Below are 57,671 nucleotides of genomic sequence, written 5' to 3' on the forward strand. Positions count from 1 at the left end.
GAATCAAACCAGTGTGGCACAAATGACAGTTTACCATGCTTTCCCAACAGGAGAGTGGACGACTAGTGCACATAATGTACTGCTTGATTTAATTATCTGGAATGGTATTCCCTTGGGTACTGTAATCATTACCTACTTTGCTTGCTGGTTTATTTGGTTAAATCAACAGGCTAAAAATACCATCTCGATTATAGCGATTATGATGGTCTGTACAGTGCTTATTCATGCCATGTTAGAGTTTCCACAGCGCTATGCTTATTTCTTACTTACTTGTGGATTCCTACTGGGTATTGTGCAAGCACAAACTACTGTACTTAAGGGAATTATCCTCAACAAACATCTTTTTCGCTTATCATGGGTTGTAAGTTTATTGCTTATTATTGCAATTCTACGTGATTACAATGTCTATGTTCTGAATAGTAATTTGCTTTTTAATAATAAGCGTCCAAACGCTGAATTTATGGGAAGTGGTAAAATTTTTGTTTTAACACAGTTTGAGCAGCGTTTAAGTTGGATAGAACTTAATCCCCAAAATATTTTATCTGAAGGTGATTTGGTTGAATGGGAAAATTTTATAAAGAATAAGCCTACTCCATATAACTTACGTAAATACGCAAAATTGCTCGCTTACAACGGGAAAGTAGAACAGGCACAGCAGCAAATATTTATTTTGCAACATCTTTATAAGCAAAAAATAACGCTATCAGAATTACTAAAAGAGAAGTAATAAAAAATCCCCTTAAGTATAAGGGGATTTTTTTATGAGAAATTACATTTGGCTCTGGATATAATTTTCAATACCAACATTGCCAATAAGATCAATTTGAGTATCTAGCCAGTCCCAGTATTCTTCTTCTTTTTCTAGAATTTCTTGAACAAGGTCACGAGTGACATAATCTTGCTCTGTTTCAGCTAAAGCAACCGCTTTTTGAATTGCTTCTATATTTTCTTTTACTTTACGAATGTCACAGTGCAGAACTTCTTCTGTGTGTTGACCAATATAAAGCTTACCTAAATGTTGAAGGTTAGGTAGTCCTTCTAAAAATAAAATACGTTCAATGATTTTATCTGCATGCTTCATTTGACGAATTGATTCTTTATATTCAGCAGAGCCAAGCTGCTCAATTCCCCAGTCATTAAACATGCGTGAATGTAAAAAGTATTGATTAATTGCAGTTAAATGATGATACAGCACTTGGTTAAGCTGATTAATGACATCACGATTGCCTTTCATTGTAGCTACTCCAAAACAATTTCTGCCTCAAACTTAATTAAGGCAATCTATAAATCCATTTTAGTGAACAATCATGGAGATGGCGAGTAATTTATGGAACAGCAAATGAAAATCGCAATCAAAAACAACACAATATTAAAAAGGAGGTTTTTATGTCAAAAAAAACCGCTTGAATGAGGAACTATAAAGGTTCCGCAAAAAGCGGTGGAGGAGTCAATAAATTTTGTTAAATATTAATTTTTATTATGCAGCTACAGAAATGCGAGCAGCGATTTCTGCTAATTCTTCACTAATAATAGCGCGAGCTTCTGGTGCACAGCGTCCACAGCATGTACCAAGATCAAGCAAATCGCGAATTTCACGATAGCTTTCAGCGCCATTTTCAATAGCGTCTTTAATATCCTGATCGGTAATGCCACGACACAAGCAAACGTACATGGGAGTGATCCCCAAATATAAATGCGATAATTGATATTATTGATAATTATTATCGTTTGTCAATGAAATTCATTTAAAATCTCATTTATCATTATTGGGATTTTGGATAAAAAAATACCACCTAAGCGGAAATCTAAAAAGAATTTAGATTTTTATGCCAAGGTGGTTCGTTTTTTAAAAACTAAATATTTAAAATTGGATAGTTTGAAAATTTATATCTTATTGATTAATAATTACAATTCCGTCCATTTCCACTAGTGCGCCTTTTGGCAAGCTTGCTACACCAAGAGCTGCACGTGCAGGGTAGGGCTGAGCAAAATATTCACCCATAATTTGGTTTACGAGTTGGAAATTTGATAGATCAGTTAAAAAAATATTGAGCTTAGCAATATCTGCAAGTGAACCACCAGCAGCTTCACAAACTGCTTTTAAATTATCAAATACACGGCGAATTTGAGCTTCGATACCTTCTACAAGTTCCATACTGTATGGGTCTAAACCAATTTGCCCTGAAAGATATAGCGTATTGTCTACTAAAATAGCTTGAGAGTATGTGCCGATAGCAGCAGGGGCATTTTCAGTATGAATGACTTGGCGGGACATTTGGTTCTCCTTGATTAAATCTATTTCCATCATAATCGATGATAGCTTTGGACAAAAGTATCATCGATTTAATTGATTAAGTGAATTTGGAAAGTTTGATTTTGTTAAGGAAACAAAAATTTATAACCAATAGTCTCTATAAAGATTTAACTTACTTTTGAAATTTCCATTTGTGGAGCAGGAGCGTCTAAACGTTCAATCCGTGGGAAACCATAGTGCATGCGTAAATCACGAATGACTTTTGCAATATGTTTACGGTTATTCACTACAATATTCACAAAAGTTCTTTGCTCATTTGAGTGAACCATCTCTACCCCAGCGTTATTTTTACGACATTGATAGATTAGGTCTGATACCTGTTCGTCACTCATTGCCATATAAATAGCAAGATATGCTGTAAAACGGACATCATCTACATCATCTGCTTTCCATTGAAGCGGCATGATATTTTCAGGGTGTAAATGTTGTTCATGTAGCAAGTTATGACATCGAATTCGATGCACAATTAACCCGCGACGTGTTAAATGTCCTTGAATTGGATCGCCTAGAATAGGATTGCAGCAGTGTGCATATTTAACGTCGACTCCTTCCGTACTTTGAATAAGTCGATCTGAGTTTTCTACTTGCGGATGTTTGTCATGAGCAAATAAGTGATTTGCTACAAGTTGAGGTAGTAAATCGCCAACCGCAATTTGTTCAAACAATGTATTTTTATTATCGATGTGGCGCCATTGCAATAGATCTAACCAGTCCGCTTCAGAAAGATCATTGATTGAACGATTAAAAAGTTTTAATGCACGAGAAAGTGCTTGTGCACCAACAAGACGTTGTTCTTCGATATCTTGATCTTTAAGCACATGCTGTAATGCACGACGCGCTTTTTGCGTATTAATAAAGCTTAGCCAGTCTGGGTTTGGTGTTGCCAAAACATCCGTAATAATCTCGATAACCTGACCGCTAACTAATGGGGTAGAGAGTGGTTTAATCTCTCCATCGACTTTTGCACCAACCGCATGGTTACCTAAAAATAAGCTTGCTGAATAAGCAAAATCAACTACAGTAGCGCCTTGCGGTAGCTCATGCAGTTGACCGTGTGGTGTATATACCCAGATTTTTTCTTGATGTAGATAATCAAGTAAATCATTAAAAGTTGTTTTAGCACATTCACCGTCAATCAATGTATTTAAGTTCTGCATTGAAGCCTGAATGGCAGAGCGGCAAGTTTGCGGCGCATTTTCACCTAAAACTACCCCAAAACGGGCAGCTTTACGCATGAGCTCAGTTTGAATGGTAAGAGATAGTGTTGTTTTTTCGCCTTTAAGTTTAATCAATAAAGACTGATTACCGCCGGGTAATGGTCGACGAATGTGGTCTTGGTACTGGATAACCTGAAAGTTTTCTCTTAATGCTTCTTCTAGGCGGTCACAGTCGGCAATGCTTTGTAGAACAATTTCGAAAGCATGACTATGGGTAAGCTCTTGGAGATCCATCTCGTTTTTAACGAAATGGCGTAATAATTCGATATTGTTATTTTTCTTTTTAATACGGCCTTGGATATGATAATTATGCAGAAGTTCAGCGAGGTTTTGTTCCCAGATACTTTGATATTTACAACGTTCTGGCTTTGTCTGTAGCAGAGCATTCTGAACGTTATCAAACATATCAAGGTCAAGGTTTTGATAGCAGAGATTCTCTAGATTATCGCCCATTTCATTCATGCCGACTAATCTTGCCATCGGTACAAATATATCAAAAGTTTCTTGAGCGATGCGGGCACGTTTATCTGGACGTAAAGCACCTAGAGTTGTCATATTATGATAGCGATCTGCTAATTTAATAATGATGACACGCGGATCTTGTAAGGTCGCTTGCAGAATTTTTCGGAATGAAGCTGCCTTATTATATTCTTTATCGCTTGATTGGCTAAGTTTGGTTACACCATCGACTAGCTCTGCAACGGTTAGGCCAAACTTCTCAATAATATCTTCTTTTGTATATTGAGTATCTTCAATAACATCATGCAAAAGTGCTGCCATTAAAGTTTCAGCATCTAAACGCATGTTTGCAAGAATACAGCTTACAGCAATCGGATGCAGAATATAGGGTTCGCCACTTTTACGCGTAATGCCAGTGTGCGCTAGATCGGCAAAATCGCAGGCAGCAAGCACTTTTTCGACTTCGCTTACCGATAAGTAAGGGTCGATAATTAATTTGAGCTGTTGCTTGGCTTGGCTGACCTCTTCGCCTGGCATAAATCACCCTTTTTCCTATTGCTGAAAAACTAAATCTATCTGCTTCTTAATGAAAAGCATATTGCGGAACTTGTCAATTTTTTCATTTGAAAAAGTGTATTTTTTTTTCAATGAAAATAATTGCTTTTCTCAATATGTTTAAATATGGGACAAAGCCAAATAAAAAACCATCGCAGAAAAACGATGGTTTTTTTATGAAACAGGTTGAATTAGAAAGAAAAACCTTCTAAATTCAAGCTGTTTGTAGAAAGGGCAAGATCAAGACTAGAAGTTTGGTAATCTTGCTCACGTTGTTTAAGAATTTCTTTCGTAACGTGCCCTGCCGCGATTTCGCGCAAAGAAACTACAGTCGGTTTGTCGTTATCCCATTCTACAGTTGGCTCCATGCCTTGACGTGCCAATTGACGAGCACGTTTACTTGCAACGAGCACAAGCTCAAAACGGTTGTCTACATGATCTAAACAATCTTCAACGGTGACGCGTGCCATAAAAGTTCTCGTTCTGGAATGGTAAATTTGAACAGACTAAATAGTATAAAAGGCTTTCGATCTAGACTCAAGTTATTCCTGTTTTGGTTGAGGAGTAATCAAGTCCTGAATTAAAGCTTGATGACGTTTTGCTTGCTGAGATAGCACCAAACGGTTCGCTGTAATTACAGCTTCAAGCTCATGTAAGGCTTTATTAAAATCATCATTGATAATGATGTAATCAAAGTTCGTGTAGTGCTGCATATCTTCTACTGCACAGCTTAAACGATGCTCAATGACTTCAACTGAGTCAGTGCCACGATTAGATAAACGCTGACGTAAATCAAATTGAGTTGGGGGTAAAATGAATATTTGCTTGGATTCAGGAAAAAGTTTGCGTACTTGTTCTGCACCTTGCCAATCAATTTCAAGTAAGACATCGTGTCCTTGAGCTAGCTGTTGTTTTACCGTAGCTTGAGAAGTGCCATAGTAGTTACCAAATACTTCAGCGTATTCGATAAATCCATCATGGTTGACTTGGTCTAGAAATTCATCTTTTGTAGTGAAGTGATAGTGAACACCATCTAACTCACCGGGACGCTGACCTCGGGTTGTATGCGAGACTGAAACATGTAAATTGCTCACACGGTCAAGCAGGGCTTTTACCAAAGATGTTTTGCCCGTTCCTGATGCAGCAGAAACGACAAACAATAGACCCGACATGATATTTTTCCTGATATGATAAAATATCTTCGCTATTGTAGTGTACCGTGCGTTTAAACTGAATAGTTTTAATTGCAAATATTCAAGAGAAATTCCCCTGTTTTATTAATTTTGAGGCTGTTATGGAAATTGTGTTAGCTAATCCGCGTGGTTTTTGTGCCGGTGTTGATCGAGCCATAGCAATCGTCAATCGGGCTTTAGAATGTTTCAATCCTCCTATTTATGTACGTCATGAAGTTGTACACAATAAATTTGTGGTAGATGACTTGCGTCAAAGAGGGGCCGTTTTTGTTGATGAACTAGATCAGGTTCCGGATGACTCAATTGTAATTTTTAGTGCGCATGGTGTTTCAAAAGCAGTTCAACAAGAAGCTGAACGCCGAGGTTTAAAAGTTTTCGATGCGACTTGTCCTTTAGTGACCAAAGTTCATATTGAAGTGACTAAATATGCGCGTGAAGGTACTGAAGCTATTTTAATTGGTCATGAGGGGCACCCGGAAGTCGAAGGTACAATGGGGCAATATGACAAATTAAAAGGCGGTGATATTTATCTGGTTGAAGATGAAGAAGATGTTGCTGCACTTACCGTACGACATCCTGAGAAACTTGCATTTGTAACTCAAACAACGCTTTCTATTGATGATACAGCTAAGGTTATTGATGCTTTGCGTGCAAAATTTCCGCATATTCAGGGCCCACGTAAAGATGACATTTGCTACGCAACTCAAAACAGACAAGATGCTGTGCGTGATTTAGCTGAAAAGTGTGATGTGGTTTTAGTTGTAGGTTCACCTAACTCATCAAACTCAAATCGATTACGTGAGCTTGCAGAGCGTATGGGTAAAGCCGCTTACCTTGTAGATAATGCTGATCAGTTAGAGCAATCATGGTTCAATGAAACTTGCAAAATTGGTGTTACCGCTGGTGCTTCTGCGCCAGAAATTTTGATTAAACAAGTGATTCAACGTTTACAAGATTGGGGTGCTCAAGCACCGAAAGAATTAGATGGGCGTGAAGAGAACATAACCTTTAGTCTTCCTAAGGAATTACGTATTCATGTGACTCAAGCGTAAAGTGTGATGTATTTAATATACTGATTTTAAAAAGTTAAACAGGTAATTGTTGATATGACAGTTATCTGTTTTTTTATACCCTTTATCTGCTTTGTATTTGTTTTGTAAACATAAGACGTAAAATTTAATTAATAAATAAAAAATTTTAAAGTTTATTTGGGGTGTGGGGATGAGGGGAATTATTCCACAAGACGGGTTCACCTTGGTTGAGCTTATGGTGACGATTGCGGTCATGGCTATTATCGCGATGATGGCCGCGCCATCTATGTCGAATTTATTAGAAAGCAAACGACTAGATGGAAACCAACGAGATCTAATCAATACTTTATCGGAAGCAAAGAGCCAAGCCATACTTGGTCGACAAGACGTTTCTATTAATCTGAATTCAACAGCTTTAAATACTCCCACTTCCTTGAATTGGAAAGCTGATTCCAATAACAGTCTTGAGCTTAAAAATATCGCTGCTGATGGTACGCAGAGTTCGTTAACAGCGACGACTTTAACTTTTAATGCGAATGGGGTGATAACCAATATCGCCCAAGACACACTTTTATCTATCTGTAATTCAAAAATAAATAAAAAGAAAATTCTTATTCTAACAAAGCTTGGCACATTAATTTTTAAAGCTGAGGAGACATGTTAATGCAGGGCTCTAAACAAAAAGCTCAAGTTGGGGTGGGTTTATTAGAAGTGTTGGTTGCCCTAATTTTAATTGCGATAGGGGTTTTAGGATATATTGCCTTGCAAGTCCGGGCTATGGATGCTTCTTCAGAGGCATTAAGTAAATCTCAAGCGATTATGATCATGAGAGGATTAGCAGAAAACATTCGCGTAAATAGTTCTCAAGCTAGTCAGTATCCTGCATTTGTCCGTAGTTATAGCAACTATTCATCTGCCACCACTGCTCCTACTTTGTGTTTCAATGCAGCTTGTACACCTTCTCAGCTTGCCCAATTTGATGCATATCAAGCAGCAAGAAATGCTGATCAACTTGGCATGAAAATCACAATGACGAATTGCCCAGGGGTTACAAGCACAATGGCCCAGCAGAGGCAATGTTTGTTTGTTTTTTGGGGAAAAACCGCTCCAGTAATTACAACAAATGAGGGAGTCACTAGCGCGGATGTGTCGAGTTGTATGAGTACAAATGGCGTTTATGTCAATAATTCGAACTGTTTAATGATGGAGGCATATTAATGGCTCACTCATTTGTATCGTGGAAACAACGAGGCTTTACATTAATTGAGCTGATGGTGGCATTGGCTTTAGGTCTAATTTTGGTGGCCGCGGCGACTCAATTATTTATTGGTGGACTTCTATCAAGTCGTCTACAAAAAGCAAATGCTGAAATACAAGATAGCGGTATTTTTGGATTGGAATATATTGCCCGAGATATACGCCTTCTAAATTATGGGAATGTAACCAATCCAATATTAACTGATACAACCCCTTGGGGTGGTGTTGTATTAACTGGCTCAACTGCAACCAATAATAACAATGTTAATTTTGTCCCTAACGTTGGAACAAATACCTATATTGCTGACACATTACTCAGTCGTGGTGCCGGCGATACGGTGAGTACCGTGAGTAATCATTGGAAAGGTCTTTCAAATATACAGAACAGTTCAAATGCAGTTGTGCAAAGTGATCAATTGACTATCCAATTTATTGCGCCTACGAATATGACCAATTGTGAAGGTGTGAATGTACTTGCAGGTGATTTAATTGTAGAGCGTTATTTTTTACGTCTGGATAGTAATGGTAGTTCCCAGCAAGATTATGCTCTTGCATGTGATGCAAATACTCCCTCAGCTGTAGCCACAGCTCAACCGACTACTATTGCTGGGTTGGGCGACGCTGGTCAAATTGTATTGCCGCGTATTGATCATTTCCATGTGCTGTTTGGTGCAAAAAATGCGGCTGGCAATTTTGCTTATTATACCATTCCCCAATATCGCGCTGCTGCACAGGCTGCTCGAGATGCTACACCATCTGTGATGCCGCCACGAATTCTTTCAATACAAATATCTGTATTAGCGCGCTCTACTAATAATGCCCAAAGCAAAGCAATAGATCCTGAGCAATCTTTTTTTATGTTAGATCAAACCGTGCATGCTTCTGATAATACAACTCGATTCTTACGCCGCACTTATAACTTAACAATTGCTCTACGCAACGCGATGGGGGAAAGTCTATGACCCATTTAATTCATAAAAGTCGATCTAAAGAAAAAGGGGCAACCCTTATTGTTGTACTTATTATTTTATTAATTGTTATTTCTGTAGGTGTTTTAGCAATAAGAGTGGCTATTGTTTCTTTAAAAGTTGCTACCAATAGCCAAGTGAGCCAATTAAATTTTCAGTCATCTGACACACCTTTAGAACTCATTGTGCAGATGAATCCTACCACCCTAACTAATATTACCAATGTGATTGGCGCCGCGCTCAAAGAGCATGAAAGTAACCCAGGCGCAGAATACAACTTTTGTTATAAGCCTGTTTCTACAGCAACAAATTTTGCTCAAACCAGAGGTGCAAGTTTACTTCGAGCAGGAAGTGCCAATAATGCGGTTGTCGAAGATGGCGGAGTGGCGGGTTTCTGCAATTTAACAACTGACTATGGAAGTAATCGTCAAGCAGTGGTTACCCAAGTTGCTGTAAGTGTTCCAACAGATGCTGCTAGCGATATCCCAGGTTCAAATTTACCACGAGGAACAAACACCTCGGAAGGTACGCAACTTCCTAAAAGCATGTTGTCTACGCAACGTATTCGAGTGATCACAACTGCGTTTTTGCCAGCCTATGCTTCTACCTCTATTGAAACTTTACAAAGAGATTGCTTAAGCACGAGTTCGGCAAAAATTAGCGACAATTTTGATACCGCATTAACGGCTAAACAAACATTGGCGGAATGTTTGGCAAATCATAACGTGCCTTTTAGTACTCAAGTTCAAGAATTTAACTATACCAATAAACTCACTCAAATTACGGCACCAGGTTCATAATGGGGAATATCGTGAAACTAAAATTGAAGAATTTTAAGCCAAATAATTTATGGTATGCCATCTGTTCGAGTTCGGTTGCTTTTACATGGCTAATGACAAGCTCCGTTGTGCAGGCGAGTGATTTACAAATTTATGCTTCACCTACAGCGGGTAAAAAAACCATTGTGATGATGTTGGATACATCAGGAAGTATGACCAACAATAGTTATGGCGAAAACCGTCTGGCTATGCTTAAAAATGGTATGAATGCTTTTTTAGCAAGTAATAATCCTGTTTTAAATGACACTCGTGTGGGGTTGGGAAATTTCTCTGCAAATGGTGATAGCCGAAGTGGGCAGGTTCTAGTGGCTGCCGCTCCTTTAGGTGATGCGAGTACTTTAAATACAGTGGGTTCTCAACGTTATAAATTAAAACAGGCTGTTGCAAATTTAACTGCTGGCGGGTCAACGCCTTCAGCACATGCTTATGCGGAAGCTGCTGCTTATTTGATGGGTACAACGACCTATTCAGAGGCAAATTATGCTATTCGAAAAGATAGCTATATAAAGCGTGTGCGAAAATCTGATAATAGAACGGAATACTCATATTGTACGAATTATCGCGATTCACAAATCGATACTACAAATCTATGGCAACCTTGTCGTTCTAATAACTATTGGAGTAACTGGTCAACTTCTAATCCGGGTGTGGATACGGCAACTGCTTATGATACTTCGTCGGATTGGACCTATTCTTATACTTATTACTACACCACCTTTAATTATGCTGTAGCAAATGCAGATAGTGGTATCCCAAAATCAAAATCAAACGATACAACCAGCAATCCCAATATTGTTGTAGATAGAAATGCCTCTAATTTAAATGCTATTTACCAATCTCCTTTACCTGCGGTGACCAATCGCCAGAGTTGTGATGGGCAAGGAATCTACTTTTTATCAGATGGGGAGCCGAACAATACAACAAATACGCGTTCTGCAACTGTCATGTCGACAGCCCTAGGCAGCACTTTGGGAGCAAATTTTACTTGTTCTGGAGGTTTGTCTAACACTACAGCAGACTCTGGTTGGGCCTGTATGGGGGAATTTGCAAAAAGATTATTTGATAAAACAAAAAACCCAGCTGGGGTTTCTATTCAAACAGCATTTGTCGGTTTTGGTAGTGACTTTTCTAGTTTAAGTTCTTCTGATGTAAAAAATGCCTGTCGTTTAAGTTCGAGAACCCAATCTGACCGAAAAGGAGATGATGCGTGTTCACCGAATCAGACCACAAATGCGGTCGCTGCACCTGGTTATGGGAATGGAGGTTTTTTCCCTACCCAAAGTGCGCAAGGTGTAACAGACAGTGTTATCGCATTTATTAATAACTTAGAAAAAGTTCCGTTACAACCCTTAACCACTGGCGCTATCTCAGTTCCTTATGATGCACTAAACCCTAAAAATTTACAGGAATATGGTTACTTACGGGCTTTAGAGCCAAACCCAGCTAACACCTACTTAACATGGCGTGGAAATTTAAAGAAATATCATGTTGTTTTATCAGGGGGCAATGCAGGTGCTTTTGAAGCTAACACTGGTGGGTTGGTTTACAATGCAAGTGGGGCTTTTAGAACGGGTACGAAAGATTATTGGAATAGCTCTAATTATAATGATGGAGGTAACGTCTTTTTAGGTGGTTCATATGCAAAAGTTCCTTTACCAATTGCTGGACAAAATGAAACACGTGATGAAGATGGAAATATCATAAAATATTATTACGCAGTACAAACTAAAATCCGCAACTTATTTACTGATGTTTCCGCTGTTGCGGCAGATGGTAGCTTAACGAAAATATCGACTTCTGGAACTAATTTGCTAAAAATCCCAGCTGCTCCCCCAGAAGGAACTAATCCTTTTGATAGTGTGGCTAATACAGCAAGTTATGTTTTAGGAAAATTTAATGCATCAACTGGACAAGATATTTTAAAAGCTTTCCCGATTGGCTTGAAATTAAAAATATTAAATTATCTAGGTTACTCAACTGATATTAGCGCTACGACTTTACCTTCGTCATTAGTTACATCGAATGAACCCTATTTATCGATGGGCGGTAGTATTCATTCTTTACCGGTGCAGCTTACCTATAATGGAACATTAGATGAAAATGGGAATTTAACATCTGCGCGTGAACAATCTATTCTCTATGGAACGATGGAAGGTGGTCTGCATCTTGTGGATGCTTCAACTGGCGTAGAACAAATGGCTTTCGTTCCGGCTGATATATTAAATGATCCAATTGCATCAAAAGCTTTAGTGGTTGGCCAAAGTGATGCCTCAGCTCCTGCTCACGGTATGGATGGGGCTTGGGTATCTGACCCTGCATATAGTATTACTACAACGGGAAGCGGTAGCTCAGCAGTATCAAAAGTAACTGCAAAGCAAATGAATATTTATGGTGGCATGCGAATGGGTGGCAGCAGCTATTATGGCTTAAATGTCTTAAATCCTGTCTCACCTAAGCTCCTGTTTAGAGTAGGAGCAGATCAAACTGATTATAGTCGCATGGGGCAGAGTTGGTCTAAACCTGTACTTGCAAATATACGTTATAACGGAGTTATTAAACGGGTTATGATTGTTGGTGGTGGCTACGACCAATGTTATGAAAACCCGAATATTACCTTGAGTAATTCTTGCTTTACGAATGGAAAAGCAAAAGGGAATGCTGTTTATATTATTGATGCTAAAACTGGGGAACGCTTATGGTGGACTAGTGATACAGGCTCTAATATAGATAACTCTAATATGAAGCACAGTATTGTTAGTCGCATTAGTACCTTAGATCGAGATGCTGATGGTTTGGTAGACCATTTATATTTTGGCGATTTAGGCGGGCAAATTTTCCGTATCGATCTTAATAATAACCAGACAAAAACAAATTCAACTTATAGCAGTTTCGGTATTCGAGTTGTTCGATTAGCGAATTTAGCAACAAATGACTCAACTTATGATGCTTCGAATGACTATACCGCTGGGAATGCGCCGCGTTTTTATGAACCGCCAACAGTGACAATTCATGATTATGGAATCCGCACTTTTATTACTGTAGGTATTGCTTCAGGTGACCGTAGTACACCTTTAGATGTTTATCCGCTTACAGGTCGTGAGGGGATGTCACCGAGCACCGCATTAAGCGGAAGACCTGTAAACAATGTCTATGGGATTATCGATAAAGACTTTATCAAAAAGAATTTAATGTCTTTAGCTGATAACCAACTTGAAACAAAAGATATTACTCGATTGACGCTTCGAAAAAATCCACAAATTTTACGGTCTGGGGAAACACGAGTAGCACAGATTTTCTTTCCAAACACTGGGGTGGGGCAAAGTGGTTGGTATCGCTCACTTTCTAGTATGAGCGATGGCACAGAGAAAGCTAATAATAGTTTCCGTATTAAAGGTGGACTGAAAGCTTTTGAAGAACCTATGGCCGTTACGGGGACTTTAATTGTGCCTGTTTATGATCCGCAGGGAACAGGCATTGTAGCGGCAGACCCATGTTTACCACGTGTAGTAGGTGAAACTGACCAGCAGACGTTCTGTTTACCATTTGGCGCCTGCCTTAATTCTGATGGGTCAATTGATCAAAATAAAGAGAATGGAAGTGGATTCAAAACACAAACTGGTACTAATTGCCCAGTAGGAGCTTCCGAATGTAATAAAAACGTTATTGGCTCCGGTATTCGTGGCGTAACATTTGTACCAACGGAGGATAACCCACCTGCGACTAATAGTTGTGGGAAATTAAAGCTGTCTGGAAACGAGAGTGGAACGGGCGAGTGGCAATGTACAAGTCACTTAGTTCCTGCGCGCTGGTATGAGCGTTATCGCTAAAGGATGACTTATGAATAAATACTATATCCAACGGTTTAATCAGGGTGTTACCTTGATTGAGCTCATGGTTGTCATCGTGATTGTCGCTATTTTTGCTTCGATTGCTATCCCTTCATATCAAAGTTATAGCCGCAGAGCGACTGCCTCTGCTGCTAAAGGTGAAATTCTAAAATTGGCAGAACAGTTGGAACGGCATAAATCCAAGAACTTTACCTATAGAGGATTTACTACGACATCTGTAACTTTGCCACGGGGTGGTTATACGATTGAAATTAGTGATGATACGACGACAGGAAATTTATTGACGAATGCTGCTGCAAATGGGCAGACATGGGTCATTAAAGCGACAACTACAGATTCAAGAAATTTTAATTTTATTGCTAAGAATTCAGGTTTGCGTTGCCAAAGTTTAACAGCTACGGCTGTTGATAATGACTGTGGTGGAGCAGTCACTTGCAATGTATGTGAAACAAATAGTGAGAATTGGCAATGAAGAATGGTTTTACTTTAATAGAACTCATGATTGTAGTCGCAATAATTGCAATTTTAGCGGCTATAGCTACACCTTCGTATTTGCAGTATTTACGCAAAGGACATCGTACAGCTGTTCAATCTGAAATGATGAATATTGCCCAAACATTAGAATCAGAAAAAATAGTTCACAATCGCTATCCATCGAATGCAACGATTACATCGGTTTATGGTTCTAGTGTCAGTCCTCAACAAGGCCAAGCCTTATATAACTTAGCTTTCGCTAGCATAACTGATTCAAGTTGGGTGTTAACTGCTACACCTATTGCTACTAGTTCTCAAGCTGGTGATGGGATCATTTGTCTTAATGATCAAGGGCAAAAATTTTGGGCAAAAGGTGCAACTGATTGTGCGTTATCTGCCACATCAAATTGGCTACAGTAATTTTAAATTCAAAACTGCGGATAACTCAAAAAATAATCTTTCTTTCAGGGCGAAAATCACGTAGAATGTCGCCCTCTATGAAAGGGGTTTGAAGTGTTGTCGATGGTCGGCGCAGGGATAATCCGTAAGAATTATAAGGCTTTTATCATGGTTGTTATTCGTTTAGCACGTGGCGGCGCAAAAAAACGTCCATTCTATCAAATCGTTGTGACTGACAGCCGCAATGCACGTGATGGTCGTTTCATCGAGCGTATCGGTTTCTTTAACCCGACTGCACAAGGTCAAGCAGAAAAACTTCGTTTAGATGCAGACCGTTTTGCTCACTGGGTTTCTCAAGGTGCTCAACCTTCTGAACGTGTTGCTTCTTTAGCTGCTCAAGCTAAAAAAGCTACTGCATAATTTTTGTAGTAGGTAGCCCATGACATCAACACAGAATGTTCCCGAAGATCGTATTCAGATTGGACAGTTACGTTCAGCTTATGGATTGAATGGGTGGCTCTGGGTGTATTCAAATACAGAACCTATGAGCAACATGTTTGACTACCTGCCTTGGTACATTGAGACCAAGGCCGGTTGGCAAACAATAGATGTAAAACGTTGGAAACCACATGGCAAAGGCCTAGTTGTTGCGTTGAAAGGTGTGAGTGATCGCACTGGGGCGGAAAGCTTGGTTGGCGCTAATATCTGGATTGCTAAGTCTCAACTGCCAAAAGCAGATGTAGATGAATACTACTGGTCAGATTTAAAGGGCTTAACTGTGTTAGGTCTGGATGAAGAAGAACAGGAAGTAAACTTAGGGAAAATTCATGAGTTGTTTGAAACTGGAGCTAATGATGTGATGGTGGTGCATGCTACCCCAGACAGCATTGATTCAGAAGAGCGCATGATTCCTTGGCATAAAGATGTAGTACAACGTGTTGATCTTGAAGCTGGTCGTATTTACGTCAATTGGGGCGTAGATTATTAATCCTTTTAGGATTAATACAGCAGGAAAATAGAGGAGTCTGTGATGTTTTTTGCAGTCATTACGCTTTTTCCTGAAATGTTTGAAGCGATTACAGCCTACGGCATCAGCGGACGTGCGGCAAAGCGAGATATTGTACAAGTCACTTGTATTAATCCTCGTGATTTTGCTGAGGGAAACTACAGAAGAGTGGATGAACGTCCATTTGGTGGCGGCCCAGGTATGGTGATGATGGCTGAGCCTTTGGCGAAAGCAATTGCACATGCCAAACAGCTTGCCTCACAAGCAGGACATGTTCATGTTCCTGTGGTGTATATGTCCCCACAAGGCAAAACCTTAAATGAACAGGCAGTACAGCAGTTTGTTGATTATGACGGCTTAATTGTACTGTGTGGACGTTATGAAGGAGTCGATGAACGTTTGATCCAGCATTATGTGGATCAAGAATGGTCAATTGGTGATTATGTTCTATCTGGTGGTGAACTGCCCGCTATGGTGTTACTTGACAGTATTATTCGCCGTTTGCCGAATGTAATGTCAGATGAACAATCAGCAGTACAAGATTCTTTTGTTGACGGTCTTTTAGATTGTCCACAATATACAAAGCCTGACCATTTTGAAGGGCTGGATGTGCCAGAGGTATTAAAATCTGGACATCATGGCAATATTGAAAAATGGCGTTTTTTGCAGCGATATCAACGAACTCTAGAGCGTCGACCTGAGTTGGTCGAAAAGGTTGAGTTGACTAAGCAGCAAAAAAAATGGCTAAAAGATACGCAAGTGAATAACGGTAACTCTTAATCGTTATTCTCAAGAACGTAAGTTCTGCAACGAGACGAGAAGCAATGCTTCGAGTTAAAGCATAATTCTATTTATTGAATAGTTTTATGTAAATTTAAAGGCTCTTTATAGACATATTGTCGTAAAGGGAAAGATAAACGGGTTGATATGCGCTTTAGCCTCTATCCCCAGCGGAAATTCAGACCTCTTCTGACTCCGCACATATTGGAGATTCCCACAATGAGTGGTAAACATCCTTTAGTTCAAGCTGTTGAAAATGCACAGTTAAAATCTGATATCCCTGCTTTTGCTCCTGGTGACACTGTCATCGTTCAAGTAAAAGTAAAAGAGGGTGATCGTGAACGTCTTCAAGCATTTGAAGGTGTTGTAATCGCTAAGAAAAACCGTGGTTTGAACTCTGCGTTCACAGTACGTAAAATTTCTAGCGGTGTTGGTGTTGAGCGTGTATTCCAAACTCACTCACCAGTTGTTGCTAAAATCGAAGTGAAACGTCGTGGTGACGTTCGTCGTGCTAAACTTTACTACCTTCGTGACTTGTCTGGTAAAGCTGCACGTATTCGTGAAAAATTACCAGCTCGTAAAGCGTAAGCTTATAGCGAGTAAAAAAATGCGCCTTTTGGCGCATTTTTTGTTTAAAAACTATAGTCCTTGAAGTTTTAAACGGTTTGCATGTTGACGGTAAACCGAGACAGGATCGGAAGCGAAAATAGAACGTATACCAAGTACTTGGTTCACTTCATCTAAATGATTCCAGTTGTAATCATCACGAATTGTTTTACCAAATTTGGCACTGCATCGGGAAACAAGTCCATCATTATCACCAAATGGATCGACTACTAAACTACTGCCTGTAAGCGCAATATCAAATGGATCTAATGGGTTGGTCAGCGCTTTATTCCCCGAGAAAGAATACATATAAATACCTTTCTCTTGGTATGTCCCTTCACCACAAGAAGTAGTTGGTACACCCATAGGGAATTGAGCATTAAATTGAGCTGAACCTTGAGTTGATAGGCTATGAGCACCTGCTAAAGAGTCATGCGGATAGCTTGTTGGGTCTAGGCCTCCTGCCCAAGTAATGGCTGCTGAAAACCAGTTTACTAACGTTGCCAGTCCAGACAGAGGAGTACCCTCAACGTTCAGGATCACATCTGCCATTGGTGATCCCTTATGAGGTGCACCAATTGTAGTGAGTGAGGCAACTTTTTCTGGCATGATACCGGCCACATAGCGAATTGTCGGGCCCCCATGGCTATGACCGATCAAGTTGACTTTAGGCTTGCCGGTAATGGCAATAATCTCTTCTACTTGCTGGGCAAGTTGTTCACCACGCACTTCTGTTGAGTTAAAAGGTGACACTCTGGTTGCCCAGACATTTCCTCCATTACGAGCAAGATCCGGAAGGATTTGATACCAGTAATCGAGACCAAGTGTATCTGTCCCAACTCGGTTAAAACCTGCCATACCGTGGTTAAAAACCAGTGGATATTTGGTTTGTGCATAAGATGAATAGACGAACGAGTTTTTAACTTGTTCAGCATTTGTGGCATAGGCCGCTGAAATACTCAATCCAGAGAGCATTGCAGCGCAAAAAAACGTTAACTTCCTTTTCATTTTTTACTCACTATTTTTATTTTGTATGAAAAGCAGCTTCTTACTGCTAGTGCTTGTTTAGTCAGTCCCTAATAGGAAAGACTTAATAATTAAATGGCAGTTCACCTCCCTGATCATGGACCGTTTCAAAAGTTCGCAATCTTAATTGTTCTTGTGATGAGTTAAATTGTTGTTGGCGTAATTGTTGTATGGCTTGGCCTTTAGCACTATCACTCATGTTACTTTTAATAATTTCATCTCGACCATCGAGATAACTTGTGACCCTTTGTTGCCAAGCATTCCGTTGCGTATCTAAAGTTTCTAGCCTTTGAGTTGCTTCAGCTCCGACGAGTGCTGTACGCATTTGTCTAAGCTCTTCTGCTGAACCATGGCGTGCTTTAATTTGTTTGGTCAGTGCATGTAAGTCATCAAGTTTAGAAAGTTCTTGTAGGTTTTGCTGCCAGTCTTCAGGAAGTTCTTCGAAACGTTCTTTAAGCTTTTGAGCCTTTTCAATTTCGCTTAAAGAAGAGTCCTCAAGTATTTGCATACGATCTAACGTGTAGTTCTGATAGATATCTTCAGTTGAGAAGAGCCCTTCAACTTCAGCGGCCGAAAAGAAACGTTTTCTTAGATCTTGAATTGAATTAAAGATTTTTTGAAAATAATTTTTATCTTGTTGTTTTGACGAGGGCGTTTGGATTTGAGCAAGCTGTTCACGGTATTTTAAGTAGCGGGCCCATAAATCTATAATCTGTGAGCGAGCGGGCTCTAAATATTTTCCCTGAATAAATTGTCCAAAGTGATTTTTAATTTGCTCTAAATCATTTTCTCCATATTGGGTAATAAAATATTCAAAGCAGTCACGTGTTTGACTATTAACGACCAAATGTTGGGAACTATCAATTTTTAACTGACAGTTAACTTCAGTATCTTGCTGACTTTTACTATGGTAAGCATCTGCATTTAGCGTTGAGTTATTTGTGGGTGGAGCTGATGCTAAATTTTGAGCTGTCTTTTCACTGACTTGGGTTGATCTGTTTTTTGAATCAGGACTTAACCAATAGACACATGCAATGAGGCTCAAAATAAAAAAAACGAGCACGCACCACAATACCTTCTTCTGCATCCCTTGCATAAAGATATCTTCCTTAAGTTTTAATTTGTTGTTTTTTTACTCATTCATTAATGTGCCATAAAATAAGTGAAAAGGCACCTAAATATTGTGAAAATATCTTGCCGAATTTGCTAACATGTCGGCACTTTTTTCTAGCTTTGTGTTCCAGTAAAAATGACGACAAAAAATCAAAAAATTTCTCGTCGCCATATCAGTGGTGTATTTCTATTAAATAAACCATTAGGCTTAAGTTCAAATGCGGCTTTGCAAAAAGTGCGTTGGTTATATCGCGCCCAAAAAGCAGGCCATACTGGAGCGTTAGACCCCTTGGCGACAGGTTTGCTCCCGATTTGTTTGGGAGAGGCGACCAAGTTCTCACATTATTTGCTGGACTCAACAAAGCGTTATCAAACCACTGTTCGATTGGGACAGACCACTACAACAGGTGATGTGGAAGGGGAGATTTTACAAGAGCGTCCTATTCCGGTGCTTAGCCAAGAACTTATTGAACAAACCTTAGAGAAATTTAGAGGAGATATTCAACAAGTTCCACCCATGTATTCGGCTTTGAAAAAAGAAGGTAAGCCGTTATATGAGTTGGCGAGAAAAGGTATAGAGATTGAGCGTGAAGCGCGTCCAGTCACGATTTATGCTTTAGAGCTTATTGAGTTTACCGAAAATAGTATCACTCTGGATGTAACCTGCTCTAAAGGTACATACATCCGTGTACTAGGTGAAGATATTGGTGAAGCACTTGGTTGTGGTGGACATTTAACGATGCTAAATCGGACTCAAACAGGACATTTTGAGCTTATACCGAGTTATACCATTGAATATCTGGAAAGTTTAACAGAAGAGCAAAGAGAAGCTTTGCTACTTCCAGTTTATGCACCAGTTGACCATTTCCTAAAAATTCAAGTTCCGGAAGGGCGTGAAAAATATTTTTGCAACGGTTTAGAAAGCAATATTGAGCATTCAGCAGAAGCAGAAGTTTTGGTGTTTTCAGGTGAGCGCTGTTTAGGCTTAGCAGAGATTACCGATAAAAAACGGTTGGTACCTAAGCGTATCTTAAATTTGTAGTAGATGTAGAGTATAGAGCATGGGCATGGAATGGGATGTTATCCTTAGTTTGATCTTTTTTGCGTTTACTGCAGGAGCAATTGATGCTGCTGTAGGCGGCGGTGGACTCATCCAGATTCCCGGGATCATGAGCACTTTTCCTAACATGTCGACTGCTACGGTGATTGGTACCAATAAAGTCTCATCCATTTTTGGTACTGCATCGGCGGCTTATACATTTGCTAAAAAAGTAAAGTTGCAATGGAAGCTTTTAGCCGTTATTGCCATTTGTGCCTTGATTAGTTCTTTTGCTGGCGCTGCATGTTTATCACTTATTCCACAATCCGTATTGCGTCCTTTCGTTTTCGTAATGTTGATTGTGATTGCGATTTATACCCTAGTTAAAAAGAACTTCGGTCAAGTTCATACCGAGCAAAAAATTACCACGAAAATGTTAATTTTAGCTGGTATTGGTAGTTTGGCCATTGGTTTCTACGACGGTATTTTTGGGCCGGGTACTGGCAGTTTCTTTATTTTCTTCTTTATCCGTTTTTTACAAGTTGATTTCTTGCATGCTTCAGCTTTGTCAAAAATTGGTAATTTTATGACTAACTTAGCTGCGCTGAGTTTCCTCATCCCAACTGGTCACGCTATTTTACATATTGGTTTAATGATGGCGGCGGCTAACGTGCTAGGTTCTATTGTTGGGGTGCGTACTGCACTTAAATATGGCAGTGGTTTTGTGCGAATTATCTTTTTAATTTTGGTAAGTATTCTGATTTGCCGTTTGGGCTATCAAATGTTTGTTACGGGTTAAATAAGATTGAAAGTATGAGCTGTCTCAAAAATGCAGTTCATACTTTTGTGTATCATTTACAGTTAAAAATATAAAAATCATTACAGAAATTTACTAGAAAGAAAACTGTGTAAAAAATAGTCTCATTTTAAGCTACTTAAACATTATAAATTTCAACGTATGATAAACCTTGAAATAAAAAAGATTTTTTAGCTAAAAAATGAGGAAGAGAATGAATATTTTCGAAGCATTAAGAGAAAGCCATGAAAATCAACGTAACCTTTCTGAACAACTCATTCAGACACACGGTTTAACCGAAGAACGAAAAGAATTATTTGATGCATTAAAAAATGAACTTTATGCCCATTCAGTTGCCGAAGATCGTTACCTTTATATTCCTTTAATGTTTGATGATGTCGGTTTAGATATTACGAGACATGCTTTATCTGAACATCATGAAATGGATGAGTTGGTCGAACAACTTGAAAAAACCGATATGAGTAGCCCGAGCTGGTTAGCAACCGCCAAACAGTTGAGTGAAAAAGTCCATCATCATTTAAAAGAAGAAGAACATAAGTTTTTTCAACAAGCCGGAAAAATTCTTAAAGACAGCGAAAAGGAGACACTGGGTAATAAATATTTAAAGGAATATAAAAAGTATAAAAAGCAGCAGTAGAGTAAACCTATGCAGCCTTTTTAGTACTTCTTAAAGTAACACCAATAGAGGCCAGCATTACGCAAGCCAAAGCCACCCATTGCAGCATGCTGATTTCTTCGTGAAGCAATAAGAAACCCGTTAATGCTGCCAATGCTGGTGCTAAACTCGTTAGAGTCCCATAAGTTAATTTATTGAGTTGTTTGAGAGCCATTAAATCAAGTGCATATGGAATTGCAGTCGCTAACACCGCAATAAGTAAGGCTTTACCCCAGTACTGTGTCTCAAGTAATGCAGGAGCATTGTGCCAGATTCCAATTGGCAATAAGGCAAGTGCAGATACACCGATCCCAATCGTTAAGGCGTGCATCCCGATATTTTGAGTCACAACTTTATGACCGAAATAGATATAGAAGGCCCAGCAAAGTCCAGCACCTAGTGCACATGCTGCACCTACATACGAGAAATGGTGTTGAATAGGGTTTTGCCAAGGTACCATGAGTGCAATGCCTAACATGGCCAGTGCTACCCAAATGTAGTCGCTCTTTTGTTTAATAGAAAGAAGCGCAAGACCCAATGGACCAATAAACTCTAATCCAACAGCAATACCTTGGGGTAATTTTCCAAGTGAGGTATAAAATAGGATATTCATTAACCCTAAAGATGCGCAGTACATCAATAAATCACGCCATTTTAAATAGGGTAAGCGTGACCAGATTTTCCAAGAGCGAAACATGATCGCGACGATGACTGTTGCAAAGCTCAGCCTTAAAATTGTAACGGTGAGAGGGTCTAATGTTGCAATGAGCTGTTTGGCAAATGAAGCGCTGATTTGATATGAGACCATAGACAAAATCATATACAGCACAGCAATAATTGGAAGATTTTGCATGGAAAATACTCTAGCGCTTCATCTGATGTCTAAAAATAATGGTGGACAATTATAACGAATACTGTGTTTTAGCTGGCAAATTTCATTAAATTAACTTGCTACTTTTTCACGTTCTTGGCGAGCTTTTTGGGTGGTTATGGTACAACCAACAGAAGCGGTAATAATGGTTGCAAGTGCTAGCCATTGGTTCCATAACAGATATTCGCCTAAAAAGATAAAACCAGATAGCGCTGCAACTGCGGGTTCTAGGCTCATCAATGTTCCAAAGCTTAAAGGTGTCAAATTGCGCAGTGCTAACATTTCTAAAGAGAATGGGAGAGCACTGGCTAAAATAGCCAAACCAATAAAATAAAAAAGATAGGGAAGTTCTATAACTTGTGCAATTGAGCCTGAAAAAAAGGTAATGGGTAATAAGATGCATGCACCTACACTCATTCCCAAGCACACCGTATGATTACCTGAAATACCAGAAGGTTTCTGACCGGCAATAATATAAAGCGCCCAACAAGCCCCTGCACTAATAGCAAATAAAACGCCGATCCAATCTAGACTATGGGCCTGATTGAAAGGGAAAAGTAAAATCAGCCCAATAATTGCGAAGCTCACCCAAACAAAATCATATTTTTGGCGTGCGTGGTATAACGCCACACTTAAAGGTCCAATAAATTCAAAAGCAACCGCGATCCCAATCGGTAAGCGTTCGATCGACAGATAAAACAGTGCGTTCATGCCTGCAAGCGCAAATCCATAAGCTAAAATTGCTTTCCATCGAACCTGACTAAAATTAATTCGCCAAATTCTAAAAATAAAGGCAAGAATAATTGCACCTAAACATAGGCGCATTGCTGAAACAGTCAGTACAGGGAAGTTCTGAAACAGAATTTTTGCTAAAGATGCACTGCTTTGTACGCTTAGCATAGCGAGAATGAGAAAGCCCAAAGCATGCAGCTGAGATTTCTGGTTCGAACTGGACATTTTATTATTTGATCGATTGGTATACTTTTCACATGATAATGTAAATGCCCATAAAAAAGCCACAGACATTGCTGTGGCTTTTAAATTTACAGTTCGTATTAGAACAATACGCGCACGCGAATTGTACCTTCAACTTCATGCAACATATCTAAAGCTTCGTGAGAAGCAGAAGCGTCAACGTCCATGACGAGGTAACCGATGTCGCCTTTAGTCATAAGAGACTGACCAGAAATGTTGATGCCTTGTTCAGCAAACAAGTTGTTGATTTTAGACAATACGCCTGGCACGTTTTTGTGGATGTGCAATAAACGGTGTTGGCCAGCTGTCAATGGTAATGCGATTTCTGGGAAGTTCACCGCAGAAAGTGTCATACCTTTATCAGAGTAAGCAACAAATTTCTCTGCAACTTCTAAACCGATGTTTGCTTGCGCTTCCATGGTTGAACCACCAACGTGAGGAGTTAAAATCACGTTGTCTAATCCGCGAAGTGGAGACTGGAATTCTTCACCGTTTGCTTTTGGTTCTTTCGGGAATACGTCAACCGCTGCACCAGCAATATGACCAGATTTGATTGCATCAGCTAAATCTTCAATCACTACACATGTACCACGTGCAGCATTTAAGAAAATCGCGCCTTCTTTCATTTTCGCAAATTGTTCTTTAGTGAAGAAGTTGCGTGTAGATGGAACATCTGGCACATGTAAAGTCACAACATCTGCAGTTGCTAAAAGCTCATCTAAAGAACCAACTTGGCGAGCATTACCCATTGGTAATTTGGTTACTGCATCATAATAAATAACATGCATACCCATACTTTCAGCAAGAACTGAAAGTTGAGAACCGATGGAACCGTAACCCACAATACCTAAAGTTTTGCCACGAGTTTCAAAAGAACCGACAGCGGACTTGTCCCAACCACCACGATGACAAGCCGCCGATTTTTCAGGAACACGGCGAAGAAGAAGAATCGTTTCAGCAAGTACAAGCTCTGCAACCGAACGCGTATTTGAATACGGTGCGTTGAATACAGGAATACCACGTGCCATTGCTGCTTTAAGATCAACTTGGTTTGTTCCGATACAGAAACAACCTACTGCGATCAATTTGTTTGCAGCTTCGAAAACTTCTTCAGTCAATTGGGTACGCGAACGAATACCAATAAAGTGAGCATCTTTAATTGCTTCTTTAAGCGCTTCGCCTTCAAGAGCAGTTTTACGATAGTCAATATTGGTGTAACCCGCAGCGTTTAAAGTATCGACTGCGTTTTGATGAACGCCTTCTAACAAAAGGAAACGGATTTTATCTTTAGGTAGTGAAAGATGTTGGCTCATTACGGCTCCGCTACAAAGGCCAAATTTGGTGGCGGTATAATAACATACTGGGCGGTGCTATAGATATTTCGTTTATACCATCGCCTTATGGCAATTTTATCTATGTCTAATCACTTCTGTTTATGGCTTGTCGAGCATTTTAAAATATGCTTGGTAGGGGGATAAATGTGATTTTTCTCTGAAAGCCCCATAGAAAGCATTTATTTACGTTAAACATGTTTTGTAGTGACAGTATCTCTAATCTGAACTTTATCGCTTGCGCGGATACATGTAGAATATAGGAGTTCCTTGAACATTATGACTTTGCTCAGGTGAGAACCTTGAGAATTATGAGGTCATAGTCCCACCACAGTTTACTTCTTGCTAGGTCTGCAAACGATGAATGCTCCAGTCGCTTTAACACCTGAGTTACTCACCCAATTAACAGCAATCGTCGGTGAAAACCGTATTAAAACTGATGCTGATAGTCTCGAAAACTGGGGTAAAGATCATACCAAGCATTTTAATCCGAACCCATCGGTCATCGTTTTTCCGTCAACGACTGAACAAGTTCAGGCAGTTGTAAAGCTTGCGAACCAGTTTAATGTTGCGATTACACCGTCAGGTGGTCGTACTGGTCTCTCTGCTGGTGCGGTAGCAACCAATGGTGAAATTGTCATTAGCATGGACAAAATGAACCAAATTCTTGAGTTCTTCCCGGCAGACCGTATGGTGCGTGTTCAAGCTGGTGTTGTGACTGAGCAATTGCAGAATTATGCAGAAGAACAAGGCATGTATTATCCGGTGGACTTTGCGTCAGCGGGTTCTAGTCAGATTGGCGGTAATATTGGTACCAATGCTGGTGGTATTAAAGTTATTAAATATGGCATGACACGTAACTGGGTACTTGGTTTAACTGTAGTGACTGGTAAAGGTGACATCCTGCGTTTAAACAAAGGCATGGTTAAAAATGCAACTGGTTATGCATTACAGCATTTGTTTATTGGCGGTGAAGGCACATTAGGTTTAGTGACCGAAGCAGAAATTAAACTTGAGCGTCAACCACAAAACTTACAAGTTTTAGTTTTAGGTGTTCCAGATTTCGATGCAGTAATGCCTGTGTTACATGCTTTCCAAAAAGACATCGACTTAACTGCATTTGAGTTCTTTGGTGAACTTGCAATGCAAAAAGTTTTAGATCATGGACATGTACAACGCCCATTTGAAACTCAATGCCCGTTCTATGTATTACTTGAGTTTGAAGCTCCATATGAGCCGATTCTCGATAAAGCAATGGAAATTTTCGAGCATTGTATGGAGCAGGGTTGGGTACTTGATGGTGTAATGAGCCAGAGCCTTGACCAAGTAGAAAGCTTATGGCGTTTACGCGAAGATATCTCTGAATCAATCGCGCCATTTATTCCATACAAAAACGATATTTCAGTATTAATTACTCACGTACCTGCATTTATTCGTGAAATTGATGCGATTGTTCAAGAAAACTATCCAGACTTTGAAATTTGCTGGTTCGGTCATATCGGTGACGGTAACTTGCACTTAAATATTTTAAAACCTGAAAACTTAACCAAAGATGAGTTCTTTGCGAAGTGTCAGGTGGTAAATAAATATGTGTTTGATACCGTTAAAAAATACGACGGTTCAATCTCTGCTGAACACGGTGTCGGTATGACGAAAAAGCCATATTTGGAATATTCACGTTCGCCTGAAGAAATTGAATATATGAAAGCTTTGAAAAAAGTATTTGACCCGAATGGTTTGATGAACCCAGGTAAATTATTCGATCTTTAAATTAGATCTATTTTGTAGGACTACATAGTTTCTACAGAGTAACCGACAAAGCCATAGCATCATAAAGCTATGGCTTTTGTTTTGGTGATAAAAATGCAACGTTTATTTTTAATTTCAGCGCTTTGTGCTGGGCTTTTCACTGGGTGTGCGACGACCAGTAAATTAATTCCTTTTGTGGGTTCGGAAACTCCGATGCAACAAGTACTTAAAGCCCAGCCTGAGATCGTAAAAGAGCATAACAATACCTCAGTTCAGCAAGTATTTAACCGAGTAGAATCTCCAACAGTTTCCCGTATTACCGTTATCCAAACAGGTTTAATGGATGATTCTGTTTCTGCAATCCGAACAGAATATTCATTTAAGCTAGTTGATGAAAAGTGGCAATTGCAAAATAAGCAAAAGAGCTATCAATGCGCGAGAGGGAAAGGCTCTAGAGGTTTTCAAACCCAGCTTTGCTCTTAAAAATAAAAAAGACGATAAATATATCGTCTTTTTTTATAGTCTAAATTATACGCCGTTTTCTAAAATTTTAATTTTAACGTCAACTACATCATCTTTAACTGCTTCATGATGTGCTTGCATATGATGCGTCGCTAAATGTGCTTCAAGATGGGCAACACTTTGCCATTTTTCTAGCATGACAATCATGTCAGGCTCTTGGGTTTGGAAGCTCGCATTTGATTTGTGATCAACTAAAGGTTCATAACCATGACAACCATCTTCTGCTAAAACAGTTGGAATGATTTTTTGAAAGGCATCCAATACGTTCTGGCGATGCTGTCCACCCGATTTAGTACGAATTTCCGCAATAATGGTTAGCATGGATTTCTCCTTATTAGGCTGCTGCAAATACAGTATTTAAGTGTGCTTTATATTCTTCAACATAACTATCAACGTCAGGCATTTTAATTACGTCATTTACGATAAATGTCGGAAGGGTGCTCATGCCTAAGAACTGATTGGCTTTATGAAATGGTAAATAAACACCATCTACACCTACGCCGTGGAAGAATTGATCTGCATCTTCAAATGCTTCCATTGGAGCATTCCAAGTCAATGACAGCATATATTTTTTGTCATGAATTAGACCACCTGAACCATATTTTTTTGAGGCATCAGAACGGCTACGCCCATCACTTGCATAAAGTGAACCATGACCAGTGGTAAAGACATCATCAATATACTTTTTGACTGTCCAAGGTGCGCCCATCCACCAGCCTGGCATTTGATAAATAACAACATCTGCCCATAAGTATTTTTCAACTTCACTTTCAGCATCATAATTGCTGTCTGCACGGGTGACTTGAACTTCGTGGCCGAGTTCCGTGAGATGTGTGGTTGCTAGGGTGGTTAATGTGTCATTTAATTCACCGTTTGAGTGGGCAAATTGTTTAGCACCATTAATCACTAAAATCTTACTCATGGATGTTGCTCTCATTAAATTCCTGTATTTGACGCATACTCTATGAGATTTACTGTTGTAGAAAAATGCATGAATAGGAAAAATATTGTTGATAAAAAATCAATAATTATTATTGGATTTCTATTTAAAATTAATCTATCTCATTAATATCAATAAGTTTATACTTATTTACAAAGCTCAAAAGGAAAAAGTGGCCTATTATCTTTAGCATTAATTTTGAGTAAATAGAGGGGAAGAGTGATGAAAAAGAATGGTTTGTTGATTATTTTCAGCTTAAGCATATTAACAGCTTGTGCTCCCCCTCAAAATTCTTCTGCTCAACTTGCTGATAGTCCTATACAGGCTGTATTACTCGATCAACCAGATCTTTTAAATGATGCAAGCAATTTAGATATTTCACAGCAAATGAATGCTTCGGATGATCCTTCCAATGCTCAAGTTACTATTTTGCAAACAGAGCCTAGTCCAGATGCGGTGTCGAAAACACGTACTGAATATTTATTAAAACGAGATCAGCAAATCTGGAAAATTGTGAATAAAAAGCAAAGCTATCAATGTACAAAAGGAGAGGAAACTACAGATTTTCAAGTTAATCCTTGCCCATGATGCTTAATTTTTTATCGAATATGTGGATAACTTTGAGTTTGTGCACAAGCATAATTTGCATGCCCTTTTGTGCAAAAAACTGAAATTTAAGCTTCTTGAAATTGCATGATTGCTGATCAATTTAAAAAGTGCTATTGTTGCGCTCGGCAATTGTGCCAATTGGTAAAAATTACCGAATCTCACGTCATATATTTTTTCTCGTTTTAGACACCTTGTGAATACGGTGTTTCACACTCTAAACATGCACTCTCACGGCATATAACAACTTAACTAAAGATTGATTGACCATACATGTCATCGTCATGACTACATCTTATTTTATAGGTAGTCGTACAGACATATGGCCGCTATTTTGAAGTGTACAACTCATGAAAAATATTCAAACGACAACGTTGAACCGTACAACGTTGATGTTTCCTTTGGCCTTAGTGCTATTTGAATTTGCGGTTTATATTGGTAATGACCTGATTCAGCCAGCCATGTTGGCAATTACTGAAGATTTTGGTGTAAGTGCAACTTGGGCACCATCTTCGATGTCATTTTATTTATTAGGTGGCGCATCTGTTGCATGGTTACTTGGTCCTTTGTCGGACCGTCTCGGACGTAAAAAAGTACTATTAGCAGGAGTTTTATTCTTTGCTCTATGCTGTTTTTTAATTTTACTGACGACGCAAATCGAGCAATTTCTAGCTTTAAGATTTTTGCAGGGAATTGGTTTAACTGTAATTTCAGCCGTTGGTTATGCGGCCATTCAAGAAAGTTTTGCTGAACGTGATGCGATTAAAGTCATGGCACTCATGGCAAATATCTCATTACTTGCACCCTTGCTAGGACCTGTACTTGGCGCTTTCTTAATTGATTATGTGTCTTGGCACTGGGGCTTTGTCGCCATCGCTGTATTGGCATTACTCAGTTGGATCGGGTTGAAAAAACAGATGCCAAGCCAGCAAGTCAGTGTAACCAAGCAACCTTTTAGTTATCTTTTTGATGATTTTAAAAAGGTGTTTGCCAACCGCCGGTTTTTAGGTTTAAGCCTCGCATTACCTTTAGTGGGTATGCCTTTAATGCTATGGATTGCTTTATCTCCAATCATTTTAGTAGATGAATTAAAGCTCACCAGTGTGCAATATGGCTTAGCTCAATTCCCCGTATTTTTGGGTTTAATCGTAGGCAACATTGTCTTAATCAAAATTATTGACCGTTTGCCTTTGGGTAAAACCGTCATGATGGGTTTGCCGATTATGCTAACCGGTACACTCATTTTAATATTAGGTGTAGTGTGGCAAACCTATCTCATACCATGTTTGCTTACAGGCATGACACTGATTTGTTTTGGTGAGGGGATTAGTTTCTCGGTCTTGTATCGTTTTGCGCTCATGTCATCTGAGGTATCAAAAGGAACTGTTGCAGCAGCAGTTTCAATGTTACTGATGATGAGCTTCTTTGCAATGATTGAACTTGTACGTTATCTCTATACACAATTTCATTTATGGGCTTTTGCATTGTCTGCATTTACTTTTATTGCTCTTTGGTTTAGCCAACCGCGAAGTGCTTTGAAGCAGGAAATGCAAGAAAGACTTCAACAAGGCAACAATTAAATAAAAAATACCGGAAGTGATATTCCGGTATTTTTTTTATTCTACTTAATCTCATGTTCTAAAAGTTTGTCTTTAAGTGTTAATAATTCTGGCAAGGTTTCTAGCAATAAACTGATTTGTTTTAACACGAGTGTGTAATTCTCTGAAAAGTGCTCATGAGTAGTTAGGCTTTGAATTTGCGCTAAAGTCTGCTCAAGGAAATTGAAATCAATATAAGCCGGATCAAATAAGCTCTGTTTAAGAATTTGCTGACAATCCAGTAAGAGTTGTAATACCTGTTGATCATCAATTTTTTGTCGTTGGCTTCCTAACGCTGCCACGTAACTTAGTTGGCTGTGGCTATAAACCAGATAACGAAAAGCATAATGGATGAGTTGAGGATTCGGGTTCGGTTCAGCACTTAGGCTCGAGATCATGTTGGATAGCTCAATCTGAGCGTTATGCGCAGCACGACGAATTCGGCGGTACTCTATATCCTGATTTTTGCCATATTGATATTGCTCAACAATCACATTGAAATAATCTAAGGTCGCTTTGCTGCTTTTATTAATATTATTGGGGATGTTTCGAAAGTTCCAGTCGGGCCAAATAAAGTTTACGGCGAGCCATGCAATAAAGCAGCCTAATAAGGTATCTATCAGTCGAGGCAAAATAATACTGTAGCCAGCGCCTTTTAAGTTAAAAATTAATAGCACCATAAAGGTAGCCATGAGCGTAGCCAAAGCATATTTCTTTTGGCGTAAGTAAAAAAAGCAAACTCCACAAATAATTGTAATGATGAGCTGGCCTTCAATACTCGGTACAAAATATAAAATAGGTATTCCTAATAAAACACCGAGTAAGGTACCAATCGTTCTTAATTTAAGACGGCTTTTAGTCGCAAAATAAGTAATCTGACAGACAAACAAACTGGTTAGTAAAATCCAGTAGCCATGCTGCGCAAAGGGTAATAATGAAATTGCATAACCTGCGGCGAAAACCACAGCAATTCGTATGGCATGCCTAAACAGCGCTGACTGTGGCGTAAGTTGTTGCCGAAGTTTTAAGATAAGATCTGAAAATCCTTGAATATCATCATCAAGTAAATTTAAGTGTTCTTGTCTTGTTTGAGTGTTATTTTCAGGAACAGGTTGAGCATATTGCAGTTGTTCAAATTGTTCATGCATGCCTTTTAAATTATCAAAAATAAGTTTTAAATTTTTAACTTCAAAATTTTGTGGATGTTGTTGTATCCAATCTTTTAAAGAACTTTCCAAATGTCCTAGTACTTTCTGACTTTCTTGCGAAGGCTGATATGGCTGGTTATATAAAATACATTGAGCTAGGTCTTGGCATGCTTGTGCTTGTAGACGCAGGTTTTTTTGAAAACGGAAAATAAGATCACTACGGCTAAAATTCTGTTGAATATGTTCGTAATGTAAATAATTTGAAGTGGCTTGCTCGTGAATATCTCGTGCGAAAAAATATAGGTTTAGCCAATAGATACTTTTATTACTGACTCTGGAAGCTTTGAGCCGAGTAAGTAGAGAACTGCGTATATGATTGAGGCTTTGGGCAACTTGCGTATTTTGTAGAGATAATTCATATAAAAGCTGCTCAACATTCTCTTTATTGTCCGGATCAAACAAACGAGCTTTTGCTTGTAGTAGAACAGAAATTTCTTTAAAAATTTGTGAAAGCTTATCTTGTAAGGGAAGTGTCGGTTTAATAATAAAAAATAAAATAGAAGTTAAACCGTACCACAGAGCACCATAAACAAAATAAGTAGGTTGTTGATACCAATGTGCGTATTCGCCTAAACCGAACATACTATAAATAGAGAGCAGAATCGTGCCAAAAGAAATCGTGGCATAACGTTGCCCTAAGGCGCCTAGTAATATGAAAAAAGCGCTTGAGATAGAGAGATATAAAATAAAGAAAATTTTGTAAGGAGCTAAAAAGCCAAGAATACTACTGACTGTAAAAAAGAGCAGGCAGACATAGATCAAGTTGCGTAATCGAATACTTAAACGATCATCAAAGTCTGTCAATGCTGCTGCAATTGCGCCTAAGGTTACAGGAACAATGAGTTGATTATAGCCTAGCCAAAGCAAACCTAAAGTTGTGCCAGTGAGTACAATCAGAATTTGCAGGCAATAAATTAAAATAGAGTTCGTCTTAAAGCTATTAAATATTTGGGTCAGATAATTCACGGCTTTTGTTCTAAATTAGAGAATACGTGAGGAAGCACTATGTAACTTTAAATTTTTATTACTTCAAAAATATTATTCTTTTTATCTACAAAAGTCAGTCATTTTTTTAGATTTTATTAGACTTAAACCAAGTTGTAACGATCAATAAATTAACAGAATTGTGGATATCTTTTTAGATACCCACAATTTAAAAAATACATAAATTATTTAATCACGCCACACGCAATTCGTGCTCCGCCACCGCCAAGAGGTTGAGGTGAGTCTGAATAATTGTCACCACCCGCATGGATCATAATCGCTCGACCCTGAATATCAGCAAGTTTTAATCGAGGTGCGATTACGGCAGTTGTTGCAACACCTGTATTATCGACAACTAAAACAGGTAGATCGCCTAAATGGCCAGTGGTTGGAGTACCATGATGAGGGGCTTGGTTCGGGTTATAGTGGCTACCGGCAGCTAAAGCAGCGCCAGGTTTTCCATCTTTTACAGCAGGTGCACAAGAAGCGTTTTCATGAATATGGAAACCACGAGTACCACTTGGTAAATCAGCAAGAGCAGGGGTAATAATTAAGCCTTTGTCGCTATCTTGAAAGCTAATCGTACCTATTTTTTTTCCAATACCGTTAGCTGTCACTTCATTTACGTCGACCACTTTTTTAGTATGCATTGAGGTTAATGCTTGGGCTGTGTCAGATACAGTTTTAGTTACCGAACTACAGCCAACGGTAAAAAGGGCTGTAAGCGCACAGACTGCGCCAATTTTATTAAACATCTGCATGATTGGATGTCCTTATAAATATATATGATTGTTTGATTCAAACAAACAGAGGTCTGACCTACAAGTTAATTTAAATAGTTAATTTGTATCTAGAAACATTTTTAAATTAAATCTCTATGTCACTTTTCATCATTAGACGATTCACTCTCAGAATCATAAATCATGGTCGTTTTTGGCATAGGTTCAGGTTCAATCGTTTCATGTAACCATTCACGCCAAATTGCCAGTAAAATAGCCAAAATTACAGGGCCAATAAATAAACCGACTAAGCCAAAACTCGCAATACCGCCTAATACACCAAACATAATTAATAAGAAAGGAATTTTGGTGGCACCAGAAATGACGAGTGGTCTAATCACATTATCCGAGCTACTAACAATCAGCACACCCCAAACCACAACACCAATTGCTTCCATGGTTTGTCCCTGAGAGAACAACCATAAGCCAACGCCTAAATAAGAAATTGGAGTACCAAATGGAATTAAAGCCAATAAGAAAGTAACAATCGTGAGTACCATAGGGTTTGGTACACCTGCTACGAAGTAACTTAATCCAGCTAAAACGGCTTGAGCAATTGCAGTTAAACCCACACCATATACGACTGCACGAGTTGTTTCAGAAATTGTATCGAGATAATGATGAATACGAGGGCCAATCACCATTTCTAAAGCTTTACTCACTTGAGATAAAATCATTTGACCATCACGATAGAAGAAAAATAGGCTAAATACTGCAAAGCCAAGTTTGACAATATTTTTACTAATTTCACCAAGCAGCACACGGCCATAACTTAAATGGCTTTGTACCCAAGCTGCGATATTTTGAATCGTGCTATTTGGATCGTTGTTCAACTCATTGAGTGTACGAGAAATCTCTTTTCCTACAAAAGGAAGGTCACGAATAAAATCTGGAACGCTTAAATGACCCGAAAAAACCTGACGTTGTAAATCAAAATATAAGTTACGTCCCTCATGCTGCAAAATAAAAACCGCGCATGTAAAGGGGATACCAACTACCAAAATGACCAGACTAATCATCAGGGTTGCGTTTAAAGTATTACGTGATTCTCCAAAAAAACGCTGAATTCTTAAATAAATAGGCCAAGTCATATATGCAATGATGGCAGCCCAAAGTACAGGAACGATAAAATATTTCAGGATATTAAATCCTAAAAAAATCAAAATAAAAAACAGCCCAAACAATAAAACGCGCTGTAAATTAGGAGCGTATGGATGCACGAACAATATTTCTCTAATTTTCTACATAGAATAAAGTCATATTAACTGAAAAATAACCTGAGGCAAATTTTAAGGCCGTAATGTAAAGAACCTTATACATCCAGTTTTAAAGGCTAAAATTTCTTTAAAACCACTCAGCTTTATCTTCAATTAACTTGTTTAGAACAGGTTGCCATTGATTTTGGATACTAATAAAGTTCTTTTGCGGTTTATCAAAAATGCTTAAACCTTGCATTGCTAAGCTGCCATACGCAGTGCGTTCAGCAATCCATGCAACAGGTTCCTGTTCAATTTTTTCAAAGAACTGCTGGATATCTTTTGAGCTTGCGCTGTTTGGTTTTACACGGTTAGCAAGAAGCAAAATCTGTACTTTGCCTTTGCGAATACGTTTAATATCTTGTAAATGCTTCAAAAAGCGACGAGTACTATCTATGTCAAAAAATGATGGCTGAAGCGGAGTAATAATGGCATGAGCTTCACTAATAAGTTGTTCAGCATGCTCACCTGACAGAGCACCAGGCGCATCAATAATTAAATAGTCCAGATTTTTGGGTGCATCACCAATTGATTTCTCATGACGCCAGTCTAGGCTTTGAATCGTTGCAACGGTATCAGGGCGCTGTTTTAACCATTGTAAAGCCGATTTTTGATTGTCCGAATCTGCTAATGCTACTTTATATCCTTTTTGTGCCAATGCTGTTGCCAACGTAATGGCCGTCATGGTTTTTCCGCATCCGCCCTTTTGATTTGCAATAAGTATCGTTTTCATAAATCCAATTATTTTCAGCAGCACATTTGTTTATGTTTTATACCTTAGCATCTTTTTATGTGAAGGAGATGACCACATTTGACAAAAGTTTAAGCTGTTTCGTTATTTTAGATATGATTAGATCTGTAATCTTAATTCGTGCTTTTTAAGGAAAATTTATGTCTGTATGGCTTGCCATGCTTATTGGTGCTGGAATTGGCATCATTATCACTACTCTTATTTTATCAAATACACGTAATGGACGAATTAAGTCTGAATATGAGCAATATATTGCTGAACTTGAACTAGAGCATCAACAAGCGCTTACTCAAGCACAAAAGAGAAGTGTAAATACAAGTCGTGCGGTGTTGAAAGGAAAAATGGCAGAACAATTTGCTCCGGTTTTACCTGAATTTCAGTATTTACCAAGTGATGCAAAATTCATGGGCGATCCGGTGGATTATATTATTTTTGATGGATATACCGATTTTCGCGATGGCGATGGTACGGCAGAAGACATCAATATTATTTTGCTCGATGTAAAAAGTGGTGGAGCTAGACTTACAAAAGGTCAACAGGCAATTGCTCAAGCTGTTCAACAAGGCAAGGTTCGTTTTGAAACGTTGAGAATAGATTTCGAAGGTTAACGAGCTGATTAATTCAGCACAAAAATAGACGAAATTGATCTGTATTGTTACTAAATTTCGATATTTTTTTCATCGCTTAAAGCTATTATAAATTGAAAATCTATTCACTTTGATCTAGCAATATTTGAGGTGTAGCACGATGAAAAAACAACGTTTGATGATGGGCTTACTCGCCGCGATTGGCATGAGTTCAACATTTGCATCGACCTCAAGTGAATATAATATTGCCAATGGTTTAAGCCCGATAGAAAAAGATCAATCTATTGCTGTATTACAACCTTTTCAAGGCAATTTCAGAATTTTGGGTTCAAAAGTTTATCAAAATGATGAACAAGCTAAATTTTCTCCTATCGACTATGCAGTAAGTTGGGGATTGTTTGCACAGCCTGAAATCGCACGTCATATTTCAGTGAAACAATATGACCGTTATTTAAACTGGAAAATTCCTAAATTACCTGTTCCAGCAGAGCAAGCAATGCAAATGGTGTCTAACATGCATATCATTCCTGCAAACCCTGAGATTGCTCAGCAGATTAAACAGGTTAAACGTGGTGATTTAGTTTATCTAAAAGGTGACCTTGTCGAGATTAAGGACAAAAATTTAGTCTGGAAATCTTCACTTACCCCGACCGATACTGGTGATGGTGCATGTGAGTTATTCCGCGTTCAGGCAATTCATTGGGTTGAAAAGCAAAATATATAATTTGAAAAAAGCCTTCATAAGTTTGAAGGCTTTTTTATAACCATTACATTGCTTATTTCTGTTGCGATGCTTTCCAATATTTTAATTGATTTTGTGCTTGTAAATAGTCGGCAAGATCATTGATCTGTTCATCTTTATTGGCTTGCTTATCACTCAAGTGTTTTTCTTGGTTTTCCCAATATTGATAAAGTAGACCCTGAATGTAACGGCCCTGCTCAGTTTTTAAATCTAAATCTTTTAACATGGTCAGAGAAGAGCGCACATTATCGAGAGTACGCTGTTGCTCAAACTCTGTAGTGAGGGTTCCAGCTTCATGCATTTTTGCTAATTCACTTTCCATCTCGTCACTCATTTCTGTAAAGCGACGGTCATAATCCTCTAACAGCGCAATATCGTGTGCATCATCAGCAGTGGCAGGGAACGTCTTAACAGGTCTTTCATTCAGTTTTTCTAAAACCTGATCGGTAGATGAGGTGGCAGAAGGTTGCTCCGTCTTAGCAGGCTCATCCGCTTTTTTACAAGCAGTCAGAAATAGGCTAGAGCAAAGCAAAGACATTAATATGATTTGAGGTGTTTTCTTCATAACTTTCAACCAAACCTATTCACTAATTATTTAACGGGTAACGTACTTTTTTGAAAGTGATATGCATACGTAACATATGGAAAATCAATCTGATCTTGAGGACCTAATCCCGTAAAATCATAAACAATTTTTTCAAACTGTGCTTTGAGTTGTAATTGATCTTTTTCAGTCATTGCAGCAATAAAACTCGTAGAGAGTAAACGTTTACTCACGACTTGTTCGACAGAACCGTGTTGTGACTGTGTGAATGTTTGTAGGCTATCAAATATGAATAAATCTTGTTGTTCAAATACACGTTTCCACTTTTCACTATGATAACGAGGTGTGTCGCCTTCAAGAGGAAGTAGGAAATCAGCTAAAGCTTTGACCCAATCTGTACGTTCGTCACGTTGATTCCAAACTAGCCCTAAATGTCCTTTGGGTTTTAATACTCTATGCATTTCTGTTAGGGTATCGAGGTTGTCAAACCAGTGAAAAGATTGCGCACAAATAATGGCATCAATTTTATGGTCTGCTACAGGAATTGAATTGCTAAAAGCCTGTAATGTTTTGATATCAGGATAAACTTGTTGAAGCTGCTGTAACATCTCGCCAATTGGCTCAACTGCAATAACATCAGCATGTGTTTGTTTTAAGTAGGGTAAGAATTTGCCAGTACCCGATCCAAGATCAATAACAGTAGATTTTTCCTGTATTTGTAGGCAATTTTGCAGCCAACTTACTATTTCTGCGGGATAATTAGGTCTAACTTGCTGATAAAGTTCAGCAGCTGAGCTGAAGCCTTTTTGAGCGGCAGGATGTAAGGATTGTGTCATATTTTGCGCTTTTTAATCTGACTGGCATCTATAAAATAAGATACTCCGCAATCATAAATTGGCAAAACACCTATTTTGTTTCATTTTTGACGTTGTATGTGGGAGTAAATTTTCTTTCGGTGTGAGCATGGATAAGCAAATTATTTTTGAAGACGAACACATTAGAGCCATTTTTTTACCAGGCGATTCTAATACATTAGTTCTCTCTTTTGGCGATTTGATTACCCGAGCGAGTGGCTTATCTATCAATGCTGAAAAGTCTCTAATTAAATACCAATATAATGTTATTGGGGTAATGCCAAAACAAAAATCATGGTTTCCTCAAGCAAGCATGATTGAGCTGGCAAAAGCAATTTCGCCTATTCTAGAAGGCTTTAAAAATATTGTGGGTTATGGCGGTTCAATGGGCGGCTATGCGGCAATCAAATATTCTAATTTATTGAATATGAACCGTGTGATTGCATTTGTGCCTCAATATTCAATTGACCCAGAGCATGTTGAAGACCGACGCTACGCTGAGTTTTTTGATTCGGTAGCAAACAAGGACATGCAGATTCAGCCGCAAGATGTCGATGCAGCGCGTGAATACGTTATTGTTTATGACCCATATTTCTCGATTGACCGTGAACATTACTTAAAAATAAAAGAGCTGTTACCTAGCTTACATACGATTCATTTGCCATTTACTGGTCATGAAGCATTGTCAGTATTGGCTAGTTCAAGTTTATTACATGATTTTATTGAACATGATTTCGATGAAATCTATTTTTATCAGCAAGTTCGTAAGGTCAAAAAACAAAGTAAGTTTTACTTCCGTAATGTACTTGCGCATGTTCTTACCCAACATGATGAAATGTTGTTAAAAATATTACGCCAAAATGATTTTCAGCTAGATGAACGTTATTTTGATAACCCACTTAAACAGGCTATTACACGTAGTCTGATAAAAACAAATCAAGCAACTGAGTTGGACTTTCAAAAGCTTGGTATTAAAGTGCTGCGAATTCAAGAAGATGCAAATTACAAAGAAGGCTTGCAGACTAGCTTTGGTTTAATTTTGGTATTCAACCTCATCAACTCAAAATTTGAAAGTTACACGGTAGACACTCTACTGGCGAATAAATCTTATTTGGTTCCAATTGTGGCTGAGCAAACTGGTGTAGTGAATATTGAATTAAATAATGAAATTTATTTGTTAGCGATGAATGATCGCAAAGTCATTAAATTGTTCAAGAGTGAAGAGCCTTTAACATCGGATATGAGTCCTTTTCTAATCAAAAAATATTTCGACTGCTTTGCGATTAGCTATAAGCAACTAAATTTATCTTGTGATGAACAAGGGCTGTGTGAATTTACGGAAGGTTCAATTCAACCTACAGAACAGTTGACTACCATCAGCTATTAAAACTTTATAGTGTTTAAATAAAGCTCAGACCTTTAGGTTTGGGCTTTATTTTTTGCTTAAAAAATATTTTTTTATAAACTTATTTGTATATTATTTTAAAATTCATTATTTAAATAAATAGTAGGTTTATTATATGGTGATCTGCTGTATTTAAAGTAGACATAACCAGTAATGTATATAAATATTATATTTAAAAATAAATGGGTTTTTCTACTACATAAATTATAGAAATAATATAAGATTAATTAAAATACGGTTATAGCTATAAAAAAATATAACTAAATGTTTTTACTATATATTTTATTTTTACCTGAAGAGCTTGGTTAAAATAAGTTCACTATTCAAAGATAATTGCATATTTATTTTTTTCTCCTAAAATGATTTTTTACTAAATTGTCGTTACAGTTTTTTATATGCAATCATTAAATTATCGGAATAATGATGCATCGCAACATGGAAGTTCTGCACCTTTGAAACGAGCAATGAGTACTCGACATTTGGTGATGATCTCCCTTGGCGGTGCCATAGGTACAGGTCTTTTTTTAGGGTCTGGTGATGTAATTTCCCAAGCAGGCCCAATTGGCGCAATTATTTCTTATTTTTTGGGCGGTTTAATTGCCTATACCGTGATGTTATGCCTGGGAGAACTTGCGGTTCATGTACCGGAATCAGGTTCTTTTGGTGAATACGCCCGCCGTTATATTGGTCCGGGTACGGGCTATATGATTACTTGGCTCTATTGGTTAACTTGGACTGCAACTTTGGGGACTGAGTTTACTGCGGCAGCTTTATTGGTGCAGGAGTGGTTTCCATCTACCTCGGTATGGGCTTGGACTCTTTTTTTTGGCGCCTTAGTTTTTTTCCTTAATATCAGTTCAACTCGATTATTTGCCGAATCTGAATTCTGGTTGGCACTCGTCAAAGTTGTCACTATTATTTGTTTTATTGGTTTAGGTCTACTGGCAATTTTTGGTTTTATTCCTTACCACGGACATGAAACAGCACCATTATTTAGTAACCTGACTGCTCACGGTTGGTTCCCAAACGGTCTCTTCCCAATTTTTGCTACTATGCTGATTGTTAACTTTGCTTTTTCGGGCACAGAATTAATTGGGGTAGCAGCGGGGGAAGCTGAGAATCCAGCACAGACAGTTCCTAAAGCAATCAATGCGGCTATTTGGCGTTTACTGATTTTCTTTGTTGGTACAATTGTGGTGATTAGTTCATTACTGCCGTTCCAGCTTGCAGGCCTTAGTGCAAATGAAGTAAGTAATAGTCCTTTTGTGACGGTATTTAACTATATTGGTATTCCATACGCAGAAGACATTATTCGCTTTGTAATTATTACGGCTTTACTATCTGCTGCAAATTCTGGTTTGTTTGCTGCTTCACGTATGATGTGGTCGCTTTCGGCAAAAAATCAATTACCAAAAATATTTTCTAAATTAACTCCTTCTGGAACACCGATTGTTGCCATTACAGTAACTATGTTTGGTGCAATTCCTGGATTGCTTTCAGAACAATTTGCGCCAGAAACAATTTTTAAGAATTTGTTGGGCGTTGCAGCTTTTACAATGGTTGTGGTTTGGATTGCGATTTGCGTTTCACAGTTTAACTTCCGTAGACAGTGGTATAAGTCGGGTAAAACAGCAAAAGATTTACGCTTCGCGGCACCTCTTTTCCCTCTTACTCCAATTGTAGGTGGGCTGTTCTGTATCGTTACCTGTATCAGTATGGTATTTGACCCATCTATGCAAGTTGGTTTTATCTGCTGCATTATTTTTATCATTTTATGTTATGCAAGCTACTTCATTTTTTATCGAAAGAAAGATCTAGTGCAAAGCTAAGCTTTTTAGTCGAAAAATGTGTTTTTAAAGGTCCCGAAAGGGGCCTTTTTTTGTGCCTTAGAGGAACTACAAAAGAAAGAATTTCTGTATTTTTTTTAAAAATGAAGTTTTATTTTTGATCATGAAAACAAATATTGTTTTATAAAATTACCATTTATCGGATTCTTATTAATATTTATTTATTATTAATAGTTGATTAAGTCTATGTTTAGCTTGGTTATTTGATAAAGAGGTTTTTGGGTTTTTATAAAATATGAATTAGAAATGGACTTATTATAGATTTAATGTAGAGAGGGTATAATTTTTTGACAAATTCATAAAGGTGATTAATTTTTAAGTTATTGTTATTTATGATTTTAATTTGGTGTATTTTTTTAAATTATGATTTTATGTTTTCTATAAATTTTTTTTATTAAAGTTAAGCTTTTTTTAATATTTGTTGTTTTTTTATTATAAAGATTAGTGCGATTTGATTATTTTTTCTCTGCTTATTTATTTTAAAATGTTCTAAATGAGTGTGCTCTATGCTATATTTATTGGAAGATTTTATAGCTATGTTCCGGCTTAATTTTAAGCGGTGTGTGTAGAGATAATTAATCTGTAGCATTATTGAACAATGTTTATTTTTAAAAAGACTAATGGAGGGATCTATCGATTAGTCAAAATAATTTTTATGGACATATGATTTTTTTATAAATCATCGTTCTTTTTAACTCCCAAACGGTTATGCCATTTCTTTTGTATTTATATTTCAGCCGACTGGATTAAGTGGGTTGTGGTTAAACTTTGCTTTTATAAAGATAGCTTTATAAACAGTAAGTTACATGAAAGAAAGCTTGTAAAAGATATCGATATATAAAAGTAGATCATACTTTTAGTATCAACAAATGGAATTTAAAAAATCTAATGCTTTAGAAGAGCAGAAGGTTTAGTAAATAAACTAAGACTTTGTTATTGCAAGGTTTTGGTTGCTGAATAATAAAGACTACGGATTTATCAAATCTGAGTCTATGAAGGTATATAGGAAAAAAGATGTCAGATCTTTCATACGTAAACGAACATAGCGATGCATGGCAAACTTACTTGGCACAAATTGACCGTGTAGCGCCATATTTAGAACACTTAGCTGATTATATCGATACTTTAAAACGTCCTAAGCGTGCGCTTATTGTTGACGTGCCAATCGTGATGGATGACGGTTCGATCCAGCACTTTGAAGGTTACCGTGTACAACACAACTTGTCTCGTGGTCCGGGTAAAGGCGGTGTTCGTTACCATCCAAATGTTGATTTGAATGAAGTGATGGCGTTATCTGCATGGATGACAATTAAAACTGCTGTTTTGAACTTGCCATTTGGTGGTGCAAAAGGTGGTATCCGTGTTGATCCACGTAAATTATCAACTCGTGAATTAGAGCGTTTGACTCGTCGTTATACGACTGAAATTGGTCATATTATTGGGCCTCAAAAAGATATTCCTGCTCCAGACGTTGGTACGAATGCCAATATCATGGGTTGGATGATGGATACTTATTCTACTAGCCAAGGTCACACGGTAACTGGTGTTGTAACTGGTAAACCAGTTCACTTAGGCGGTTCTTTAGGTCGTGTAAAAGCAACTGGTCGTGGCGTATTCGTTACAGGTCGTGAAGTAGCAGCAAAAATTAATTTACCAATTGAAGGCGCGAAAGTTGCTATTCAAGGTTTTGGTAACGTAGGTAGTGAAGCAGCTTTCTTATTTGTTGAATCGAAAGCGAAAGTTACACACGTTCAAGACCACACTGGCACAATTTTCAATGCTGATGGTATTGATCTTGAAGCATTACGTGATCACGTAAATGCAAATCAAGGTGTTGGTGGTTTTGCCGGCGCTCAATCAATTGCTGACGAAGATTTCTGGACAGCTGAAGTTGACATTATTGTTCCAGCTGCATTGGAAGGCCAAATCACTGTTGAACGTGCTCAAAAACTTAAAGCTAAGTTGATTTTAGAAGGCGCAAACGGCCCGACATATCCTAAAGCTGAAGACGTATTAGTTGAGCGTGGCATTGTTGTAGTTCCTGACGTGGTATGTAACGCCGGCGGTGTAACTGTAAGTTACTTCGAATGGGTTCAAGACATGGCGAGCTACTTCTGGAGCGAAGAAGAAATCAACGAGCGTTTAGACAAGTTGATGGTTCAAGCTATGGAAGATGTTTGGAATACAGCAAACAGCAACGCTTGTACTTTACGTACAGCGGCTTACATCTTGGCATGTGAGCGTATCTTAAAAGCTCGTAAAGAACGCGGTATTTTCCCAGGCTAATCTGCGGAAATTACTTTTAGAAAAAGTGGTCTGAACAAATATAAAGGATGTTATAGGGTTTATTTGTTCAGTCCCTTTTTCTGAATTATTCAAATTTAAGTGTTATCGAATATATTAAATAAATACTGAGGTAAGCATGGAACAGCCAATTTCTGTAACTCGAAGCAACTTTAACGACTGGATGGTTCCAGTTTTTGCACCGGCAAATTTCATTCCGGTACGTGGCGAAGGTTCACGTATTTGGGATCAAGAAAATAAAGAATATATCGATTTTGCAGGCGGGATTGCAGTAAACGCATTAGGTCATGCGCATCCAGTGGCAGTAAATGCTTTAACAGAACAAGCAACAAAACTTTGGCATGTAGGCAACGGTTATACAAATGAACCCGTTCTACGCCTTGCAAAACAACTCACCGAAAATACATTTGCAGATAAAGTATTCTTCTGTAACTCAGGTGCAGAAGCGAACGAAGCAGCATTAAAACTAGCTCGTAAAGTTGGACTAGACAGCGGTGTTGCTGGCAAAAGTGGCATTGTGGCATTTAACAATGCGTTTCATGGCCGTACCTTATTTACCGTTTCAGCGGGTGGTCAACCTAAATATTCACAAGACTTTGCACCTCTTCCAAACGGTATCAACCATGTTGCCTTTAATGATTTAGAAGCTGCAAAAGCGGTGATTAATGAACAAACATGTGCTGTGATTGTTGAGCCGATCCAAGGTGAAGGCGGTGTTATTCCTGCTGACATCGAATTTTTAAAAGGTTTGCGTGCACTGTGTGATGAGTTCGGTGCCTTACTGATTTTTGATGAAGTACAAACCGGTGTTGGCCGTACAGGTGCACTGTATGCCTACATGAACTCTGGTGTTATTCCAGATGTATTAACGACTGCAAAAGCACTAGGTGGTGGTTTTCCAGTCGGTGCAATGCTAACAACTGATAAATTTGCACCGCATTTTTCAGTCGGTACACATGGTACGACTTATGGTGGTAACCCGTTAGCAAGTGCGGTTGCTGGTGCAGTCTTTGAGTTTATTAATACGCCTGAAGTACTTGAAGGTGTAAAACATCGTCATCAATATTTCCTAGACGCATTAAATAAATTAAATGCTGAATACCCGATTTTTGAAGAAATTCGTGGTCAAGGCTTACTCATTGGTTGTGTATTAAAAGCTGAGTATGCAGGCAAAGCGAAAGACATTACGACTTGGGCGGGCGAAGAAGGTTTGCTTGCTTTAATCGCGGGACCAAACGTGGTTCGTTTTACACCGTCTCTAATTATTCCTGAACAAGATATTGATGAAGGAATTGCTCGTTTAAAACGCGCATTGGCAAAGTTGGCTAAATAAAAAAAAGGAAAGCTAGCCATGATGATCGTCCGTCATGCCGAGTTTCGAGACCTTGAAGATATTTATAAATTAGCAGGTAAGTCGGGTGTAGGCCTGACTTCCTTGCCGCAAAATATGGATACACTTTCGGCTCGAATTTCACGTACTCGCAATACTTTAAATGGCAATGTCCATAAAAGTGAACAAGGTTATTTATTTGTTCTTGAAGATACAGAAGCTCAACGTGTTATTGGATTAAGTGCAATTGAAGTTGCTGTAGGGCTCATTGAACCTTGGTACAACTTTCATGTTGGTACTCAAGTACACGCTTCAAAAGCATTAAATGTCTATAAGTCATTACCTACTTTATTTTTAAGTAATGACAGAACAGGTAGTAGCGAACTCTGTACACTATTTTTAGATCCAGAGCGTCGTGAAAACCAAAACGGTAAATTCTTATCGAAAATCCGTTTTATGTTTATCGCTGCCTTTAAGCAATATTTCGAGAAAAAGTTAATTGCTGAAATGCGTGGTTTCTCGGACGAAAATGGATGTTCTCCATTTTGGGATGCGATTGGTCACCATTTCTTTAATATGGATTTTTCAACAGCAGACTATTTAAGTGGAATTGGGCAAAAAGTGTTTATTGCAGAGCTTATGCCACGTTTCCCAGTCTATGTAGATCTCTTGCCAAAAGATGCGCAAGAGGTGATTGGAAAAATGCATCCACAAACTTTACCTGCTTATCATGTGCTTGAGTCGGAAGGCTTACGCTATCAAGGATATGTCGATATTTTTGATGCGGGTCCAACCATTGAAGCCAATATTGATGAATTGCGAGCAGTAAAAGAAAGTCAGTTACTAAACGTCAAAATTACAAGTGAAGCTGCGGTCGGTAAGACCCAATATCTCATTGCCAATGATAATTATCATGACTATAAGGCAATGTTGTTAAAGCTTGATCTTGTTGATAACACAATAAATTTAACACATGAACAAGCTGAAAAACTCGGTGTACAAGAAGGTCACGTTGTTCGTGTGTTATCACTAAATCCAATGGAAGTATCCTGATGTCAAACTCTTTATTTATAAACGGTGTCTGGTTACAAGGCAGCGGCGCAACATTTGAGAAAACAAATCCTGTTGATAACCAAACTGTATGGTCAGGTGCCGAGGCTACTGCTACTGATGTAGAACAAGCTTGTCAGGCAGCGCGTACTGCGTTTCCAGCTTGGGCGCGTTTACCACTTGCAGAGCGTGTAGCGATTGTTGAAAAATTTGCCGCTTTGCTTGAAGAAAATAAAAAGCATTTAGCAGAAGTCATTAGCCAAGAAACCAGTAAGCCATTTTGGGAAACGTTAACTGAAGTTCAATCAATGATTGGCAAAGTTGCAATTTCAATCCGTGCTTATCATCAGCGTACAGGTGAAAGCTCAACTGAAATGGCCGATGGCGTAGCATCTTTACGTCACCGTCCACATGGTGTGCTTGCAGTTTTCGGTCCATATAACTTCCCGGGCCATTTACCAAATGGGCATATTGTTCCTGCATTATTGGCAGGTAATACTGTGGTATTTAAACCAAGCGAATTAACACCTTGGACTGCTGAAGAAACTGTAAAACTTTGGCAGCAAGCTGGTTTGCCAAATGGTGTGATGAACTTGGTGCAAGGTGGTCGTACCACTGGTGAAGCGCTAGCTGCCTCACATGAAATTGATGGTTTATTGTTTACCGGAAGTGCAAACACAGGTTATCACTTGCATAAGCAAATGGCGGGTGCTCCTGAGAAAATCCTTGCGCTTGAAATGGGCGGCAATAATGCATTGATTATTGATGAAATTATTGATGTCGATGCTGTGGTTAATCTCACTATTCAATCTGCTTTTGTTTCGGCAGGTCAGCGTTGTACATGTGCGCGCCGCATCTTGGTAAAAAATGGTGCTGAAGGTGATGCATTTATTCAACGTTTTGTTGAAGTTGCTAAAAATCTAAAAGTTGGCCGTTGGAACGACGAACAACAACCATTTATGGGTGGGGTAATCTCGTCAGTTGCTGCAACAAACATGATGAATGCTCAGCAAAAGTTACTTGAGCTGGGTGCAAAAAGTTTATTAGCCATGACACGTCCTCAAGAAGACAGTTCTCTACTTACTCCGGGTATTGTTGATGTCACAGGCGTGAAAGATATTCCGGATGAAGAATATTTTGGCCCGCTTACCACCATTCAACGTTATGACAACTTTGATGAAGCATTAAAAATTGCTAACGCAACTCGTTTTGGCTTGTCAGTTGGTTTGGTTTCACCAAAACGTGAACTGTTTGATGACTTACTCATTGAAGCACGTGCCGGTATTGTGAATTGGAATAAGCCGTTAACTGGCGCTTCAAGTGCTGCACCGTTTGGTGGTGTAGGGGCATCAGGTAATCACCGCGCGAGTGCTTTTTATGCTGCCGACTATTGTGCTTGGCCAATGGCATCACTTGAAAGTGACAGCTTAACCTTACCAGAAAAATTATCTCCAGGGATTGTGTTGCCTTAAACACTAGGGAAAGAAAAAATGAAAGGATATGAAGTAAATTTCGATGGTTTAGTGGGACCAACACATCACTACGCGGGTTTGTCGTTTGGTAATGAAGCATCGACAAAAAACCGTAATAATACCTCGAATCCAAAATTAGCAGCTAAACAAGGTTTGCTAAAGATGAAAGCCTTGGCTGACATGGGAATGAAACAAGGTGTACTTGCTCCGCATGAGCGTCCACATGTTCCAATGTTACGCCGTTTAGGTTTTACAGGTGATGACATTAGCGTTGTTGCTCAAGCAATGCGTCATTCACCTGAACTATTGTCATCTTTAAGTTCAGCTTCTCCAATGTGGACTGCCAATGCGGCTACCGTTTCACCTTCGGCAGATAGCCAAGATGAGCGCGTGCATTTTACAGCAGCGAACTTGAACAATAAGTTTCACCGTTCAATTGAAGCTGAAACTACAAGCCAAGTTTTACAAGCAATCTTTAAAAATGAACGCCACTTTGTACACCACGAAGCATTACCACAAGTAGCTTTGTTTGGTGACGAAGGAGCAGCCAATCACAACCGCTTAGGTGGTGATTATGCTAAGCGCGGTGTTCAGGTGTTTGTTTATGGTCAACAACATTTAAATAATGGCTTGCCGGGACCAAAACGTTATCCAGCTCGTCAAACGCGTGAGGCAAGTGAAGCAATTGCACGTTTGCACCGTTTAGATGATGCACATACTGTTTTTGTTCAGCAAAATCCAGATGTAATTGATCAGGGCGTTTTCCATAATGATGTGATCGCGGTAAGTAACCAACAGGTTTTATTCCATCATCAACATGCCTTTTTAAATCAAGATCAGGCCTTTGCTGAAATTCGTCAAAAAATGGCAAGCATCGGTGAAGACTTTATTTCAATTGAAGTCCCTGAAAACCGTGTTACCGTTGACGATGCCGTAGCAACCTATTTATTTAATAGCCAAATTTTGACTCGTCCAGATGGTGGAATGACTATTGTTGTACCGGAAGAGTCTCGTCAAAATGCAGCAGTCTGGGGCTATTTGAATGACATGATTCAAATGGGCACACCAATTGATGCTATTCAGGTATATGACTTACGTGAAAGTATGCGTAACGGTGGTGGTCCAGCTTGTCTACGTTTACGCGTAGCTTTAAACGAAACTGAGTTAAATGCCGTAAATCCAAAAGTTCTGATGAACGATCAGTTGTTTGGCACACTCAATCAATGGGTAGATAAACATTATCGTGATCGTTTAGCACAAGAAGATTTGGCTGATCCGCATTTGTTAATGGAAAGCCGTATGGCACTTGACGAACTGACCAAAATTTTAGGTTTAGGTTCGGTTTATCCTTTCCAAAAATAATGAGGAGGTGACATGCAAGATTTTCTAGCATTAACCTTACAAGGTGAGCAGCCTACAACTCGCGAAGGAAAACAAAATAATTTTTCTTGGCGCTGGTTGGGTGAAGGACTTCTTGAATGTACGCCAAACGCACAGTACGACAAAGCTGTCGTACTGTCAGCTGGAGTGCATGGTAATGAAACAGCACCAATTGAATTGTTATCTCATCTTTGCGCGGATTTATTTGCAGGGCGTTTAAACCTTGCTGTGAGGTTGCTGCTTGTATTGGGTAACCCTTATGCAATGCGTCAAGGCAAACGCTATGTGCATGACGATGTAAATCGAATGTTTTGTGGTGGATATAAAACTCTAGGCGTGTCTGAAGAATCAAAGCGTGCTGAAGTTTTAGAGCAAGTTGTCACAAATTTCTTTCAAGAAAGTGCAAGTGATGCTAAACGCTATCACTATGATTTACACACAGCAATTCGTACTTCATTGTTACCAACGTTTGCTTTATTTCCCTATCAAACGCATGGCTATGATGCTGATTTAACAGCAAGTCTTGAAGCAGCCGATTTAGATGCTTTGGTTTATCACAATGCAGCAGGTAAAACGTTTACACATTTTACGAGTGAGAATTTTAAAGCTGCGAGCGCAACTTTAGAGTTAGGCAAAGCCTTACCATTTGGGCAAAATGACTTGAGCCAATTTGCTGCAATTGATGAAGTTATTCGTAATGTAGTTTCTGAGCAAGCCTTACCGCTACGCAATAAAACAAAAATTCGGGTCTTCAAAGTATCTGATTCTTTAATTAAAAAAGATGAAGATTTTCAGATGAATTTATCTGCTGAAGCTCCGAATTTTTCGACTTTTACCAAAGGTGAAATCATTGCAACTCAACCTTCTGGTAATTATGTTGTTGAGCAAGATCAGGTCTGGATTTTATTTCCAAACCCAAATGTGAAGCTTGGTTTGCGTGCGGGCTTAGTTTTAACTGAAGCGAGTTGAATACTTGATTTTTGAGAAATAAAAAAGGGCAATTAATTGCCCTTTTTTATTTATAACGGATTAGTTATTACCGAAAAGACCTTTAATAAAAGATTTCTTTTCAGCTTTTTGTGTAGTCGCTTGAGCGCCTGCATTTACGTTTGCATTTGCATTAATACCAGCAACATTAACACCAACGTTTACACCTGTTTGAGCGTTAACTCCATGAGCTGGTTGAGCTGTATTTAATTTTGCTTGAGCATCAGCTTTAGTGTCAGCTACAAACTCTTTTTGCTCAGCTTGGTTTTGAGCTACACGAGTTTTTACAGCATCTACATGCGCTTGAGCATTAGCTTGTTTTTCAGCAGTAAATTCTTTTTGCTCAGCTTGCTTTTCTGCAACTTTAGCTTTTACAGCATCAACACCTGCTTTTGTATCAGCTTTCGCTTCAACTGCTAAGTTTTTAGTACCGTTTGCAGCTTTAGTCGCTACATTTTTAGTACCTGTTACTGCTTCGGTAGCAAAATGTTTAGTACCAGTTGCGGCTTTAGTTGCTACATTTTTAGTACCTGTCGCAGCTTCGGTAGCAAAATGTTTTGTACCATTTGCAGCTTTAGAAGAAAGTTCAGTCACTTTTCCTGTTGTTTTTTTTGTTGCTTTAACTGTAGTGTCAGCCGCTACATGACCAGCATGCTTTGCTGTGCTACCTACATTATGAGCAGTATTTTTGACTGTGTTGGCTACGCCACTAACAAGACCACCCGGTTGTACATTTACTTGAGCAGAAGCACCTGCATTAACGCCCGCACTTTGTGCAAAAATAGAGGCAGAAGCAAGAACACTTGCAGTAACGATAGCTGTTTTCATCATTTTCATTGCGATATCCTTCAAAGAATATACCCTTTTAGTGAGGTATTTCATAAACGCAAACGAATCATAGCCAAGGGAATATAGTCTTGTGAACTGTCTTCATCAAAATGTTACAACAGTGTTACGTTGAGTAAACAGACTAGGGATAAATTGTGAAGATTAATAAAAATTAATAATAAAGTGAAAAAGAACATTTATTTGTTAGATATTCTAATTAAGCTCTCTTATCTTTCCTTTTTTAAAAAATATCCTTTAATTTTTTCTCTTTCGGTTTTTCTCGACTTGTCCTTTATATCTTTAAATGTGATGTGAATCTAATTATTTATTAGAGGAAACGGCATAATTATTGCTTATTATGAGAATGAAGTGCTTTTTTAGCACTTTTTTGAACCATATTCTGCCAGAAATATAAATGTACAGGGCAGAACTGTATTTTTGATTATTCGGGAAAAGATACTTTAGCTTTTCTCAGGTTTGTACATTTCATGAAATAGAAATTTCACATGAAATGTATTGAAAGAAATAGCACTTTATTTCGAATAATCAAAAATAAAAATAGATATCTATAAACAAAAAAACAGAGATATGACAGATGAAAATTATTGCTTCCCTTCTTGTATTGGTCGGCTTGGTCGCCGTTGTTCTCTATCTTAAGCCCACAAGTGGTGCATCTGATGTGTTCAATTCTGCTTTACATGAGTCGAATTCGCCACAACCAGATACATCTTCGTTTCTTTCTAAACTTAAGGAGCCTACCCAACCTAAAAATCTATCTCAACATTCAACTCATCCTCAATCGGTATCAGCTGATTCTGTTCCTTTTTATGACACAAAAAGTGATCTTTCTATTCAACCGATTGATCCAGAAAAAGATCCAGCAAATGAAATAAAAGCGAAATAAGCAAATTGTTAGTTGAAAAACTACGGAGAAAAATAATGCAAAGTAAAACGTTATTTCTATTAGGTCTATGTACGATATTAAGTACAACTGCATCCGCTCTTCCTTTGGATTCTCAAGGTGCTAAACAGCGGTTAAATCAAGCAGCAAAACAAAAAGTATTTCAGGGCAAAATCGATTTGGATGCCTTGGTCAATAATGATTCGAATGATTTAATCGTCGAATACAATATTCCTTCGGTGAGTGTGCCTTCCGGTTTAGAGCGGCGGAGTTATATTGCAACAAATAAAAAGAATATACAGGCAAGGTTTAACCGTGCTGGTGGTGTCCAAGTACTTCGGGACTACAATAATTTGCCTTTAGCTTTCTATCGAATTAGTAATCGCGAAGCTTTGGTGACTTTATTAAATGATCCAAATGTTAAAGCAGTTTATCCGAACCGTATTAACCGGACTACGACCAATGAAAGTTTACCTTTAATTAATCAACCACAGGCCAATACCAATGGTTTTACGGGCGAAGGCTCTAGTGTGGCAGTGATTGATACAGGTGTGAATTATCTTCACTCTGATTTTGGCTGTACGGCAGTAAATACACCATCAAGCACATGTCGAGTGGTTTATTCATTTGATAGTGCACCAGATGATGGCGCTTTAGATGATGATGGGCATGGGAGTAATGTTTCAGGCATCGTATCTAAGGTTGCTACCAAGACCAAAATTATAGGCATAGATGTCTTTAGAAAGGTCAGATCCCAAGGTAAGTGGGTAAGCACAGCTTATGATAGTGATATCCTCGCAGGGATTAACTGGGCTGTAAATAATGCACAAACCTATAATATTAAAGCGGTGAATTTGAGCCTTGGCGTACCAGGTGTTAAATATACCTCGGAGTGTAGTGATAGCAGTTATGGAACTGCATTTGCCAATGCACGAGCTGCTGGTGTGGTGCCTGTAGTCGCTTCAGGTAATGATGCATTTTCAGATGGAATTTCATCTCCTGCCTGTGTTGCTGGTGCAGTAAGAGTTGGTGCTGTATATGACAGTAATATTGGTGGTGTGTCATGGGGGAACCCTGTGAAATGTTCGGACCCAACAACAGCGGCAGATAAGGTAGCGTGCTTTAGTAATGGTGGCAGTCTTGTGACCTTATTAGCGCCTGGAGCAATGATCACGGCGGGTGGTTATACCATGGGTGGTACATCTCAAGCGACACCACATGTGGCAGGTGCAATTGCTTTGTTACGAGCGAATAGCGTGAGTCCAACAGAAAGTATTGATCAAACCATCAGCCGTTTAAAAACGACAGGTAAACCAATTACTGATTCAAGAACGGGCTTGGTTTTCCCACGTATTGATTTACTGGCAGCAACAAATGGTTTAACCATTAATTAATAGCTTATTTATAATTTTTTAAATTAGGTCCAAGAAATTTATAAATGGCTATAACCCGTTGCAAAGGGTAACTTCTGCAACGGGCTTTTTATGAAAAAAGTATTAATTACACTTTGCTAGATTCGCTGGATTAAAGTTGCTTTGGAGTTTTTTGAAATTATTTTGAATTTCTGGATCTTGAATATTAAAAGTCGTTGAGCTTTTGGTTGTAGAGTTGGTTGCCTGATTTAATATGCCTGATTCATCAGGATACTGCATAGTCGATGAGGTCGCTGAAAGCAGACCATTATTATTAAAAGTCCAGTGCTCAGTTACATGTCCGCCCCCTAAATAGCCAGTAAATTCAATCATACAAGCCTGTTTATCTTGTTTAATGAGTTTGGCTACATTACCAGTAGTTGATGGATAAGCTTCAATATTCGTATCTTGCTCTAAAACTTGTGCCTGAGAATAAGAAGAGATAGGTGCTGAAGTTGCACATGCAGTTAATGCCAAGCAGCATAGCGTTGAAAAGAGAAGTTTTTGACTATTCATAGGGTAGATTCCTAGCTTTCTTATAGTTAATGACATTATTTCTAGATGAATATCTGTGTTTATAAGCGCGCGGAGTTATCGCGCTATCCAAAAAATTAGTTAGCTGTTGTGCTCGATTTACTTAATTCACCTTGCTCAATCGGAATATTTTCACCATTTCGGCTACTGGTAATATTTTGTTTGGCTTGCTCTATTTTCTGTTCAGTAAATACTTTGGCTGTATCTGCTTTTTGTTGAACGACTTCTGCTTTTTCAGCAGTAAATTCTTTGGTGTTTTGCCATTTCTCACTAATTTTATTCGATGTCTTTTCAGAAGCACCTTGAATAGAGTTTCCTAAATTTTGTATGCCTTTGCCTGTTTTATACAACAGTACGCGCCCTAAGCTAGGATTGTCACCATAAGGTTGTGTTTTAGGTGTCGTTTCAACAACTTGTTGTGGCTGTGTTGTTTCTGCAAATAAGGTTGATGAAGCCAATATAGAACTTGCAACGCATAACACTTGTAAGGTTTTCATATGGATCAATCTCCCCAACCAGAATCAAAAGATGAAGTGGTGATCTTACTGTTAAAAATAAAGCTTGTACTGCAATGAGATAAAACCCATACGATTTGATTACGATAAATCATCATTTAATAGCGCTAAACCAATCACTGCAATGATTCATAAGCTAAATTCAGTCTTAATCAATTCTATAAACATGTCTCTGGCTTTATGGTTGCTCACATTTTTATGCCAGAAAAAGTGATTTTGCATAAAGGCAAGATATTCAAATTTATAACTATGAATATGGGCCAAATTTTTATATTGCTCATAAATGCTCTTGGGCACCAGAGCCACCCCTGAACCTGCACTGACACAGCCAATAATCGTGGCATAGCTGGTAATGCTGGTGATGGGAAGAGAGATATTCTTCAGTTTAAGCCATTCTTCAAGGGCTGCACGGTAAGGACAGCCTTCCGTCCACATAAAAATTTCTTTACCTATCAGGTCTTCTTGGCAATGAATTTCTCCCAAAGAGTGAGATGCGATTAAGACCATATCTTCTTGGTAAATACCGAGCTTATTGAGCATCGGAAACTCAATATTACCCGCGACAATTGCCCCATCAAGTTTATGCTGAGAAATATCGACTAATAGCTGTTTCCATGTGCCAGTAATAATTTGAATAGAAACTTCTGGAAAACGTTGATGATATTTCGCAAGCAAGTTTGGCAGACGAGTGGTAGCAGAAGATTCAATTGCACCAATTCTGAGTGGGCCAGAGGGCGGTGCATCAGGGTGAATACTACGTTTTGCCTCATCACATAACGCTAAAATTTTATGGCAATAATTTAGGAAAATTTCTCCTGATGGGGTGAGTTTTAAAGCTTTACCTTCACGATAAAACAGCGGTGTGCCTAGTTCTTCTTCGAGTTGTTTAATACGCGTTGTGATATTGGATGGTACACAATGCAGTTGCATTGATGCCTTTGCCATTGTTCCGCATTCAACCACAGTTTGGAACATTTTTAACTGAGCGATATCCATGTTTTATCATTCACTTTTAATGAATATTAAACTCAATATAAGTTAATTTTATTCAACTATCCATGCGCATATGATGAAAGAGTTCCATTTCATTAGTGCAGATTTAACATGGCAATTTCTCTTGCTGCCGAAACCCAGCCTCCCGCATTTAAGCTCTATTTATATATTGCTGTGACTGTCTTTTGTTGGGGCTATTCACCTATTGGTGTACATAGTGCTTTGCATTCATATACACCGCAGCACATTGCCTTGCTTCGCTTTTTGATTGCATCGTTTTTTTTACTGCTTTTGGTCATAAAAAAAGGCATTCAGCCTTTAAATTGGAAAGATGCTCCTGCGCTTGCTGTATTAGGTTTTTTCTCTGTAACGCTACATCACTTACTTATAAATACAGGGCAGCAATATGTAACTGCAGTCGCATCTAGTATTTTGAGTCAATCCATTCCGCTATTTACCTTTATTATTTCAGCTTTGCTTTTTAAAGAAAAAATCAGTTTTAAACAGTGGTTGTGTATTTTGCTGGGACTTTGCGGCGCCGTGTTGGTGGTTAGTGGAGATCATGGTTTTGGTGTACCGAGCCCTTATAGTTTATTGATTGTGTTAGCAGCAATTGCGTGGGGTCTGTACTTTAATTTATATAAGAAATTTGCTTTAAATTATGATGCTTTGAGCATGATGTGCTACATCATCTGGTTCGGAACCATTCCTTTACTATTTTATAGTGCTCATTTACCCCATGAAATTTTACATGCTACTTGGCAAGCCAATATGTCGGTTGTCTTGCTAGGTATTTTCCCAAGTGCGATGGCTTATGTGCTTTGGGGTTATGTACTTAAAAATATGTCGTTAACGATTGCATCGAATTTTTTATATTGTTCGCCCATTGTCGCAATGAGTTTGGCAGTTGTTTTCTTAAATGAAAAACCGTCAATGATGGTGCTGCTTGGTGGAGTGATTATTGTAGGGAGTTTGGTGTGGATGAATTGGAAAAAATAATTCTTTTACCAAGCTGAGTAAATAATAATGTGGTAGTTATTGAGTGCTGATTTAAAAATGAAAATATTAATTTTATTAAAAAATTCATTTAAATCAGCATACTGAAATAGTTTTTAGAATTTACTTTTATTGATTTTACTTTAAAAAAGTTTGGTTATAGCCAAAAATTAAATTATTCGACTTTTTCAATATGACTAGAAGAATCATATGTAATCTCAATTACTATTTTCTCTTTGTTAAGTGCTGAGTCTGAGATTGATACCGTTTCGTCCACAGAATCCAGCGATAATTCACTCGGCATTACATTATGTAATGTCGACACGATTGTATTCGCTATTAAGCCATTATATAAAGCCATTCCATATGCTTTTGGTTTATTGTTAATTTTATAATAAGTGATCGTATCTATCCTTTTCTCACCAATGAGTCTACTTACTACGGGTGGATGGAATTTATTTAGAAATTCATTTCGAGACATTCCAACTAAATTAATCTTTTCTATAGCAGGCGGATTGGTAGTGTCTGGTAAATTGATCCGATGAGGGTTTATAGAACAGGCCATTTGTCCAATGGATAAGATAGAAATAACAAGTAATAAAATATTCTTCTTCATTTATATAATCTTAATTAATAAAAGCTGCTAATTTATAACGATATTTTTTGAAAATATCAAATTATTATAAAAAGTTTTAATGTAGATGAATTGGGGGAATAGGCGTACTATCGAATAATCTATAGATCATTAAACTATCTATAGACTAATGCTATGTCATACGCTACTTGCTTTAAGAGAATAAGATGATTGTTGTTACCTTGACCTATAAAAAAACCATTAGCCGAAGTTGATGCTGTATTGAAAGAACATATTGCATTTTTAGATCATTACTATGAGCAAAAGAAATTTCTGGCATCGGGGCGCCGAGAAAATAGAGTAGGTGGGGTAATTTTAGTTCTAAGCTCTTTGATTCAAGAAGCTGAGGAGATTATGAAAAATGATCCATTCTATATTCATGATGTGGCCGATTATGATTTCATGTGGTTTGAGCCATCGAAAAGTTTAGAAGAAATTAAAGAATTTGTTTGATTACATTAGAGAACTACTTAAATTTAAGTAGTTCTCTAACCTTTTGGTTAATATTTATTATTGCTCAACAATATAAATACTATTTTCGAATACATCTCCTTTACTCGTTTTAACTACACCAACACATAAATTGTCAGGAGTTTGGATAAAAGAAACTAAGGATGTATCTGCATTAGTTTTACAGTTTTTTTGCTTGTTCTCATCAAATGCTTTTAAGTTTAATTGATGTTGCAAATCTAAAGTGAATACTTGGCTAAGAGCGCTAAATGCTTGATCTGCTTTTTTCATAAATAATAAATTATTTTGAGCTTCCCATTCAGCTAAAGAAATACGTTCTTTGCTTACATAGTGATATAAGCGTTTTGTATCTGCATTATTGTCTGCCGCATTTTTAAATTGGGTCTTTAAACCAAAATTTACTTTTACAATTGGCTTTTCACGGAAAGAAAGGCGTGAATAAGGCACAATTTTAATTTCAGATGCCTGATTTAAACTTAGAAGTTTTAGAGTAGGATCTGCTTTATTTTTGGCGAGAGAATCGTTAATTTTTTGATTTATTAACTGGTCAAATTTAATAGGTTGATTGAGAGAGCTTTTTTCAATGGCTGAACTATTTGCATTTTTATCAATTGCCATTGCAACACCTACTCCGATAAGGCCAAACATTCCAGAAACTGGACTGGCTGAAGCACTACTTGCATCACCAACTAATATTTGGCTTTCCTTTACAAAGTAAT

At 38.3% G+C, this 57,671-nt stretch carries 58 protein-coding genes and 3 pseudogenes (2 of these 61 running past the window's edge); 35 read left to right on the top strand and 26 right to left on the bottom strand.

Annotation, left to right across the window (positions count from 1 at the left end; translation table 11 throughout):
- Positions 1-727, top strand: the 3' portion of a protein-coding gene (locus WBW42_RS05100) for a PglL family O-oligosaccharyltransferase (protein ID WP_017481721.1). 902 nt of this gene lie to the left of the window's left edge; only the last 727 of its 1,629 coding nucleotides appear in the window; its start codon lies off the left edge, out of view; it ends in the stop codon at positions 725-727.
- A 42-nt stretch (positions 728-769) separates the two neighbouring features.
- On the opposite strand, the gene bfr is transcribed toward WBW42_RS05100, so the two are convergent.
- Positions 770-1,234, bottom strand: coding sequence for a heteropolymeric bacterioferritin subunit Bfr (gene bfr, locus WBW42_RS05105; RefSeq protein WP_005067113.1), 465 nt, complete (start codon positions 1,232-1,234; stop codon positions 770-772).
- 243 nt (positions 1,235-1,477) lie between these two features.
- Positions 1,478-1,672 (bottom strand): bacterioferritin-associated ferredoxin, encoded by a 195-nt coding sequence (locus WBW42_RS05110; protein ID WP_000289091.1) that lies wholly within the window; start codon positions 1,670-1,672, stop codon positions 1,478-1,480.
- Positions 1,673-1,774: 102 nt separating this feature from the next.
- Between WBW42_RS05110 and WBW42_RS05115 the strand changes: the two are divergent.
- Positions 1,775-1,902 (top strand): annotated as a pseudogene (locus tag WBW42_RS05115) (hypothetical protein).
- Here WBW42_RS05115 and WBW42_RS05120 read toward each other — a convergent pair.
- The 5 genes and pseudogenes from WBW42_RS05120 to gmk all read right to left on the bottom strand — a co-directional run bounded on the left by WBW42_RS05120 (position 1,892) and on the right by gmk (position 5,717).
- The gene (locus WBW42_RS05120) at positions 1,892-2,275 is read right to left on the bottom strand and encodes a RidA family protein (RefSeq protein ID WP_002116996.1); all 384 of its coding nucleotides are present in this window, start codon (positions 2,273-2,275) and stop codon (positions 1,892-1,894) included. The pseudogene WBW42_RS05115 and the gene WBW42_RS05120 overlap by 11 nt on opposite strands.
- Positions 2,276-2,421: 146 nt before the next feature.
- Positions 2,422-4,527, bottom strand: coding sequence for a RelA/SpoT family protein (locus WBW42_RS05125; protein ID WP_032057263.1), 2,106 nt, complete (start codon positions 4,525-4,527; stop codon positions 2,422-2,424).
- A 15-nt stretch (positions 4,528-4,542) separates the two neighbouring features.
- Positions 4,543-4,698: pseudogene (locus tag WBW42_RS05130) on the bottom strand (hypothetical protein).
- A 38-nt stretch (positions 4,699-4,736) separates the two neighbouring features.
- Entirely contained in the window at positions 4,737-5,015 is a 279-nt protein-coding gene (gene rpoZ, locus WBW42_RS05135) for a DNA-directed RNA polymerase subunit omega (RefSeq protein ID WP_002116990.1), read from the bottom strand.
- A gap of 72 nt (positions 5,016-5,087) precedes the next feature.
- Positions 5,088-5,717, bottom strand: a complete 630-nt coding sequence (gene gmk, locus WBW42_RS05140) for a guanylate kinase (protein WP_005804544.1) — start codon at positions 5,715-5,717, stop codon at positions 5,088-5,090.
- A gap of 122 nt (positions 5,718-5,839) precedes the next feature.
- On the opposite strand from gmk, the gene ispH reads away from it, so the two are divergent.
- From ispH to rplS, 12 genes are all read left to right on the top strand, one after another.
- Positions 5,840-6,790, top strand: coding sequence for a 4-hydroxy-3-methylbut-2-enyl diphosphate reductase (ispH, locus tag WBW42_RS05145; protein WP_002116992.1), 951 nt, complete (start codon positions 5,840-5,842; stop codon positions 6,788-6,790).
- 169 nt (positions 6,791-6,959) lie between these two features.
- A complete protein-coding gene (locus WBW42_RS05150; protein WP_032057265.1) occupies positions 6,960-7,433 on the top strand; it encodes a pilus assembly FimT family protein in 474 nt (157 codons plus the stop codon).
- Positions 7,427-7,987 carry a type IV pilus modification protein PilV gene (gene pilV, locus WBW42_RS05155; RefSeq protein ID WP_080777128.1) on the top strand — a complete coding sequence of 187 codons (561 nt, stop codon included), beginning with the start codon at positions 7,427-7,429 and terminating at the stop codon, positions 7,985-7,987. Before WBW42_RS05150 ends, pilV begins: the two co-directional genes overlap by 7 nt.
- A complete protein-coding gene (locus tag WBW42_RS05160; RefSeq protein WP_032057268.1) occupies positions 7,987-8,988 on the top strand; it encodes a PilW family protein in 1,002 nt (333 codons plus the stop codon). The genes pilV and WBW42_RS05160 overlap by 1 nt, the downstream gene beginning before the upstream one ends.
- Entirely contained in the window at positions 8,985-9,794 is an 810-nt protein-coding gene (locus WBW42_RS05165; protein ID WP_005067126.1) for a PilX N-terminal domain-containing pilus assembly protein, read from the top strand. Before WBW42_RS05160 ends, WBW42_RS05165 begins: the two co-directional genes overlap by 4 nt.
- An 11-nt stretch (positions 9,795-9,805) precedes the next feature.
- On the top strand, positions 9,806-13,660 hold the full coding sequence (locus WBW42_RS05170) for a PilC/PilY family type IV pilus protein (RefSeq protein ID WP_032057269.1): 3,855 nt from the start codon (positions 9,806-9,808) through the stop codon (positions 13,658-13,660).
- Positions 13,661-13,670: 10 nt separating this feature from the next.
- The gene (locus tag WBW42_RS05175; protein WP_002116770.1) at positions 13,671-14,153 is read left to right on the top strand and encodes a type IV pilin protein; all 483 of its coding nucleotides are present in this window, start codon (positions 13,671-13,673) and stop codon (positions 14,151-14,153) included.
- Positions 14,150-14,575 (top strand): type IV pilin protein, encoded by a 426-nt coding sequence (locus WBW42_RS05180; RefSeq protein WP_002117055.1) that lies wholly within the window; start codon positions 14,150-14,152, stop codon positions 14,573-14,575. The genes WBW42_RS05175 and WBW42_RS05180 overlap by 4 nt, the downstream gene beginning before the upstream one ends.
- A gap of 147 nt (positions 14,576-14,722) precedes the next feature.
- Positions 14,723-14,974 carry a 30S ribosomal protein S16 gene (gene rpsP / locus WBW42_RS05185; protein WP_000260334.1) on the top strand — a complete coding sequence of 84 codons (252 nt, stop codon included), beginning with the start codon at positions 14,723-14,725 and terminating at the stop codon, positions 14,972-14,974.
- Positions 14,975-14,993: 19 nt separating this feature from the next.
- Positions 14,994-15,542: a ribosome maturation factor RimM gene (rimM, locus tag WBW42_RS05190; RefSeq protein ID WP_002116736.1), complete on the top strand. Its 549-nt coding sequence runs from the start codon at positions 14,994-14,996 to the stop codon at positions 15,540-15,542.
- Positions 15,543-15,584: 42 nt separating this feature from the next.
- Positions 15,585-16,340 carry a tRNA (guanosine(37)-N1)-methyltransferase TrmD gene (gene trmD, locus WBW42_RS05195; RefSeq protein WP_002116964.1) on the top strand — a complete coding sequence of 252 codons (756 nt, stop codon included), beginning with the start codon at positions 15,585-15,587 and terminating at the stop codon, positions 16,338-16,340.
- Positions 16,341-16,559: 219 nt separating this feature from the next.
- Complete coding sequence (rplS, locus tag WBW42_RS05200) at positions 16,560-16,928, top strand: 50S ribosomal protein L19 (RefSeq protein ID WP_002116654.1); 369 nt, start codon at positions 16,560-16,562, stop codon at positions 16,926-16,928.
- Between the two features lie 51 nt (positions 16,929-16,979).
- Here the strand turns inward: rplS and WBW42_RS05205 are convergent, their stop codons facing one another.
- Both WBW42_RS05205 and WBW42_RS05210 read right to left on the bottom strand, forming a co-directional pair.
- The gene (locus tag WBW42_RS05205; RefSeq protein WP_080777126.1) at positions 16,980-17,921 is read right to left on the bottom strand and encodes a lipase family alpha/beta hydrolase; all 942 of its coding nucleotides are present in this window, start codon (positions 17,919-17,921) and stop codon (positions 16,980-16,982) included.
- 115 nt (positions 17,922-18,036) lie between these two features.
- Complete coding sequence (locus tag WBW42_RS05210) at positions 18,037-19,068, bottom strand: lipase secretion chaperone (RefSeq protein ID WP_032057272.1); 1,032 nt, start codon at positions 19,066-19,068, stop codon at positions 18,037-18,039.
- A gap of 153 nt (positions 19,069-19,221) precedes the next feature.
- Here WBW42_RS05210 and truB point away from each other — a divergent pair, with 153 nt between their 5' ends.
- The 3 genes from truB to WBW42_RS05225 all read left to right on the top strand — a co-directional run bounded on the left by truB (position 19,222) and on the right by WBW42_RS05225 (position 21,578).
- Positions 19,222-20,127, top strand: a complete 906-nt coding sequence (gene truB, locus WBW42_RS05215; protein ID WP_002116937.1) for a tRNA pseudouridine(55) synthase TruB — start codon at positions 19,222-19,224, stop codon at positions 20,125-20,127.
- A 19-nt stretch (positions 20,128-20,146) separates the two neighbouring features.
- On the top strand, positions 20,147-20,923 hold the full coding sequence (locus tag WBW42_RS05220; protein ID WP_000525218.1) for a sulfite exporter TauE/SafE family protein: 777 nt from the start codon (positions 20,147-20,149) through the stop codon (positions 20,921-20,923).
- A gap of 211 nt (positions 20,924-21,134) precedes the next feature.
- Entirely contained in the window at positions 21,135-21,578 is a 444-nt protein-coding gene (locus WBW42_RS05225; RefSeq protein WP_001019905.1) for a hemerythrin domain-containing protein, read from the top strand.
- A 7-nt stretch (positions 21,579-21,585) separates the two neighbouring features.
- Here the strand turns inward: WBW42_RS05225 and WBW42_RS05230 are convergent, their stop codons facing one another.
- The 3 genes from WBW42_RS05230 to serA form a co-directional block, all read right to left on the bottom strand.
- Positions 21,586-22,449 carry an EamA family transporter gene (locus WBW42_RS05230; protein ID WP_014207805.1) on the bottom strand — a complete coding sequence of 288 codons (864 nt, stop codon included), beginning with the start codon at positions 22,447-22,449 and terminating at the stop codon, positions 21,586-21,588.
- Positions 22,450-22,539: 90 nt separating this feature from the next.
- Positions 22,540-23,424, bottom strand: coding sequence for an EamA family transporter (locus WBW42_RS05235; RefSeq protein ID WP_005804555.1), 885 nt, complete (start codon positions 23,422-23,424; stop codon positions 22,540-22,542).
- A gap of 98 nt (positions 23,425-23,522) precedes the next feature.
- Entirely contained in the window at positions 23,523-24,755 is a 1,233-nt protein-coding gene (gene serA / locus WBW42_RS05240) for a phosphoglycerate dehydrogenase (RefSeq protein ID WP_004705258.1), read from the bottom strand.
- A 378-nt stretch (positions 24,756-25,133) separates the two neighbouring features.
- Here serA and WBW42_RS05245 point away from each other — a divergent pair, with 378 nt between their 5' ends.
- On the top strand, positions 25,134-26,543 hold the full coding sequence (locus tag WBW42_RS05245; RefSeq protein ID WP_002116692.1) for a D-2-hydroxyglutarate dehydrogenase: 1,410 nt from the start codon (positions 25,134-25,136) through the stop codon (positions 26,541-26,543).
- Positions 26,544-26,636: 93 nt separating this feature from the next.
- Positions 26,637-27,005 carry a hypothetical protein gene (locus WBW42_RS05250; protein ID WP_017400479.1) on the top strand — a complete coding sequence of 123 codons (369 nt, stop codon included), beginning with the start codon at positions 26,637-26,639 and terminating at the stop codon, positions 27,003-27,005.
- A 45-nt stretch (positions 27,006-27,050) separates the two neighbouring features.
- Here WBW42_RS05250 and WBW42_RS05255 read toward each other — a convergent pair whose 3' ends face one another.
- Both WBW42_RS05255 and WBW42_RS05260 read right to left on the bottom strand, forming a co-directional pair.
- Complete coding sequence (locus tag WBW42_RS05255) at positions 27,051-27,365, bottom strand: putative quinol monooxygenase (protein WP_032057273.1); 315 nt, start codon at positions 27,363-27,365, stop codon at positions 27,051-27,053.
- Positions 27,366-27,378: 13 nt separating this feature from the next.
- Positions 27,379-27,966: an NAD(P)H-dependent oxidoreductase gene (locus WBW42_RS05260; protein ID WP_014207799.1), complete on the bottom strand. Its 588-nt coding sequence runs from the start codon at positions 27,964-27,966 to the stop codon at positions 27,379-27,381.
- Between the two features lie 237 nt (positions 27,967-28,203).
- Here WBW42_RS05260 and WBW42_RS05265 point away from each other — a divergent pair, with 237 nt between their 5' ends.
- Both WBW42_RS05265 and craA read left to right on the top strand, forming a co-directional pair.
- Entirely contained in the window at positions 28,204-28,572 is a 369-nt protein-coding gene (locus WBW42_RS05265; protein WP_014207798.1) for a hypothetical protein, read from the top strand.
- Between the two features lie 368 nt (positions 28,573-28,940).
- Positions 28,941-30,170 (top strand): chloramphenicol efflux MFS transporter CraA, encoded by a 1,230-nt coding sequence (craA, locus tag WBW42_RS05270; protein WP_005067162.1) that lies wholly within the window; start codon positions 28,941-28,943, stop codon positions 30,168-30,170.
- 41 nt (positions 30,171-30,211) lie between these two features.
- On the opposite strand, the gene yccS is transcribed toward craA, so the two are convergent.
- From yccS to WBW42_RS05290, 4 genes are all read right to left on the bottom strand, one after another.
- The gene (yccS, locus tag WBW42_RS05275; protein ID WP_032057275.1) at positions 30,212-32,362 is read right to left on the bottom strand and encodes a YccS family putative transporter; all 2,151 of its coding nucleotides are present in this window, start codon (positions 32,360-32,362) and stop codon (positions 30,212-30,214) included.
- A 203-nt stretch (positions 32,363-32,565) separates the two neighbouring features.
- Positions 32,566-33,135, bottom strand: coding sequence for a superoxide dismutase family protein (gene sodC / locus WBW42_RS05280; protein WP_075383285.1), 570 nt, complete (start codon positions 33,133-33,135; stop codon positions 32,566-32,568).
- 125 nt (positions 33,136-33,260) lie between these two features.
- Positions 33,261-34,379 carry an AI-2E family transporter gene (locus tag WBW42_RS05285; RefSeq protein WP_002117074.1) on the bottom strand — a complete coding sequence of 373 codons (1,119 nt, stop codon included), beginning with the start codon at positions 34,377-34,379 and terminating at the stop codon, positions 33,261-33,263.
- A gap of 124 nt (positions 34,380-34,503) precedes the next feature.
- Entirely contained in the window at positions 34,504-35,148 is a 645-nt protein-coding gene (locus WBW42_RS05290; RefSeq protein WP_005804567.1) for a ParA family protein, read from the bottom strand.
- Positions 35,149-35,306: 158 nt separating this feature from the next.
- Between WBW42_RS05290 and WBW42_RS05295 the strand changes: the two genes are divergently transcribed.
- Entirely contained in the window at positions 35,307-35,774 is a 468-nt protein-coding gene (locus WBW42_RS05295; protein ID WP_032057276.1) for a Holliday junction resolvase-like protein, read from the top strand.
- A 139-nt stretch (positions 35,775-35,913) separates the two neighbouring features.
- Positions 35,914-36,477 carry a hypothetical protein gene (locus WBW42_RS05300; protein WP_032057277.1) on the top strand — a complete coding sequence of 188 codons (564 nt, stop codon included), beginning with the start codon at positions 35,914-35,916 and terminating at the stop codon, positions 36,475-36,477.
- Positions 36,478-36,529: 52 nt separating this feature from the next.
- On the opposite strand, the gene WBW42_RS05305 is transcribed toward WBW42_RS05300, so the two are convergent.
- Together WBW42_RS05305 and WBW42_RS05310 are read right to left on the bottom strand one after the other, a co-directional pair.
- Entirely contained in the window at positions 36,530-37,060 is a 531-nt protein-coding gene (locus WBW42_RS05305; protein WP_005078420.1) for a hypothetical protein, read from the bottom strand.
- A gap of 26 nt (positions 37,061-37,086) precedes the next feature.
- Positions 37,087-37,875 (bottom strand): class I SAM-dependent methyltransferase, encoded by a 789-nt coding sequence (locus WBW42_RS05310; RefSeq protein ID WP_032057279.1) that lies wholly within the window; start codon positions 37,873-37,875, stop codon positions 37,087-37,089.
- 127 nt (positions 37,876-38,002) lie between these two features.
- Between WBW42_RS05310 and WBW42_RS05315 the strand changes: the two genes are divergently transcribed.
- The 8 genes from WBW42_RS05315 (at position 38,003) to astE (ending at position 49,650) form a co-directional block, all read left to right on the top strand.
- Positions 38,003-39,280 carry a hypothetical protein gene (locus tag WBW42_RS05315; protein WP_032057281.1) on the top strand — a complete coding sequence of 426 codons (1,278 nt, stop codon included), beginning with the start codon at positions 38,003-38,005 and terminating at the stop codon, positions 39,278-39,280.
- Between the two features lie 413 nt (positions 39,281-39,693).
- A complete protein-coding gene (locus tag WBW42_RS05320; protein WP_032052635.1) occupies positions 39,694-41,127 on the top strand; it encodes an amino acid permease in 1,434 nt (477 codons plus the stop codon).
- A 1,032-nt stretch (positions 41,128-42,159) separates the two neighbouring features.
- Positions 42,160-43,431, top strand: a complete 1,272-nt coding sequence (locus WBW42_RS05325) for a Glu/Leu/Phe/Val family dehydrogenase (RefSeq protein WP_005078412.1) — start codon at positions 42,160-42,162, stop codon at positions 43,429-43,431.
- 136 nt (positions 43,432-43,567) lie between these two features.
- Positions 43,568-44,782, top strand: a complete 1,215-nt coding sequence (locus tag WBW42_RS05330) for an aspartate aminotransferase family protein (RefSeq protein ID WP_032057338.1) — start codon at positions 43,568-43,570, stop codon at positions 44,780-44,782.
- Between the two features lie 18 nt (positions 44,783-44,800).
- Positions 44,801-45,832: an arginine N-succinyltransferase gene (gene astA, locus WBW42_RS05335; RefSeq protein WP_002116871.1), complete on the top strand. Its 1,032-nt coding sequence runs from the start codon at positions 44,801-44,803 to the stop codon at positions 45,830-45,832.
- Positions 45,832-47,301, top strand: coding sequence for a succinylglutamate-semialdehyde dehydrogenase (astD, locus tag WBW42_RS05340; protein WP_032057339.1), 1,470 nt, complete (start codon positions 45,832-45,834; stop codon positions 47,299-47,301). Before astA ends, astD begins: the two co-directional genes overlap by 1 nt.
- Before the next feature lie 18 nt (positions 47,302-47,319).
- Entirely contained in the window at positions 47,320-48,663 is a 1,344-nt protein-coding gene (gene astB / locus WBW42_RS05345) for an N-succinylarginine dihydrolase (protein WP_002116805.1), read from the top strand.
- Between the two features lie 12 nt (positions 48,664-48,675).
- Positions 48,676-49,650: a succinylglutamate desuccinylase gene (astE, locus tag WBW42_RS05350; RefSeq protein ID WP_032057340.1), complete on the top strand. Its 975-nt coding sequence runs from the start codon at positions 48,676-48,678 to the stop codon at positions 49,648-49,650.
- A gap of 60 nt (positions 49,651-49,710) precedes the next feature.
- On the opposite strand, the gene WBW42_RS05355 is transcribed toward astE, so the two are convergent.
- The gene (locus tag WBW42_RS05355; protein ID WP_032057341.1) at positions 49,711-50,505 is read right to left on the bottom strand and encodes a hypothetical protein; all 795 of its coding nucleotides are present in this window, start codon (positions 50,503-50,505) and stop codon (positions 49,711-49,713) included.
- Between the two features lie 586 nt (positions 50,506-51,091).
- On the opposite strand from WBW42_RS05355, the gene WBW42_RS05360 reads away from it, so the two are divergent.
- Both WBW42_RS05360 and WBW42_RS05365 read left to right on the top strand, forming a co-directional pair.
- A complete protein-coding gene (locus WBW42_RS05360; RefSeq protein WP_032057342.1) occupies positions 51,092-51,400 on the top strand; it encodes a hypothetical protein in 309 nt (102 codons plus the stop codon).
- Between the two features lie 35 nt (positions 51,401-51,435).
- On the top strand, positions 51,436-52,791 hold the full coding sequence (locus WBW42_RS05365) for a S8 family peptidase (RefSeq protein WP_032057343.1): 1,356 nt from the start codon (positions 51,436-51,438) through the stop codon (positions 52,789-52,791).
- Between the two features lie 102 nt (positions 52,792-52,893).
- On the opposite strand, the gene WBW42_RS05370 is transcribed toward WBW42_RS05365, so the two are convergent.
- The 3 genes from WBW42_RS05370 to WBW42_RS05380 form a co-directional block, all read right to left on the bottom strand.
- Positions 52,894-53,325: a hypothetical protein gene (locus tag WBW42_RS05370; protein ID WP_032057344.1), complete on the bottom strand. Its 432-nt coding sequence runs from the start codon at positions 53,323-53,325 to the stop codon at positions 52,894-52,896.
- 95 nt (positions 53,326-53,420) lie between these two features.
- Positions 53,421-53,840: a hypothetical protein gene (locus WBW42_RS05375; protein ID WP_017481690.1), complete on the bottom strand. Its 420-nt coding sequence runs from the start codon at positions 53,838-53,840 to the stop codon at positions 53,421-53,423.
- A gap of 147 nt (positions 53,841-53,987) precedes the next feature.
- Positions 53,988-54,854 carry a LysR family transcriptional regulator gene (locus tag WBW42_RS05380; protein ID WP_032057346.1) on the bottom strand — a complete coding sequence of 289 codons (867 nt, stop codon included), beginning with the start codon at positions 54,852-54,854 and terminating at the stop codon, positions 53,988-53,990.
- A 108-nt stretch (positions 54,855-54,962) separates the two neighbouring features.
- On the opposite strand from WBW42_RS05380, the gene WBW42_RS05385 reads away from it, so the two are divergent.
- On the top strand, positions 54,963-55,850 hold the full coding sequence (locus WBW42_RS05385) for a DMT family transporter (protein WP_045126688.1): 888 nt from the start codon (positions 54,963-54,965) through the stop codon (positions 55,848-55,850).
- A 172-nt stretch (positions 55,851-56,022) separates the two neighbouring features.
- On the opposite strand, the gene WBW42_RS05390 is transcribed toward WBW42_RS05385, so the two are convergent.
- Positions 56,023-56,463: a hypothetical protein gene (locus WBW42_RS05390; protein WP_284105163.1), complete on the bottom strand. Its 441-nt coding sequence runs from the start codon at positions 56,461-56,463 to the stop codon at positions 56,023-56,025.
- A 185-nt stretch (positions 56,464-56,648) separates the two neighbouring features.
- Between WBW42_RS05390 and WBW42_RS05395 the strand changes: the two are divergent.
- A pseudogene (locus WBW42_RS05395) lies at positions 56,649-56,934 on the top strand (YciI family protein).
- Positions 56,935-56,991: 57 nt separating this feature from the next.
- Here the strand turns inward: WBW42_RS05395 and WBW42_RS05400 are convergent.
- Positions 56,992-57,671, bottom strand: the 3' portion of a protein-coding gene (locus tag WBW42_RS05400) for a hypothetical protein (protein WP_032036677.1). 151 nt of this gene lie beyond the right edge of the window; the window shows 680 of its 831 coding nt (coding positions 152-831); its start codon lies off the right edge, out of view; it ends in the stop codon at positions 56,992-56,994.

The sequence above is a fragment of the Acinetobacter sp. LT1 genome (assembly GCF_059800965.1).

Bases quoted from the DNA above. Each gene is read 5' to 3' on its own strand.
- astE (WP_032057340.1), top strand. From the start codon at position 48,676: ATGCAAGATTTTCTAGCATTAACCTTACAAGGTGAGCAGCCTACAACT.
- rpsP (WP_000260334.1), top strand. From the start codon at position 14,723: ATGGTTGTTATTCGTTTAGCACGTGGCGGCGCAAAAAAACGTCCATTC.
- WBW42_RS05365 (WP_032057343.1), top strand. From the start codon at position 51,436: ATGCAAAGTAAAACGTTATTTCTATTAGGTCTATGTACGATATTAAGT.
- WBW42_RS05120 (WP_002116996.1), bottom strand. From the start codon at position 2,275: ATGTCCCGCCAAGTCATTCATACTGAAAATGCCCCTGCTGCTATCGGC.
- astD (WP_032057339.1), top strand. From the start codon at position 45,832: ATGTCAAACTCTTTATTTATAAACGGTGTCTGGTTACAAGGCAGCGGC.
- WBW42_RS05235 (WP_005804555.1), bottom strand. From the start codon at position 23,424: ATGTCCAGTTCGAACCAGAAATCTCAGCTGCATGCTTTGGGCTTTCTC.
- WBW42_RS05180 (WP_002117055.1), top strand. From the start codon at position 14,150: ATGAAGAATGGTTTTACTTTAATAGAACTCATGATTGTAGTCGCAATA.
- WBW42_RS05210 (WP_032057272.1), bottom strand. From the start codon at position 19,068: ATGCAAGGGATGCAGAAGAAGGTATTGTGGTGCGTGCTCGTTTTTTTT.
- WBW42_RS05245 (WP_002116692.1), top strand. From the start codon at position 25,134: ATGAATGCTCCAGTCGCTTTAACACCTGAGTTACTCACCCAATTAACA.
- WBW42_RS05165 (WP_005067126.1), top strand. From the start codon at position 8,985: ATGACCCATTTAATTCATAAAAGTCGATCTAAAGAAAAAGGGGCAACC.
- bfr (WP_005067113.1), bottom strand. From the start codon at position 1,234: ATGAAAGGCAATCGTGATGTCATTAATCAGCTTAACCAAGTGCTGTAT.
- WBW42_RS05125 (WP_032057263.1), bottom strand. From the start codon at position 4,527: ATGCCAGGCGAAGAGGTCAGCCAAGCCAAGCAACAGCTCAAATTAATT.
- serA (WP_004705258.1), bottom strand. From the start codon at position 24,755: ATGAGCCAACATCTTTCACTACCTAAAGATAAAATCCGTTTCCTTTTG.
- WBW42_RS05320 (WP_032052635.1), top strand. From the start codon at position 39,694: ATGCAATCATTAAATTATCGGAATAATGATGCATCGCAACATGGAAGT.
- WBW42_RS05325 (WP_005078412.1), top strand. From the start codon at position 42,160: ATGTCAGATCTTTCATACGTAAACGAACATAGCGATGCATGGCAAACT.
- WBW42_RS05305 (WP_005078420.1), bottom strand. From the start codon at position 37,060: ATGAAGAAAACACCTCAAATCATATTAATGTCTTTGCTTTGCTCTAGC.
- WBW42_RS05310 (WP_032057279.1), bottom strand. From the start codon at position 37,875: ATGACACAATCCTTACATCCTGCCGCTCAAAAAGGCTTCAGCTCAGCT.
- WBW42_RS05370 (WP_032057344.1), bottom strand. From the start codon at position 53,325: ATGAATAGTCAAAAACTTCTCTTTTCAACGCTATGCTGCTTGGCATTA.
- WBW42_RS05355 (WP_032057341.1), bottom strand. From the start codon at position 50,505: ATGAAAATGATGAAAACAGCTATCGTTACTGCAAGTGTTCTTGCTTCT.
- WBW42_RS05110 (WP_000289091.1), bottom strand. From the start codon at position 1,672: ATGTACGTTTGCTTGTGTCGTGGCATTACCGATCAGGATATTAAAGAC.
- rimM (WP_002116736.1), top strand. From the start codon at position 14,994: ATGACATCAACACAGAATGTTCCCGAAGATCGTATTCAGATTGGACAG.
- gmk (WP_005804544.1), bottom strand. From the start codon at position 5,717: ATGTCGGGTCTATTGTTTGTCGTTTCTGCTGCATCAGGAACGGGCAAA.
- trmD (WP_002116964.1), top strand. From the start codon at position 15,585: ATGTTTTTTGCAGTCATTACGCTTTTTCCTGAAATGTTTGAAGCGATT.
- WBW42_RS05360 (WP_032057342.1), top strand. From the start codon at position 51,092: ATGAAAATTATTGCTTCCCTTCTTGTATTGGTCGGCTTGGTCGCCGTT.
- WBW42_RS05255 (WP_032057273.1), bottom strand. From the start codon at position 27,365: ATGCTAACCATTATTGCGGAAATTCGTACTAAATCGGGTGGACAGCAT.
- WBW42_RS05315 (WP_032057281.1), top strand. From the start codon at position 38,003: ATGGATAAGCAAATTATTTTTGAAGACGAACACATTAGAGCCATTTTT.
- WBW42_RS05300 (WP_032057277.1), top strand. From the start codon at position 35,914: ATGAAAAAACAACGTTTGATGATGGGCTTACTCGCCGCGATTGGCATG.
- rpoZ (WP_002116990.1), bottom strand. From the start codon at position 5,015: ATGGCACGCGTCACCGTTGAAGATTGTTTAGATCATGTAGACAACCGT.
- WBW42_RS05295 (WP_032057276.1), top strand. From the start codon at position 35,307: ATGTCTGTATGGCTTGCCATGCTTATTGGTGCTGGAATTGGCATCATT.
- WBW42_RS05250 (WP_017400479.1), top strand. From the start codon at position 26,637: ATGCAACGTTTATTTTTAATTTCAGCGCTTTGTGCTGGGCTTTTCACT.
- WBW42_RS05290 (WP_005804567.1), bottom strand. From the start codon at position 35,148: ATGAAAACGATACTTATTGCAAATCAAAAGGGCGGATGCGGAAAAACC.
- WBW42_RS05225 (WP_001019905.1), top strand. From the start codon at position 21,135: ATGAATATTTTCGAAGCATTAAGAGAAAGCCATGAAAATCAACGTAAC.
- rplS (WP_002116654.1), top strand. From the start codon at position 16,560: ATGAGTGGTAAACATCCTTTAGTTCAAGCTGTTGAAAATGCACAGTTA.
- WBW42_RS05150 (WP_032057265.1), top strand. From the start codon at position 6,960: ATGAGGGGAATTATTCCACAAGACGGGTTCACCTTGGTTGAGCTTATG.
- ispH (WP_002116992.1), top strand. From the start codon at position 5,840: ATGGAAATTGTGTTAGCTAATCCGCGTGGTTTTTGTGCCGGTGTTGAT.
- WBW42_RS05375 (WP_017481690.1), bottom strand. From the start codon at position 53,840: ATGAAAACCTTACAAGTGTTATGCGTTGCAAGTTCTATATTGGCTTCA.
- WBW42_RS05385 (WP_045126688.1), top strand. From the start codon at position 54,963: ATGGCAATTTCTCTTGCTGCCGAAACCCAGCCTCCCGCATTTAAGCTC.
- pilV (WP_080777128.1), top strand. From the start codon at position 7,427: ATGTTAATGCAGGGCTCTAAACAAAAAGCTCAAGTTGGGGTGGGTTTA.
- sodC (WP_075383285.1), bottom strand. From the start codon at position 33,135: ATGTTTAATAAAATTGGCGCAGTCTGTGCGCTTACAGCCCTTTTTACC.
- WBW42_RS05330 (WP_032057338.1), top strand. From the start codon at position 43,568: ATGGAACAGCCAATTTCTGTAACTCGAAGCAACTTTAACGACTGGATG.
- astB (WP_002116805.1), top strand. From the start codon at position 47,320: ATGAAAGGATATGAAGTAAATTTCGATGGTTTAGTGGGACCAACACAT.
- WBW42_RS05230 (WP_014207805.1), bottom strand. From the start codon at position 22,449: ATGCAAAATCTTCCAATTATTGCTGTGCTGTATATGATTTTGTCTATG.
- truB (WP_002116937.1), top strand. From the start codon at position 19,222: ATGACGACAAAAAATCAAAAAATTTCTCGTCGCCATATCAGTGGTGTA.
- WBW42_RS05380 (WP_032057346.1), bottom strand. From the start codon at position 54,854: ATGGATATCGCTCAGTTAAAAATGTTCCAAACTGTGGTTGAATGCGGA.
- WBW42_RS05205 (WP_080777126.1), bottom strand. From the start codon at position 17,921: ATGCTCTCTGGATTGAGTATTTCAGCGGCCTATGCCACAAATGCTGAA.
- WBW42_RS05160 (WP_032057268.1), top strand. From the start codon at position 7,987: ATGGCTCACTCATTTGTATCGTGGAAACAACGAGGCTTTACATTAATT.
- WBW42_RS05175 (WP_002116770.1), top strand. From the start codon at position 13,671: ATGAATAAATACTATATCCAACGGTTTAATCAGGGTGTTACCTTGATT.
- WBW42_RS05220 (WP_000525218.1), top strand. From the start codon at position 20,147: ATGGGCATGGAATGGGATGTTATCCTTAGTTTGATCTTTTTTGCGTTT.
- WBW42_RS05260 (WP_014207799.1), bottom strand. From the start codon at position 27,966: ATGAGTAAGATTTTAGTGATTAATGGTGCTAAACAATTTGCCCACTCA.
- astA (WP_002116871.1), top strand. From the start codon at position 44,801: ATGATGATCGTCCGTCATGCCGAGTTTCGAGACCTTGAAGATATTTAT.
- WBW42_RS05390 (WP_284105163.1), bottom strand. From the start codon at position 56,463: ATGAAGAAGAATATTTTATTACTTGTTATTTCTATCTTATCCATTGGA.
- craA (WP_005067162.1), top strand. From the start codon at position 28,941: ATGAAAAATATTCAAACGACAACGTTGAACCGTACAACGTTGATGTTT.